The following is a 56907-nucleotide window of genomic DNA, read 5'->3' on the forward strand; positions in this document are numbered from 1 at the left end:
CTGTGAATCTTTTGTACCGCGCGTCAGACGAATGTGATTCTCTGGGCAGACTGATCTGCTGGAGAGGATGATGGCTGACGACGGACTTTTTGGTGAATTGCCGGAGCAGTCGGCACGAACCGAAGCGGTGCCGCAAGGCGCACCTCGGCTGCGCGAGCCTGTGCGCAATCAGGTCGAATTGCGAGCGGTCGATATCGACAGCCTGATCGGGCAGGATCATCCAGCGCGGGTGATCTGGGCTTATGTCGAAGGGCTGGACCTGAGCGAGCTGGAAGATCGCGTCAAGGCACGGGAAAACAGGCCGGGCCATCCGGCGCCATCGCCACGGTTGTTGCTGGCGCTTTGGCTGTACGCCGCGAGCGATGCCGTTGGCAGCGCGCGGGCGCTGGACCGGCTCTGCGACAGCCACGACGTCTACCGCTGGCTCTGCGGTGGCGTGTCGTTGAACCATCACGGGCTGTCGGACTTCCGGGTCGGCTGTGCCGACTTGCTCGACCGTTTGCTGGTTGAACATCTGGTGGCCCTGAACGAGGCAGGGCTGGTCGATCTGGAGAAGCTGACCCAGGACGGGGTGCGGATACGAGCGAATGCCGGGACCGGATCTTTCCGGCGGGAGGCGACGCTGGATCGGCAGATGGCGCAGGCCGAGGCCATTGTGGAAGAGCTCAAGCGCGAGGTCGATGCGGACCCGGAAGCCAGCAATCGGCGGATCCGGGCCGCCAAAGAGCGGGCGGCGCGCGAACGCAGCGAGCGGGTGCAAGCCGCGCAGGCCGCGCTGGCCGAGATCAAGCGCAAGCGAAAACAGCTCGACGACAAGGGCGGCAATGGCAAGAAGCCGAAGGAGCCTCGGGCCTCCACCACCGACCCGCAGGCCAGGGTGATGAAGATGGCCGATGCCGGCTTCCGTCCGGCCTATAATGTGCAGGTGGCTAGCGCGGCTGGCGAACTGATCGTGGTCGCGATCGATGTCGACAACAGCGGCTCAGATCGTGGCTTGATGCGCCCGATGCTGGAGCGAACGCGCGCTCGGCTGAAGCGCTTGCCACGCCGCTACCTCGCCGATGGCGGGTTCTGCACTGGCGACGACATCGAATGGGCGCATGGCGAGGGCATCGAGGTTTACTGTCCACCGCCCCAATCCAGGAGCGGTGTCGATCCCTTCTTACCCCGGAGCAGCGACGGTCCTGGCATAGCGGCCTGGCGTGCTCGCATGGCCAGCGAAGCCGGCAAGGCACAGTACCAGGCCCGTACCATCTGCGAATGCATCCATGCCCGCTGGCGCAACTGGGACCTCAGGCAACTGACCGTGCGCGGCATCGAGAAGGTCCGTGCCGTCGTGCTCTGGTACGCCCTCACCAACAACATCCTGCAAGGGCATCGTCTCGCAAAAGCATAGATAACCAACAGCCTGACGCCGCCGGCTTCCCCCATCAAGGGGCGATACCACCCCTTGATGCCGAAGCCGAAACAAAACGAATTGGCTCACAGGCTCTACGATTTCCGATGACCCGCGACGAATTCCTCGCGCTCGCCTTACGCAATCCGGTCAACGCCGCGATCCTCGACGAGCTGCACCGGCTTGCGCTAGCTGATGTCGTGGCTGGTGTCGGGATGCCTGGTGCAGACGGTGTGGAACGTGCTCACGGGCCGCCCGATCGATCACGGCATCGCCGATTATGACGTGTTCTATTTCGACCCCGACACATCGTGGGAGGCCGAGGATGCGGTGATCCGCACCCTCCATGCGCGCCTCGCGCATCTCGGCGCCAAGATCGAGGTGCGCAACCAGGCCCGCGTGCACGTGTGGTACCCCGCCAAGCACGGCCTGCCCTATCCGCCGCTGAGCAGCTCGAGGGAAGGCATCGACCGCTTCCTCACGCAGAACACGCAAATCGGGATGAGACGCACGGGCGATGGCTACGATGTCTACGCGCCGCACGGCTTCGATGATGTCGCGGGGTTGATCACGCGCCCCAATCCGGGTGCGAATTTCTCTGCGGCGAACTATGCGGCGAAGGCCGCGCGCTGGAAGGCGCTGTGGCCGGAGATCACGGTGGTTGCAGCGGAGTGAGATCTCGTAGGGTGGGCAAAGCGAAGCGTGCCCACCACCTCGTGCAATGGCTGAACGATCGTGGGCACGGCGCTGCGCGCCTTTGCCCACCCTACCGACAGCAATGACGGCGGTGAGAGCTGCGCCTATCTCACCACGCCCGACGTGAACCCCGCCTTCCTTCGCGGCGGCTTGATTTCCTTCTTCAGGAAACAGCGCGCCTCACGGCCGGTGTAGCCGGGGCGGGCATAGGTGAAGGCGCGGCATTTGTTGTCGGCGGTGCAGGCGGCCTTGCAGGCCTCGACGCCGTCGCCGTCCTTGATCTCGAAATTGCGCAAGTCGCCGCCGGGCCGGTCGATCGACGTCTCGACGCCCTCGACGCGCGGCTCGATCACGCCGGCGCCGCGCACCCCGGAGATACAGCAACTTCCCGGCACGCGCGTCGGCACCGTGTTCTTCAGCCAGCACACCGCCGAGCCGCCTTCGACGTCGGGATAGTTGAAGCTCCAGGAGCGGCAGCGGCGATCGCGCTCGCACAGCAGCGCGCAATCCTCGGGATCGCCCGAGGTGACGGGCGTACTGAAATAATCGCCGCCGGGCCGATCGAAGGCGGTCTGGGCAGGCGCCGGCACGCTCGCAAATGCAAGCGAAAGCAGCGTGACACATGCCGCGGCGCTGGCCATGACGGCCCCGGACAGGCGGCCCTTCCCCATCGGAACAGCTTTCGAGTTATTGACGACGCTCAGGTTTTTTCAGCCGGTCATTTGATCGCCGCAAACCTGTATGGGCGATGAACGGCTGAAATCCAGGATCTCTGGGTCTCAGAGGTCTAGAACGCGTATTCCGCGTAGGCTGGTTCCACCGAGCCCTTCCAGGGTCCGTTGAATTTATCCAGCATTTCCTCGGCCGGCGTCCGGCCGGCATCGATAATGCGGTCGAGCGGCTCGAGATGCCGCGTTTCGTCGCGGCCGAGCTGGTCGATCCGGCCGCGCCGGCGCAGGCCGGCATGGGCCAGAATCAGGCACTCCTTGGCGATCTCGAACAGGTAGCGGTCCTTGATCCGCGCCTTGAAGCCCATGCGCGGCACGTCGTCGCGCAGGGCCTGGCGTTCATGCGAGGTCCAGTGCTTCACCAGGTCCCAGGCGGCATCGAGCGAAGCATCGTCGTAGAGCAGCCCGACCCAGAACGCCGGCAGTGCCGGCAAGCGGCCCCACGGGCCGCCATCGGAGCCGCGCATCTCGAGATAACGCTTGAGCCGCACTTCGGGGAAGATGGTCGAGAGGTGGTTGGCCCAGTCCGACAAGGTCGGACGCTCGCCGGGAAGATTGTTGTTGCGGCCGTTGAAGAAGGCGCGGAACGAGGAGCCCGAGACGTCGATATATTCCTCGCCGCGCTTGACGAAATACATGGGCACGTCCAGCGCGTAATCGACATAGCGCTCGAACCCCATGCCGTCTTCGAACGCCCACGGCATCATGCCCGAACGGGCATTGTCGGTGTCGCGCCAGATTTCGGAGCGGAAGGAGAGGAAGCCGTTCGGCTTGCCCTCGGTGAACGGCGAATTGGCGAACAAGGCGGTTGCGACCGGTTGAAGCGCGAGCGAGACGCGCAGCTTCTTGACCATGTCGGCTTCGGAGGAGAAATCGAGATTGGTCTGTACCGTGCAGGTCCGATACATCATGTCGAGGCCGTATTGACCGACCTTCGGCATGTAATTGGTCATGATCTTGTAGCGGCCCTTGGGCATCACCGGAATGTCGGCGCGCGACCAGGACGGCGTCATGCCGAGCCCGAGGAAGCCAATGCCGAGCGGCGTTGCGATCTCGCGCACCTGCGCCAAGTGCGCCATCAGCTCGCTCTGGGTCTGGTGCACGTTCTCGACCGGCGCGCCGGAGAGCTCGAACTGTCCGCCGGGCTCGAGCGAGATCGCGCCGCCGCCGGTGACGTCGTAGAGGCCGATGATGTTGCCCTGCTCCATGATCGGCTCCCAGCCGAGCAGGAGCTTCATGCCTTCGAGCAGCGCGCCGATGCCGCGCGCGCCCTCGTAAGGCACCGGACGATGGCCCTCGAGCGTGAACGGCGTCTTCTCGTGCTCGGTGCCCATGCGGAATTCGGACGGGTCCTTGCAGCCGGCCTCGAACCACGCGACGAGCTCGTCGCGCGATTGCAGGGGCGTCATGTCGATCTGGTCTCGCGCCATATCAAACTCTAATCAAAAGCGCTTCGACCGAACGCGCGCGGGTGACAGGGACGGCCCGCGAACCCACCGGGGTGCACGGGCGAGCGGATTTGCCGCGCGATCATCGCGACGGCATGCTTTCGTTGGCGGCGGCGGGCGGCAGTTTCATCTCGCCGCAGGAGCAGCCCAGGCGGTCGAGCAGATTGCTGAGCTTGACGGCGTCGGCGTCCGACAGCTTCGAACCGACATATTTCTCGATCGCGGCCGAATAGGCGCCCCACATCCGCTTCTGCAGCTCGCGGCCGGCTTCGGTGATCTCGACGAACTGGCCGCGCTTGTCGATCTTGCATTCGCGCCGCGAGGCGAGGCCCTCGTCGACCAGGCGGTCGATCAGCCGCGAGGTCGAATATTGCGGGATGAGCATCTGCCGCTCGAGCTCGACCGGCCGCAGCTCGCCCGAGGGCGCCCGCGACAGTTCGAGCAGCGCGTCATACCAGGCCAGCGGGGGGAAGCCGGCCTTCTTCAAGTCCTGCTCGACGCAATCGAGCACGCGGCTCTGCACCCGCATCAGGCGGATCCAGGCGGCGGTTGCCTCGGTCGATGGTTTGCGTTTCATGGTCCCGCTCAAGCTCGTCGCCCGTCTCTTACTCCATTCGATGCACCTGCATCAATCTTGACTATTTCAAGCAGGTGCATGTAGTCGTTCTTTCGGCCGAACCAAGCGTCAGGGGAAGGAAATTCCTCGAAACCGGACGGTTTGCCCGGTGTGTGCCCGCCGTCTCCCCACATCGTGCTCCTGGAGGCCGGCCCGCCCTATGGCCTAGTTCGAGGTCGGTATCGGCGCCAAGAGCCCGAAATGGTGAGGATTATCTGAAGCTGAGCCCCTTGGGGCCAGGTCCCTCCGCTGGGCCTCGACAGCAATGAGATCGTGACGGAAGGCCAAGTGATTGTCCAGATGATCGCCCATCAGGTCTGGTCCGCCGTTCGCGAAGCACGACCGGTGGGACGACGAAGCGCCGGATCGATGATTCGGCTCTTTGCTTGCGTCATTTGCTAAATCCGAAGATGCGCGATGCGCTGATCGATTTTACGAGCATTGTCCGGGTTAACAATAACTCCGCGTTGTGCGCTCCGAGGACGTCACCATCCTTGTGAGAGCAATGCTCTTGGCTCAGCTTCAGCGCGGGACAGGACGCTGACCGTCGGACCGGAAAAACTATCGTGGCGACTGTACTCCTCCTCCTGCTCGCGAGCGCAATCACCGGCTTGGCGACAGGGCTATTCTTTCGGGTCTGGACTCTATTGCTGGTCTCGCCGGCGACTGCGATCCTTGCCGCGACGGTTCTTCAGACCTCGGGCTTTGGATTCTGGACAGGCGTTCCAATCGTCGTCGGTTGCCTGATTGCCGGCCAGGTCGCCTATTTGGCGGCGACATTCTACGTGCACAGAGGTGAGCTTTCAGTGCAGGACGAGATCGACGGCGAACCAGGCAAGCACGGCCAACGCCACATCAAAGACGAGGACGAGTAGGACCAGGCCGACCCACGAAGGAATTTTTCTGCGCCACCGGAGGAGCCGGCGGCGCGGCCACGGCCGACCAGGCAGCAACAAGGGGGCGTATCTTACCGCAACGCCGGCTGCGCTGTCTTGAGACACCGTGGAAATCATTGCGGGACACCTTCAATGTCGATGGGCCATCCGGTGGATCATCAGCAAGAGCGGTGCCAGGCGGAGCGAGCGTGGCCGGGCCGGGGATTGGGTGCTGTGTGAGACGGAAGCACATCAACCGATATGCCGAGGCGCAAGCGCAGATCGGCGAAATCGATGATCCAGCCCCTTCATCGTGAACCACTTGATCAACGGCGACGTCGAAGGAACATCCCCAGGAGACAATTGCCTCCATGAACATGATCGTCCTCATGACCGCCGCCGGCGCGCCGCTCGCGATGCTCGGGCTCTCGACGCCGGTGGCGCCGGAGCGCAATTGCATCTTCATGATCCATCCGCAGATCACCTCGGCCGTGTTCGAGAGCAAGGAAGGCAAGATCGTCTTCCCGGACCGGCCGACCGAATATCCCTGTCGCTACGCCAGGACGAAGAGCGGTGCGGACATCGCCTTCACCAACCAGAATGGCTGGCGCTTCGAGGTGCGCATCGGCCGCGGCGACGAAGGCAGCTGGAAGGCCAGTCTCGCCGACGATGCGGTATCGGGCCGCGCCTTCTCGCCGTTCGGTGAGCGCAAATAAAAAGGCCGGATCGATGATCCGGCCTTTGTTTCTGCGTAGCCCCGACGCTTCCGTCAGGCCGCCGCCTTCTTCGGCGCGAAGCGGCCGTAGAAGGTCTCACCCTTCGCCGCCATCTCCTCGAGCAGCTTCGGCGGGGTGAAGCGCGAGCCGTATTTCGCCTCCAGCTTGTGGCAGAGCTCGACGAACTTCTTCGTGCCCATGAAGTCGATGTAGGACAGCGTGCCGCCGGTGAACGGCGCGAAGCCGAAGCCGAGGATCGAGCCGACATCGGCTTCGCGCGGATCGGTGATGACGTGATCCTCGACGGTGCGCGCGGCCTCCACCGCCTGCACCACCAGGAAGCGCTGCTTCAGCTCCTCGATGTCAAGCGTATCGGGGTCGAGCTGCTTCGGCTGCAGCGCGGAGAGACCCGGCCACAGGCTCTTCTGGCCCTTGCCCTTCTCGGGGTAATCGTAGAAGCCCTTGCTGTTCTTGCGGCCGAGACGGCCCTGCTTCTCGACCATCTCCACCATCAGCTTCTTCTGCTCGGGATTGATGGCGTTGGGGCCAAGGTCGGCTTCGGTCGCCTTCATGATCTTGAGGCCGAGGTCGAGTGCGACCTCGTCGGAGAGCGAGAGCGGGCCGACCGGCATGCCGGCCATCTTGGCGCAGTTCTCGATCATCGCGGGCGGCACGCCCTCCAGGAACATCTCGTTGCCTTCGGCGACGTAACGGCCGACGCAGCGATTGGCGAAGAAGCCGCGGGAGTCGTTGACCACGATCGGCGTCTTGCCGATCTGGCGGACGTAGTCGAGCGCGGTCGCGAGCGCGACGTCGCCGGTGTTCTTGCCGAGGATGATTTCGACCAGCATCATCTTCTCGACCGGCGAGAAGAAGTGGATGCCGATGAACTTGCCCTGATCCCTGAAGCTCTCGGCCAGCGAGGTGATCGGCAACGTCGAGGTGTTGGAGGCGAAGACCACGTCGGGCTTGAGATATTGCTGCGCCTTGGCGAAGGTCTCCGCCTTGACCTTGCGGTCCTCGAACACGGCCTCGATGACGAGGTCGACGTCCTTCAGCGCGGCATAGTCCGCGGTCGGCGTGATGCGCGCGAGCAGCGCTTCGGCGTCCGCAGGCTTGGCGCGGCCCTTCTTGATCTGCTCCTCGATCACCTTCTGCGCATGCGCCTTGCCCTTGTCGGCGCTCTCCTGGTCGCGGTCGATCAGGACGACGTCGAGGCCGGCGCGCGCCGAGACGTAGCCGACGCTGGCGCCCATGAAGCCGGCGCCGATCACGGCGATCTTCTTCACCTTGGTTGCGGGAACATCCTTCGGACGGCGCGCGCCCTTGTTGAGCTCCTGCATCGACAGGAACAGGCTGCGAATCATCGCGGCCGCTTCCTTCGAGCGCAGCACCGAGGTGAAGTAGCGCGACTCCACGCGCAGCGCCGCGTCGATCGGCAGCTGCAGGCCTTCATAGACGCAGCTCATGATCGCGCGCGCGGCCGGGTAATTGTCGTAGGTTTCGCGGCGATAGATCGCGTTGCCGGCCGGGAACATCATCATGCCGGCCTTGGAGAACACCGGGCCGCCGGGCAGCTTGAAGCCTTTCTCGTCCCAGGGCGCGATCGCCTTGCCACCGCCCTTGATCCAGTCCTTCGCCGCCTTGATGAGGTCGGCGGCCGGAACGATGGCGTGAATCAGGTTCAGCGCCTTGGCCTTCTCGACCGTGACCGGATCGCCTTTGAGCAGGATCGTCATCGCGTCCTGCGGCGGCACCAGGCGCGGCACGCGCTGCGTGCCGCCGGCACCGGGGAAGAGGCCGACCTTGACCTCGGGCAGGCCGAGCCGGGTCTTGGGATTCTCGGCCGCGACGCGGTAGTGGCAGCACAGCGTGATCTCGAAGCCGCCGCCGAGCGCGAGGCCGTTGATCGCCGCCGCCCACGGCTTGCCTGAGGTTTCGATTCCGCGCAGCACCTGCGAGAAGCGCCGGCTCTGGTCGAACAGCATCTGGTTCGCCGCGGTCTCGCCCTGCTCCTTGAAGACCTTCGCATAGGCCTGATTCATGCCTTCGAGCATGGACAGGTCCGCGCCGGCGCAGAATGCTTCCTTGGCCGAGGTGATGACGACGCCCTTCACCGCGGCGTCGGCCGTGGTCGCCTTGACGATCGCCTCGAGCTCGTTCGTGGAGGTCTCGTCGAGTACGTTCATGGAACGGCCCGGGATGTCCCAGGTGACGAGCGCGATACCGTCGGTGTCGGTCTCAACCTTGAAGTTCTTGTACGACATGTTGGTTGCTCCCTAGCCTTACACGCGCTCGATGATGGTCGCGGTGCCCATGCCGCCGCCGATGCACAGCGTGACGAGGGCGGTGGACTTGTTGGTGCGCTCGAGCTCGTCGAGCACGGTGCCGAGGATCATCGCGCCGGTCGCCCCCAAGGGATGGCCGAGCGCGATCGCGCCGCCATTGACGTTGATCTTGGCATTGTCGATGTCGAAGGCCTGGATGTAGCGCAGCACGACCGAGGCGAAGGCCTCGTTGAGCTCGAACAGGTCGATGTCCGACTTCTTCATGCCGGAACGCGCAAACAGCTTCTCGGTGACGTCGACCGGACCGGTCAGCATCATCGCCGGCTCCGAGCCGATGTTGGCGAAGGCACGGATTTTTGCGCGCGGCTTCAGGCCGTACTTCGCACCCGCCTCCTTGCTGCCCAGCAGCACGGCGCCGGCGCCGTCGACGATGCCCGAGGAATTGCCGGCATGGTGCACGTAGTTGACGCGCTCGATCTCCGGGTGCGACTGAATCGCAACGCCGTCGAAGCCGCCCATCTGCGCCATCATCGTGAACGAGGGCTGCAGCTGAGCCAGCGACTGCATCGTCGTCGAGGGACGCATATGCTCGTCCTTGGCGAGGATGGTGAGTCCGTTGATGTCCTTCACCGGCACGACGGACTTGTTGAAGCGGCCCTCGTCCCAGGCTTTGCCGGCGCGCTGCTGGCTCTGCACGGCGTAGGCGTCGACGTCGTCGCGCGAGAAGCCGTATTTGGTGGCGATCAGGTCGGCCGACACGCCCTGCGGCATGAAGTAAGCCGGCACCGCCATCGACGGATCCATCGGCCAGGCGCCGCCGGAGGCGCCGATGCCGACGCGGCTCATCGATTCGGCGCCGCCGCCGATCACGAGCTCATGCTGGCCGCTCATGATCTGCGCCGCGGCGAAGTTCACGGCATCGAGGCCGGAGGCGCAGAAGCGACTGATCTGCACGCCCGGCACGGCCTCGCCGAGACCCGCCTTCAGCGCCGCGAAGCGCGCGATGTCGGAGCCGGCCTCGCCGACCGGATCGACCACGCCGAGCACGACGTCATCGACCGAATCCTCGGGAAGGTTGTTGCGGTCCTTCAGCGCCTTCAGCGGCACGGTCGCGAGCGCGAGCGCGGTGACTTCGTGCAGCGCGCCGTCCGCCTTGCCGCGGCCGCGCGGGGTGCGAACGTGGTCGTAGATGAATGCCTCAGGCATGACGCCCTCCTGATGTGATGTTCGATACGATTGGGAGCAGGCAGCGGAAGCAGGCTCAGAACGCTTCCGCCGGCAATTCCATGATGGTGGCGCAGCCGGCTTGGATGCGCGCCAGATTGGCCGCGGTCTCCGGCAGCATCCGCTCCATGAAGAAACGGCCGGTGACGAGCTTGGTCGAGAGATAGGGCGTCGCCCCGCTCTCGGCAATCTTCCCTAGCGTCACCTTGGCCATCCGCGCCCACATGTAGCCGAGCGCGACGAAGCCGAAGAGATGCAGGTAGTCGGTCGCGGCGGCACCGGCATTGTCAGGCTTGGCCATCGCGTTCTGCATCAGCCAGGTCGTCGCCTGCTGCAGATGGCCGAGCGAGGTCGAGAGCGGGGTGATGAAGGGCTTGAGCGCCTCGTCGCCGCCGTTCTCCTTGGCGAAGGCCATGACCTCGCCGAAGAAGGCCATGATGGCACGGCCGCCGTCGCGCGGCAGCTTGCGGCCGACCAGGTCGAGCGCCTGGATGCCGTTGGCGCCTTCATAGATCATGGCGATGCGCGCATCGCGCACGAACTGCTCCATGCCCTGCTCGGCGATGTAGCCGTGGCCGCCGTACATCTGCTGCGCCTGCACCGCGTTGGCGAAGCCGTAATCGGTGAGGAAGCCCTTCAGCACCGGCGTCATCAGGCCCATGTGGTCGTCGGCGGCCTGGCGGTCCTTGGGGTCCTCGGAGCGGTGGGCGACGTCGCTCTTCAGCGCAGTCCACATCACGAAGGCGCGCGCGGCCTCGTTGAAGGCGCGGATCGAGAGCAGCGTGCGGCGCACGTCCGGATGGACGATGATCGGGTCGGCCTGCTTGTCCGGCGCCTTGGCGCCGGTGAGCGCGCGGCCCTGGATGCGCTCGCGGGCATAGGCGACCGCGTTCTGGTAGGCGACCTCGGACTGCGCGAGGCCCTGCACGGCGACGCCGAGCCGGGCCTCGTTCATCATCACGAACATGCCCTGCATGCCCTTGTTCTCTTCACCGATCAGCCAGCCGGTGGCGTTGTCGTAGTTCATCACGCAGGTCGAATTGCCGTGGATGCCCATCTTGTGCTCGATCGAGCCGCAGACCACGCCGTTGCGGGCGCCGACCGAACCGTCGGCGTTGACCAGGAACTTCGGCACCACGAATAGCGACACGCCCTTGATGCCGGCCGGCGCGCCCTCGATGCGGGCGAGCACGAGATGGATGATGTTGTCGGCGAGATCGTGCTCACCGGCCGAGATGAAGATCTTGGTGCCCGTGATCTTGAAGCTGCCGTCGGCCTGCCGCACCGCCTTGGTGCGGAGCATGCCGAGATCGGTGCCGCAATGCGGCTCGGTGAGGTTCATGGTGCCGGTCCATTCGCCGGCCACCATCTTCGGCACGTAGGTCTTCTTCTGCTCCGGCGAGCCGTGCACCAGAAGCGCCGCGGTCGCGCCCATGGTGAGGCCGCCATACATCGAGAACGCCATGTTGGCGGAGATCTGGAATTCGTTGACGGCTTGCGAGAGTGTCACCGGCAGGCCCTGGCCGCCATATTCGGTCGGCGCCGACAGGCCGAGCCAGCCGCCCTCGACGACCTGCTTGAAGGCCTCCTTGAAACCCTTCGGCGTGGTGACGCTGCCGTCGTCACTGCGCTTGCAGCCTTCGAGATCGCCGACGCGGTTGAGCGGCTGCAGCACCTCTTCGGCGAGCTTGGCGGCTTCGCCGAGAATGGCCGCGCGCACGTCGCTCGATGCATCGGAGAAGCCGGCGAGGTTGTCGTAGCGATCGATCTGGAAGACGTCGTTGAGCAGGAAGTTCACGTCTTCGACGGGGGCTTTATAGATCGGCATGGGGGTCTCCCGGCATGGGGCTCGAAGGGGATGTTGGGCTTAGGATTGGGCGGCGGCAAGCTGCTCCGCCATCAGGCGGTGCAGCATGTTGATCGCCTTGAGCGGACGCACCATCACCTTGAAGTGAGTGATGCGTCCCTCGGTATCGAAGCTGATGATGTCGACGCCGTTGATCTCGATGCCGTCGATGACATTCTTGAATTCGAGCACGGCGCCGCGCTCGCTCTTCCATTCACCGACATAGGTGAAGCCGGGACCGCCGAGCACCTTCTCGGCGCTGGAGAGGTATTTGAAGGTGATGTCGCGGCCGGCTTGCGGCGTGTGCACGACGGGGCTTTCGAACACGGCGTCGGGATGCAGGAGGTCCCAGAGCGCGGCGCGGTCATGAGACTTCATGTAGGCGTACCAGGAATCGAGGCCGGTCATTCTCAGGTGCCTCCCTAGGCTAAGGGCAAAAGTCTCGAAAACAACCCCATGCACAGTAGAGATGTGATTGAATTCGCTTGATTATTCAGTCGGGCCTTTGGCCCGCCTGCACGCTGCCTCATATGCACATTGACGCATATGCGCCGATGCGCATAAAGTCAAGCAGCTTGGTCAAACCTCAGAAGGAAGGCCAGTCATGGCACTGGGCGACGCAATCCTCGCATGCCTGACGGAACGCCCGATGACGGGCTACGAGCTCGCCAAGACGTTCGATTCCTCGATCGGCTTCTTCTGGAAGGCCGACCATCAGCAGATCTACCGCGAGCTCTCCAAGCTGCGCGACCGCGGCTACATCCAGGGCCGCGAGGTGGTGCAGTCAGGCAAGCCCAACAAGCTGATTTATACGCTGACTCCCGAGGGCCGAACAGCACTGCGGCACTGGGCCGCGCGGCCAAGCACGCCGCCCTCGATCAAGGACGACCTCCTGGTGCGGCTGCACGCGCTCGACAGCATCGACATCGAGCCCATGCGCACCGACCTGATGGCCCGCCTGGAACACCACCGCGACCGCCACGCCAATTATGAGCGCATCCTGAAGAAGCGCTTTCCCGACGGCACGGCGGAAGGCCGGCTCGACCTCGGCAATCTGCTGCTGCTTCAGCTCGGCGCCCGTCACGAGCAGATGGTGGCCGATTTCTGCGAGGAGGCACTGGAGGCGCTGTCGGCGATGAGCGGCAAGGCCACCGTGGTGCCGATCGAGGATGGCAAGCGCGAAAAGGGCTGAGACGCCGGCCAACGACGCTACGGCGTGCTGCCGCCACATCCACCGGTGTCATGCCCCGCGAAGGCGGGGCATCCCGTACTCCGTGACGGCGCGGCTGGAATCGAGCCGCCGCGGCGTACTGGATCGCCCGCCCTCGCGGGCGATGACAGCGGAGTGTGTGGCGAGAGCACGCCGCCTAAAGGTGCAGCGACGTCACTCCCGGCAGCCCCAGTTCCCGCCGCCCAACTTTAAGACAGCCGCGCCGCGTTCCTTAACCCGTTATTTACCGTAACAGGAAAAAGTCGGTTTTCGAGGCAGACGACCCGCGCCAAATTCGATTGTCTTTACAACCGGCACGCGTGGGGAAGCTGGAGGCGCCGGGTGGGGTGCCGAAGTCGGAACCGGACAGAGTCATGAATTCGCGCGTATCGTGGAGTGTTGACGGCATCGATCCATCCGTCCGGGAGCGGGCCGAGGCTGCTGCGCGTCGTGCCGGCATGTCGCTCAACGATTGGCTGAACTCCACGCTCGGCGAAACTGCCCCGCCCAATTTTCGCGGACCTTACGATCAGCGTCCGCAGCACGTGCCGAGCCAGGAGAGCCGCGAAGTCGCCGACATCCACCAGCGGCTCGACGCGATCACCCAGCAGATCGAGCGGATCTCAAAACCCGCCCCGCGCCAAGATTCCTCAAGACAAGACTCCTCGCGCCAAGACTCCTCAAGACCAGACGTCTCGCGCGAGCAGGGCGTCGCGCGCCAACTCAACGACGCGATCTCGCGGCTCGATGCGCGCCTGTCGCAGATCTCCCGCCCGCAGCGGCAACCGCAGCAGCCGCAGGCCCCGCGCCCCACCCCGGCCGAGGCGCGCCAGCGCCAGGCCGATGCCGTCGAGCGCGCGGCCGCGCAGGTCTATCGCAGCTCACCACCTTTGAGCCCGGCTTCGTTCGACGTCGCGGTCGCCGAGATCACGGCGCGCCAGAGCGAGCTCGACGGCTTTACGCCGAGGCAAATGCCGCCGCGTGCCGCGCCGTCGCTCGCGCCAACGGCTGCTTACGCGCCGCCGATGGCGCCACCCGCCCCTGCCTACGCGCCGCCGCCACCGCAGCCGGCGCCGGATTTTTCCTCGCTCGAGCGCCATCTGCTCAAGATCACGAGCCAGATCGAATCGCTGCAGCGGCCCGACAATACCGAGCAGGCCATCAATGCCTTCCGCAGCGAGCTGGCCGAAATCCGCGCCGCCATCACCGAGGCGATGCCGCGGCGCGCGATCGAATCGATCGAGAACGAGATCCGCTCGCTGCATCGCCGGATCGACGAGACCCGCTCCAACGGCACCGACGGGCAGGTTCTCGCCGGCATCGAGCGCGCACTGTCCGACATCAAGCAGGTGCTGCGCACGCTGACGCCGGCCGAGCAGCTCACCGGCTACGACGAGGCGATCCGCAATCTCGGCGCCAAGCTCGACCTGATCCTGCGCGCCAATGACGATCCCTCGACCGTGCAGCAGCTCGAGGGCGCGATCTCGGCGCTGCGCGCCATCGTCTCCAACGTCGCCTCCAACGAGGCGCTCGCGCGTTTGTCCGAAGACGTGCAGCTGCTGTCGTCCAAGGTCGACCAGATCACCCGCGCCTCCGGTCACGGCGACAGCTTTGCGGTGCTGGAGCAGCGCATCGCGGCGCTCACCGCCGCGCTGGAAACGCGCGAGCGGCCGCAGCCGTCCGAGAGCACCGAGCATCTCGAAGCTGCGATCCGCGCGCTGTCGGACCGGTTCGACCGCATGCAGGTCGGCAACGATTCCGCCTCGACCTTCGCCCATCTCGAGCAGCGGGTCTCGTATCTGCTGGAGCGGATCGAGGCCGCGGCCGATCCGCGCAACGGCAATTTGAGCCGCGTCGAGGACGGGCTGCACGACATCCTCAGGCACCTGGAACGGCAGCAGGCGACCTATGCCGCGCTGGCCGAGAGCCGCAGCTCCGCAGCTCCGCCCGATTCCGGCATGGTCGATCTCGTCAAGCGCGAGCTCTCCGACATCCGCTTCAGCCAGGCCGAGACCAACCGGCACACCCAGGACTCGCTCGAGGCCGTCCACAGCGCGCTCGGCCACGTCGTCGATCGCCTCTCGATGATCGAGGGCGATCTGCGCGCGGTGCGCACCGCGCCGCCTCCCCCGCCCCGCAGCCGATGCCGATGCCCACGGCGGCGGCGATGGAGCCGGCGCCAATGGCGCGCGAGCCGCGGCCGCAGCCGCAAGCACAGCCGCCGAAATACGATCCGAAGCCCGAACTGCCCAATCCCGCTGCCGCGCAGCCGGCGCCGGCCGCCTTCGTCGCCGCGCCGCGCGAATTCCACGCCGCCGCCCCCGCCGCGCCACCGCCCGTGCCGGCGGCACCACCGGTTCCGCCGCGCGCGATCAGCGAGATCCTGGAGCCGCACACCGCGCGCGCTGCACTCGCGCCGGAACTGCCGCCGGATCACCCGCTCGAGCCGGGCACCCGGCCGGGCGGACGCCTCGCCTCGCCGTCGGAACGCATCGCCGCCTCCGAGAGCGCGATCAGCGAAATTGCCGCCGCACCGAAGGAGCCGGTGTCGTCGTCGAGCTTCATCGCCGCCGCCCGCCGCGCCGCGCAGGCCGCCGCCGCGCAGCCGCCCGAGAAGCCCGCCCGTGGCGCCAAGGCCGCGATCGCCCGCGCCAAGGAGAAGGGCCAGGAAGGTGGCTCGACCATCACCTCGAAGATCCGCTCGCTGCTGGTCGGCGCGAGCGTGGTCGTGATCGTGCTCGGCACCTTCAAGATGGCGATGAACCTGCTCGAAGGCGGCAGCCTGTCACCGACGCCGCAGGCGATGCAAAACGTCCCGAGCGAGCCGGCACCGCAGCCCGCGCCACCGCCGGTCGAGACCAAGCCGGCCGCGCCGGAACAGATCACCCCGTCAATGACCTCGCCGACACCGCTCGGACGGCAGTCGCAGAACAACGCCGCGCCGGCGCCCATTCCCCATTCCGGCAGCGCGGCCTCGGTTGAAATCCCGCAAGCGCCTGCCGCGGCGGTGCCGCCGCCGACCTCCAGCGACGTCACCGGCGCGCTGTCGGGCAGCAGCCGCGCCAGGCTTGGCGTGATTCAGGTGCCGCCGAGCGAGAAGCTGCCTGACGGCATCGGCGGCCCGGCCCTGCGCAATGCCGCGATGAAGGGCGATGCGACCGCGGCCTACGAGATCGGCGTGCGCTTTGCCGAAGGCAAGGGCGTCGCCACCAATTACGACGAAGCGGCGAAGTGGTACGATCGCGCGGCGCAGGCCGGGGTCGTCCCCGCAACCTTCCGTCTCGGCACGCTCTACGAAAAGGGCTTGGGGGTGAAGAAGGACGCCGACATCGCGCGCCGCTACTACACCCAGGCCGCCGAGCGCGGCAACGCCAAGGCGATGCACAATCTCGCCGTGCTCGATGCCGACGGCGGCGGTCGCGGCGCCAATTACAAGAGCGCGGCGCAGTGGTTCCGGAAAGCGGCCGATCGCGGTGTCGCCGACAGCCAGTTCAACCTCGGCATCCTCTATGCCCGCGGCATCGGCGTCGAGCAGAACCTCGCCGAATCCTACAAATGGTTCAGCTTAGCTGCCGCCCAGGGCGATGCGGATGCCGCCGGCAAGCGTGACGACGTCGCCAAGCGCCTCGACCCGCAATCGCTCGCCGCCGCCAAGCTCGCGATCCAGACCTTCAGCGCCGAGCCGCAGCCCGACGATGCCGTCAACGTTGCGGCCCCGAACGGCGGCTGGGACAGCGCACCGCAGGCCAGCGCCAAGCCGGCCCCGAAGCAAGTCGCGACCAAGCGCTCGGCATCAGCGGCACATTGAGCCGCATCGCATTCGATCCGACGCGGCGACACCTCCAACCCTCCCCCGCAAGCGCTGGGCTACCACATATGACTTGTGGCGGCGGCCTGCGCGCACGCCTCGTCCTTCGAGACGGCGCTGACGCAGCCTCCTCAGGATGAGGCTAATCAGCGTCTGTGCCCGTTGAAACTGCTGCCGCGCACTCCGCCCTCATCCTGAGGAGCCCGCGAAAGCGGGCGTCTCGAAGGATGGCCGCGGAGAAGAACTCCCATATGCGCTAGCCCCGTGTAAGCGGGAGAGGGCTGGGGGTATCAGCTCGCAACTTTTGCATTCTGCCGGGAAATCGCTATTTTCCGCGGCCCGGAGGCCCCTGATGTCCGTTATTGATCTAGCCGCAAACCCGAGCGAGTTGCGTGCGCTCGCCGAACAATCCAACGCCTGGCCGTTCGAGCAGGCGAAGGCCATCGTCGCGCGGCTGAAGAAAAGCCCGAAGGACGAGGTGCTGTTCGAGACCGGCTACGGTCCGTCCGGACTGCCGCACATCGGCACGTTCGGCGAGGTGGCGCGCACCTCGATGGTGCGCCACGCCTTCCGCGTGCTCACCGAGGACAAGATCAAGACGCGCCTCTTGGCGTTCTCCGACGACATGGACGGCTTCCGCAAGGTGCCCGACAACGTTCCGAACAAGGAGATGCTGGCGGAGCATCTCGGCAAGCCGCTGACGCGGGTGCCCGATCCGTTCTCCAACGAGTACCCGTCGTTCGGCCACCACAACAATGCGCGGCTGCGCGCCTTCCTCGATCATTTCGGCTTCGACTACGAGTTCGCGAGCTCGACCGACTATTACACGTCCGGCCGCTTCGACGCGACGCTGCTGAAGATGCTGGCCGCCTACGACAAGATCATGGCGATCATCCTGCCGACGCTGGGACCGGACCGCCGCGCGACCTATTCGCCGTTCTTGCCCATCAGCAAGACCACCGGCGTCGTGCTGCAGGTGCCGATGATCCGCCGCGACGTCGCGGCCGGCACGGTGACCTATGTCGATCCCGATACCAACCAGGAAGTCGAGACGCCCGTCACCGGCGGCAACGTCAAGTGTCAGTGGAAGGCCGACTGGGCGATGCGCTGGGTCGCGCTCGGCGTCGACTACGAGATGGCCGGCAAGGACCTGATCGATTCCGTGAAGCTGTCCGGCGCGATCGCAAGAGCGCTCGGCAGCACGCCGCCCGAAGGCTTCAACTACGAGCTCTTCCTCGACGAGAAGGGCCAGAAGATCTCGAAGTCGAAGGGCAACGGCCTCACCATCGACGAATGGCTGCGCTACGCCTCGCCGGAATCCCTGTCGCTGTTCATGTATCGCGAGCCGAAGGCGGCCAAGCGGCTGTATTTCGACGTCATCCCGCGCAACGTCGACGACTACCAGCAATTCCTCGACGGCTTTCCGAAGCAGGACGGCAAGCAGCAGCTCGGCAACCCGGTCTGGCACATCCACAACGGCAGGCCGCCGCAGGGCGACATGCCCGTCACCTTCCAGCTGCTCCTGACGCTGGTGTCGTCGTCGAACGCGGAGAACGCCGAGACGCTGTGGGGCTTCATCGGGCGCTATCGTCCGGGCGTGAGCCCGCAGACGCATCCGAAGCTGGATGCGATGGTCGGCTACGCCATCAACTACTACCGTGACTTCGTCGCGCCGACGAAGCAGTTCCGCGTGCCTGATGACAGCGAGCGCAGGGCGCTGCAGGACCTGCGCGATGCGCTCTCGCAGCTGGCGCAGGACGCCTCGGCCGAGGAGATCCAGAACGTCGTCTACGAGATCGGCCGCCGCGAGCCGTTCCTCGACCAGGTCAAGAAGGGCAAGGACGGCCGCCCCGGCGTGACGCTGGACTGGTTCAACATGCTCTACCAGGTGCTGCTCGGCCAGGAGAAGGGCCCGCGCTTCGGCTCCTTCGTCGCGGTCTACGGCGTGCAGAACGCGGTGAACATGATCGACGGCGCGCTGGCGAGGAGCGCGTGATCCCACTCCACTGTCATCGCCCGGCTTGACCGGGCGATCCAGTACGCCGCGGCAGATGTGATGAATCGAGAAGCCGCGGCTTACTGGATTCCCCGCCTACGCGGGGAATGACCTTGAACTACGTAGCGAAGCCGCGGTGTGACGCACTCAAATCGATCGCAGCACGTAGCGGCGGTTGTCCTTCTGCACCGGGCGCGCATTCATCGGGTAGAGCTTTGCGAACGCGGCGACATCGCTCGCCGCCACCTGGATCGGGGTGGTCAGCAGCAGCCACTCGACCACTTCAGAGCAGGGCGGCGTCGTCAGCGAGCCGGGATAGCGGTAATAGCTGAGCTTCGGCGGCAGCATGGCGAGCGGATCGATGCTCGCATCGGCCTTCACCGCGGGCCCTTCTGCCGCCGGCATGGTCTTGATGATCTTGGCGAAGGATGCGTTCGGCCTGCCCTCGGTCATGAGCACGCCGACGACGGCAAGCCCCCCGGCGTCGTTGCGATGGACGAAATGCGCCTCCATCGGAAAATTCTTGCCGCCGATCATGTGCTCGCTGGGCCGGTGGAAGTGCACCTGGAGCAGCTTGTACTTGACGTCGCCGAGCATCAGCGTGCTGCCTTCGACGAAGTTGAGCTGGATGGTGTGCCCGTTGTTGACGATGGTGTCGGCGCTCTTGCCCCAGCTCAGCTTCAGAACCGGCAATTGCGACTTGATCGTCGCCTCGATGTCGATCGGCGATTGTTGCAGGCCGGCCGCGCAGGCTTTGTTGGCCGCTTCGAGATCGCCCCATTTGGCCGGGCCGCCGGCGCCCTCATAGCTCCAATGTGCGCCTTCGGCGGCGAAGCCCGGCTTGCACAACGGACAAAGTGCGAGACCCGCCAGGGCCTTCAATGCGTGGCGGCGATTCATCGTATTCCCCCTCGAGATGAACTTGGTCGGCAACAGGTGCGCAACCTATGCGAGAGGCGTGGTGAGTCGCAATGGCGGTCGCAACGCGAACTGCGTCATGGTCCGGTCACGCGATCACTGGCTGGCCCACAGGATCCGCGCGATCCACGCCACGTCGCCCGCCGCCATCGTCCATTCGGCCTGCGTCGCATCGAGCGGCTCAAGCTCCAGCGCCTTGGCCGTGCGGCGCTTCAACGTCGCGACCGTCATCTCGCCCGCCTTGCTCCGCACCACCACGCGATCGCCTTTGCGGATCGGCGCGCCGGGCGAGACCAGGACGATGTCGCCGTCGCGATAAACAGGCGCAAGCGCATCGCCGGAAATCTCCAGCGCAAAGGCGTGGCTGTCCTCGGTGGCGGGCAGCGCGATGTCGGTCCAGCCCTTGCCCGATGGAAGACCGGCCTCGTCGAAAGCGCCGCTCGTGCCCGCCTGTGCGAAACCGAGCAGCGGCACCGAGCGGCCATCGCTCGCGCCGTCGTCGTCGATCAATTTGGCAAAGCTGTCGATCGAGGCGTCAGCCGCGGCCAGCGCTTTTGCGATCGATTCGGTCGAAGGCCAGCGCTCGCGTCCGTCGGCGGTGACGCGCTTGGACCTGTTGAAGGTGGTGGGGTCGAGTCCGGCACGCTTGGCGAGGCCGGACGGCGACAGCCCGGCACGCGCCGCCAACCGGTCCAGTGCGGCCCAGATCTGGTCGTGAGTCAGCATCCTCTGCGCTTTGGCCTGTCTGACCATGGAAGGTCCAGCCCGTCGCAACTCAGGAAAACTGTCCTCAAATCAACAGGTTTTCCGTTTTTCGCGCAAGAGGCGAGGGAGAACGGCGTTCGTAACGGAGCGGGTACCCGTTCGCGTCAGGAAAACGCGCAAAACGGGAATCTGGAGCCCCCGTTCCGATTTCATCGGCGCGGAAAAGGCTCTAAGCCTTGAGTTCGGAAGGGGTGGCCTTTACGGTCGCGCCCGGGTTTCGAGGACCCGCAAAAGGCGAAAAAACCCAAAAGACTCAAAGAACAAACAAGGCTGCGGTAGCGGTGGTCAAGATCTACAAAATCTGTCCGGCCTCGGCCTGGCGCGAGGCGGAACGGCAGGGTGTCTACCGGGGCAGCGCAGACGACGCGCGCGACGGGTTCATCCATTTCTCGACCGCGGCCCAGGTTCCCGAGACCCTGCGCAAGCACTATTTCGGGCAGCGCGCGCTGTTCCTGGTCGAGGTCGACGGCGATGCGCTGGGGAGCGAATTGCGCTGGGAACGCTCGCGCAATGACGAGCTCTTCCCCCATCTCTATGGCGAGCTCGATTTCGGCGCGGTGATCGCGGTGATGAACCTCAACACGCGCTCCGACGGCGGTCACGATGTTCCGGAGCTGTTGCCGTGATCCGCGCGTTCGACGCCTTTTCGCTGCCGGTGCTGCGCTGGCTCGATCCCGAAGACGCCCATCGCCTCGCGATCCAGGGCCTGCGCTTCCTGCCACCGGTCAAGCCGCGTGCCGATGATCCCAAGCTCGCGGTGCGCGCCTTCGGGCTGAACTTTCCCAATCCGATCGGCATGGCCGCGGGCTTCGACAAGAGCGCCGAAGTGCCGGATGCGCTGCTGCGGCTCGGTTTCGGCTTCGTCGAGATCGGCTCGGTAACGCCGAAGCCGCAAGCCGGCAATCCACGGCCGCGGCTGTTCCGGCTCGAGCGCGACGAGGCGATCGTCAACCGCATGGGCTTCAACAATGACGGCGCGGAGGCGGCCCTGCGCCGGCTTGCCGCGCGCGCGCAGCACGGCGGCATCGTCGGCGTCAATGTGGGCGCCAACAAGGATTCGCCGGACCGCGTCGGCGACTACGTCAAGCTGATCGAGACCTTCGCGCCGGTTGCGAGCTATTTCACCGTCAACGTCTCCTCGCCGAACACGCCGGGCCTGCGCAACCTTCAGGAAGGCGCGCTGCTCGACGATCTCCTCGCGCGCGTGATCGACGCCCGCGAGCGTGTCAGGCAGAAGGCCGGCGACACGCCGGTGCTGCTCAAGATCGCGCCGGACTTGAGCCTTGCCCAGCTCGACGACGTCGTGCAGGTCGCGCGCTCGCGCCGGGTCGACGGCATGATCGTGTCGAACACCACGATCGCGCGGCCGAGCACATTGCGCGAGGAGATGCGGGCGAAGGAGCAAGGCGGCCTGTCCGGCCGGCCGCTATTCCGCCTCTCAACGCGCATGGTCGCGGAGACCTATGTGCGCGTCGAGGGCGCATTCCCGCTGATCGGCGTCGGCGGGGTGGATTCGGGCGGCGCCGCGCTGACCAAGATCCGCGCCGGGGCCAGCCTGATCCAGCTCTATTCGTCGCTGGTCTACAAGGGCCTCGGCCTCGTCGACGAGATCAAGCGCGACCTGACTTCGACGCTGCTGCGAACGGGGCGGGATTCGCTGGCCGAGATCGTCGGCGCCGATGCGGCGACGCTGACGGCGGAAGACTGGCCGGGGTTGTGATCCTCCGCCTCTCCCCGCTTGCGGGGAGAGGCCGGAATTTGCGAGAGCAAATTCCGGGTGAGGGGGACTCTCCGCGAGTCCAACTCTCACCGCCCTTGCGGAGACTCCCCCTCACCATAGCCGATGCTCTGCATCGGCGTTCTTTGTCAGAGAACGGCGGCCATAGGCCGCCTATGCCTCTCCCCGCAAGCGGGGCGAGGGAGAAGAAAACGTCGCCCGATACAGCACGGGATACCTCGCGCCCTGCAAGCCGCCGCGCGCGACGTAGAACGCGATCAGCGCGCTCCACAGGCCGGCATTGCCGAACGATTGCAGCGCCAGCCAGACGGCGAAGAAGATCGCGAGCGAGGCCAGCATCAGATTGCGCATCTCCCGCGCCCAGGTGGCGCCGACATAGATGCCGTCGAAGCCGAAGGCGAACACGCCGGGGATCGGCGCGAGCACGATGAAGGGCAGGAACTCGCGCGCAGCGCGGCGGACGTCCTCGCTCGCCGTCATGACATTGATGATATCGGGGCCGAAGCCTGCGAACACCACGGCGACGACGATGGCGAAGCCGAGCCCCCAGCGCAGCACCAGCCTGGTCGAATCCGCAAATCCCTTGGCGTCGCGCGCGCCAAAGCTGCGGCCGCAGAGCTGCTGCGCCGCATTCGCAAGGCCGTCGAGGAAGAAAGCGCTGACCAGGAGGAAGTTGTTGAGCACGGAGTTCGCGGCCAGCGTGACGTCGCCGGCACGCGCGCCCTTGGCGGTGAAGAACAGGAACACGGCGATCAGCGCCGCGGTGCGGATCAGGATGTCGGTGTTCACCGCCAGGAGCCGCATCAGCTTTTCGCGATCGAACAGCGTTGCGCGAGGCACGGCAAAACCGCCCACCGCATAGCGCCTGCACACGATCACGCCGAGCACGAAGCCTATCGTCTCGGACAGAAGCGCGGCGATCGCGGCGCCGGCGATGCCGGTGTCGTAGACCAGCACCAATAGGATCGTCGCCACCATGTTGACGAGGTTGATGACGACCTGGAGCGCAAGGGCCGGATTGGCGCGGGCCTGCCCCACCAGCCAGCCGAGGATGACGTAATTGGCGAAGGCGAAAGGCGAGGACCAGATCCGGATCATGAAATAGGTCTTCGCGGCGTGCGTCACGCCCTCGCTGCCGCCCATCAGGTCGAACAGTGCGCCAGCCAACGGCAGCTGCAGCGCGATCAGCGCCGCGCCGATCAGGCCGGCGACGATGAAGCCGCGCACCAGGATCACGGTCTGCTCGCGCGTCTCGCCCGCGCCGAGCGCCTGCGCGGTGAAGGCCAGCGTGCTCATGCGCAGGAAGCCGAACAGCCAGAACAGGCAGTCGAAGATGACGGAGGCCATCGCGACGCCGCCGAGCAGCGCCGCATCGTCGAGCCGGCCGATCGCGGTGGTCGAGACCACGCCGATCAGCGGCGTCGTGAGGTTCGCGACCATCGCGGGACCTGCGATGGCGAAGACCTGGCGCGAGTCGACCTTGGGGTGAAGCGGTGCGTTCATGTCAGCTGCGTGTATCCGACCCGATTGTCGAATGCACTATCACGGCCGGCATGGCGTGCTTGCGTCGGCCGCGCATGTCGAGAAGCGTTAGCGACGCGGCCCGCCGAACACGCGCGACAGCAGCCAGATCGGGATCACGATGACCGCGCCGAGCAGGAAGTAGCGCCACAGCCAGTTCACCGCATCGAAGCCGAGATCCCACAGACGCTGGAACAAGAGGCGGATGCTGTGGATGATGTTCCAGGGGTCGAAGCCGATCGCGGCGAGCACGACGCCGACCAGGATCGAGAGCAGCACCAGGCGGAACGCGACGGTCAGCGGCGAGCCGCCGAGAAAGCGGTGCAGGCCGTCGCTGCGGCCGGCCGGCAAATCTCTGACGTCTTGGACCATCGCAAACTCCTGAAGCGGATTCGACCCATTATAGGGCACGGCGGGGGACATGGGGAACCCGCAAGGGTGCGTCAATCGGGTTACGGGAGTTTAATTCGGGCAGTCGATCACCTCTCCCGCGAGACTATTGAGAGGTTTCCCTGCGGCCATCCTTCGAGACGCCCGCTTTAGGCGGGCTCCTCAGGATGAGGACGGAGTGAGCGGCAGCAGGCGCTGACGCCGATTAGCCTCATCCTGAGGAGACCGCGAAGCGGTCGTCTCGAAGGACGAGGCGCGCGCTCAGGCGCCGCCAAAGTTCGGCTCAGCGCGCGCATCACACCTCGATCTCCGCCGCCTCGGCCTTCAGCATCTTCTCCAGCGTCTCCAGCCGGTCGGCCTCCCGGGGCGGCTTGTCCCAGCGCAGGCGGCTGATGCGGGGGAAACGCATGGCGACGCCGGATTTGTGCCGGGGCGAGCGCTGCAATCCCTCGAAAGCGACCTCCAGCACCAGGCCCTTGTCGCCCTCGTGCACGACATGGCGGACGGGGCCGAATTTTTCCGTGGTGTTGCGACGGACGAAGCGGTCGATCTGCAACAGCTCCTCGTCGGTGAAGCCGAAATAGGCTTTGCCGACCGGCACCAGCTCCTCGCCATTCTCGGTCTCGGTCCAGACGCCGAAGGTGTAGTCGGAATAATAGGACGAGCGCTTGCCGTGGCCGCGCTGCGCATACATCAGGACGGCGTCGATGATGTGCGGGTCGCGCTTCCACTTCCACCATTGGCCCTTCGGCCGCCCCGGCAGATAAGGCGCATCGCGCCGCTTCAGCATCACGCCCTCGACGGCGTCCGCGTCCTCGCCGGCGCCGGCGCTCGCGGGATCGGCGCGTGCGGCCGTCAGCGCCTCCCAGCTGTCGAAGGGCACGGTGGGCGAGAGATCGATGCGGGGATCGTCGAGTTTCGCGATGAATCTCTCCAGCCGCTCGCGCCGCTCGGCAAAAGGCAGCTCGCGCAGGTCGTTCTCGTCGTCGCCGAGCAGATCATAGGCGCGCAGGTGAATCGGAAACTCCTTGATCAGCTTCGGCGAGACCACCTTGCGGTTGAGCCGCTGCTGCAGAACGTTGAAGCTCTGCACGCGGCCTTCGCGCAGGATCAAGAGCTCGCCGTCGATCGCGCCCGGCAGGCGCAGCGACGGCACGAGATCCGGGAAGCTGCCCGTGATGTCCTCGCCGGTGCGCGAATAGAGCCGCGCGGTGATATGGCCGCGCTCATCGCGCCCGGCGACCGCCTGCACGCGGATGCCGTCCCATTTCCATTCGGCGATGTAGTCGGCGGGATCGAGCGCGGCGAAATCGCCGTCTTCGATCGCATGCGCCAGCATCACCGGGCGGAACGGCGCGGGATCGCGGTTGACGGGCTTGTCGCCGCGGCCCTCCAGCCAGGCGAACAGGTCGAGATAGGGCGGGACGAGGCCCGGCCAGATCAGCTCGACCTCGTGCGGGTCCTTGTCGCCGAGCGCAGCGGCGGCGGTCTTGGCGAGCCGCGCCGAGATGCCGATGCGAAGCGCGCCGGTGACGAGCTTCAGCAGCGCCCAGCGACCGGTCTCGTCGAGCTCGTCGAGCCAACGTTCGAGCTGCTTCGGCAGCTCGGTCTTGCCGAGCGTGCGCAGCGTGGTGACGACTTCGGTGAGGCTCGGCGGGGGTGGGTTGTTGTGGGCGGCGAGCGCGGCCTTCGGCCACATCAGCGCCACCGTCTCCGAGAGATCGCCGACATAGTCGTAGCTCAGCCCGAACAGCACCTCATCCGTGCGTGCCGCGATGAGATCGCGGATCAGCGCCGGCTTGGCGTGCTTGAAGCTGAGTGCGCCGGTCAGCGCCGCCAGCGCATAGCCGCGGTCGGGGTCGCCGACTTCGCGAAAATAGCCGGTGAGCAGCCGCAGCTTGTTGTTGCGGCCGGGCTCATAGGCGAGGCGGTCGAGCAGCTCGGCGAAGCGGTTCATGCTTCGGCCTCGCCTTGAATGGGAGTCTCGCTCTCCTCCTCGTCGCCATAGCCGACGAGATCGAGCGGCTGCGCCTTCAGGCCCTTGCTCCGGCACCAATGCACCAGCGCATCTTCCTGACCGTGGGTGACCCAGATCTCGCCGGCGCCGGTCGCTGCGATGGTCGCGGTGAGGCCGTCCCAGTCGGCGTGGTCGGAGATCACCAGCGGCAGCTCGACGCCGCGCTGCCGCGCCCGGGCGCGCACGCGCATCCAGCCCGAGGCGAAGGCGGTGACGGGATCGGGAAAGCGCCGCGTCCAGAGATCGGATGTGGCCGATGGCGGCGCCAAGGTGATGGTGCCGGCGAGCGCCGCCTTCTTCATCCCCTTCACCGGCCTGAGCTCGCCAAGGTCGATCCCGCGGCTTTGGTAGTAATGCGTGATCGTCTCCATCGCGCCATGCAGGTAGACCGGCGCGTCGTAGCCGGCCTGCCGCAGCAGCTTGATCACGCGCTGCGCCTTGCCGAGCGAGTAGGCCCCGACGAGATGCGCGCGCTCGGGAAACAGCGCGACCGAAGCCAGCAGCTTCTTGACCTCGTCGCTGGCATCGCCATGCCGGAAGACCGGGAGCCCGAACGTCGCCTCGGTGATGAAGACGTCGCACGACACCAGCTCGAACGGCGTGCAGGTCGGATCGGGCGCGTCCTTGTAGTCGCCGGAGGCGACGATGCAGGTATCCTTGCACGAAACGGCGATCTGTGCGGAGCCCAACACGTGGCCGGCCGGGTGAAACTTGACCTTGACGTCGCCGAGCCGGATCTCCTCGCCATAGCTGATCGCTTGGGTCGAGCCGGCAAAGTTCTCGCCATAGCGCAGCCGCATCATGTCCAGCGTTTCCTGCGTCGCCAGCACGGCGCCATGGCCGGCACGGGCATGGTCGGAATGGCCGTGGGTGATCACGGCCCGCTCGACGGGCCGGACAGGGTCGATATGGAAGCCGCCGGGCTTGCAGCACAGGCCGGCAGCATTTGGCAGCAGGATGTCTTGCGGGCGCATGCCTGTTATATAAGTCGAGCCATCACATCTTCGAGTCAATTACCCGTTTCGTTTCCTGGTTCCTCAATGCCGCTCCGCCTGTTCCTGACCTCCGGCGATCTCATGGCCGACCGCCGTTTCGAGTTCGCGCGCGACCTCCAGCTCAAGGGCGACCTGCCGGCCGCCGCCGACCTTCTGGAGCAGGCGATCGAGCTCGCACCTGATTTCACCTCGGCCTGGTTCACGCTCGGCGAGATCCGTCAGCAGCTCGGCGAGCGCGACAAGGCCATCGCGGCCTTTCGTGAAGCGCGGCGATGCGACCCCGAGGATCAGCACGGCGCAGGCCTGCACCTGATGCGGCTCGGCGATACCGAGATGGCGGAGATGCCCAAGGCCTATGTGCAGGCTTTGTTCGATCAATACGCGCCGCGGTTCGAGCACGCGCTGATCAACGATCTCGGCTATCGCGCCCCCACGCTGATCTTCAAGGCGGTGCTGGCCGCGCGCGTCGCCGCCAAGAAGCCGGCCTACTTCAAGCACGCCATCGACCTCGGCTGCGGCACCGGCCTTGCGGCAGCCGCGTTCGCCAAGCAGGTCGACCATTTCACCGGCATTGATCTGTCGCCCGGCATGATCAAGGAGGCGCGGGCGACGAACCTCTATGCCGCGCTCGAAGTCGCCGACATGCTCGAGGGCCTGCGCGGCAAGCTGGATGCCAGCGCGAACCTCATCGTGGCCGCGGATGCGTTCGTCTATCTTTCCGATCTCGCCCCTGTTCTCACCGAGGCCAAGCGCGTGCTCGTCTCAGGCGGCGTGCTCGCCTTCACGCTGGAAACGCACGACGGCAGCGGCATCGTGCTCGGCGACGGCCTGCGTTATGCCCATTCCGCGGAATATGTGCGCGGCGCCATCGCCAAGGCGGGGTTGAAGCTGCTGACGCTGGAGCCGGCCTCGCCGCGCAACGAGAACAACGAGCCCGTGCGCGGCCTCGTCGTCGTCGCCGAGAAAACTTGAGTCTAGGCGCTAACGCCTGACGATTTGAGCGTCATTGCGTCGCAAAGCTGCGACTTCCCACTTGCGAGCCGAGCTGCGATGTCAGCACAATGCGCGCATCAGGGAGAAAACAACAATGACCAAGAATCCATCGCGGCGCGATTTCAGCGCCGGCGCACTCGCCACCATCGCCGCATCCACCTTGCCTGCGCCCTACGTCTGGGCTGCGGAGAAGAAGTACGATGCGGGCGCCAGCGACACCGAGATCAAGATCGGTCAGACCGTGCCGCATTCCGGCCCCGGCTCGCTCTACGGCGTGCTCGGCCGCATCGGCGAAGCCTATTTCCAGATGCTGAACGAGAAGGGCGGCATCAACGGACGCAAGGTCAAATTCCTCACCATGGACGACGCCTACAGCGCGCCGAAATGCGTCGAGGCGACGCGGCGCCTGGTCGAGCAGGAGGAAGTGCTCGCGCTGTACGGCTCGCTCGGCACCGCGCCGCAGACCGCCGTGCACAAATACCTGAACTCCAAGGGCGTGCCGCAGCTGCTGCTCAATACCGGCGCCTCGAAATGGAATAATCCGAAAGAGTTCAAATGGACGATGGCGGGCCTGCCGCTCTATCCGACCGAAGCGCGCATCCTGGCGCGGCACGTCGTCAGCGTGAAGCCGAACGCCAAGATCGGCATCCTCTACCAGAACGACGATTTCGGCCGCGACTTCCTTGCACCCTTCAAGAAAGTGCTGGCGGATGCCGGCGGCACTGCGCAGGTGATCATGGAGCAGACCTATGATTTGACCGAGCCGACCGTCGATTCCCAGCTCGTCAATCTCTCGAAGTCGGGGGCCGACGTCTTCTACAACATCTCGACCGGCAAGGCCTCGTCGCAGTCGATCCGGAAAGTGGCCGAGCTCGGCTGGAAGCCGCTGCAGCTGCTTTCCGCCGGCTCCACCGGCCGCTCGATCCTCAATGCCGCGGGCCTCGAGAACGCCACCGGAATCGTCGCGATCCGCTACAACAAGGAGGTCGGCCTGCCCAAATGGGAGAAGGACCCGGACGTCATGGCGTTCGAGGAGCTGCGCAAGAAGTACACGCCGGCGATCGATCCCGACAACACCATCGCCTTCGCCGGTTACGGCCAGGCCGCGACCATGGGCGAGATCCTGCGCCGCTGCGGCGACGAGCTCACCCGCGCCAACGTGCTGAAGCAGGCATCGAACCTCAATGGCTTCCACTCGCCGTATTTCCTCGACGGCGTCACCTACAGCTACACGCCCGAGGACTACACGCCGATGAAGACGCTGTTCATCTCCACCTTCACCGGGAAGGACTGGGACATTTCCGACAAGCCGATGTCGGAGTAGGGTTGCTGCGAGGCGGGCGCCACGGCCTCTTCCCTTCTCCCCTTGTGGGAGAAGGTGGCGCGAAGCGCCGGATGAGGGGTTGCTTCAGCAAGCTCACATGTGAAGGGTGACTCGCGGAGAAAGACCCCTCACCCGTCTCGCCGCTCCGCGGCGAGCCACCCTCTCCCGCAAGGGGAGAGGGTAAGAGCGCGCATCCACTACAATTAACCCAAGCGATACACAGCCTTGGCATTCGCCCCGAACGCCTTGTCCCGCACACGCGGGCCGAGCCTCGCCAGGCAGGCCTCCAGCGCGGTCTTGATCTCGCCATAGCTTCCCGCAAGCAGGCACACGGGCCAGTCCGATCCGAAGATCAGCCGGTCCTCGCCAAAACATCTTGCGGCGTGCGCAACGAACGGAAACAGCCGTTCCGCATCCCAGTCATTCCAGACCGCTTCCGTCGCCAATCCCGAGATCTTGCACCAGACGTTGCCGCAGGCAGCCAGCGCTGCGATGCGGTCGGCCCATTCCGCGCTCCCGCCGGCCGCAATCGGCGGCTTGGCGGCGTGATCGAGCACGAAACGCGCGTGCGGAAAGGCCTGCGCGGTTGCGATCGCGGCAGGCAGCTCGCGGCTGCGGACGAGGAAATCGTAAGCGAGATCGTGGGCGAACACCGCGGTAAGTCCGCGCTGGACGTCGTCGCGCAGCAGCCAATCCGCATCAAGCTCGTCGTGGACCTGGTGACGGATGCCGACCAGCTTTGCTCCACCAGGCAGAGCGCGCAGCCGGTCGAGCGTTTCGTCAAGCGCAGCGTCGGTCAGATCGGCCCAGCCGACCACGCCGACGACAGAGGGCGTCGCGTCCGCGATACGCAGGAACTCCTCGGTCTCCTCCAGCGCGGAGCGGCATTGCACCACGATGCTGGCGTCGATGCCGTTCGCCTTCAGCAGCGGCGCGAGATCGGCCGGGCCGAAGGCACGGCGGATCGGCGCCAGCTCGGGCGCTTCCATCCAGGGATAGTCGGCGCGCGCCGGATCCCAGAAATGCTGATGGGAATCGACGATCATGCCCTACGCTCCGCCGGGAAGTGGCGCGCGCACATCCACGAGCTTTCGCGCCCGCAAGTCCTGCCAGAACGCCAACGGGACCGCCGCTTCCGACATGGCGATGTTGTCCGCGACCTCGGCGGCATTGCGCGCACCCATCACGGCGACCGTCACCGCCGGATGGGCCATGCAGAATTGCAGCGCGGCGGCCTTCAGCTCGGTGCCGTGCCTGCGGCAGAGCTCGTCGAGCTCCAGCGCACGTGCCACGAGCGCCGCATCAGCATCCTGATAGTTGAATTTCGCACTCGTCCGCGGATTGGCCAGGATGCCGCTGTTGTAGATGCCGCCAAGCAGGATGCCGATGCCCCTCGCCTGGCAGAGCGGAAACAGCGCATCCAGCGCGCCCTGGTCGAGCAGCGTGTAGCGGCCAGCGAGCAGGAAACAGTCGACCGGCACGGCCTCGGCGAAGCGAGCCAGCATCTCCGACTGGTTCATGCCGGCGCCGATCGCCTTGACCGTGCCGTCCTCGCGCAGGCGCCGGAGCGCGCGGAAGGCGCCGGTGACGGCATCGTCATAATGATCGTCGGGATCATGCACGAGCAGGACGTCGACGCGGTCGAGGCCGAGGCGCTGCAGGCTCTCCTCGACCGACCGCATCACGCCGTCATAGCTGAAATCGAACACCGGCCGCTCACGCGGCGTGCCCTTGTAGTGCTCGTCCTCGGGGGCAGCACCGTCCGGTGCGCGCAGCAGGCGGCCGACCTTGGTCGAGATGACGTAGGAATCGCGCTGCTGTTGCCGCAGGAAGGCCCCCAACCGCCGCTCCGCGAGGCCGAAACCGTAGAGCGGGGCGGTATCGAAGAATCGAACGCCGAGCGACCAGGCGCGTTCAAGCGTCGCTTGCGCATCGGCATCGCTGACGGGCGAGAACAATCCGCCGAGCGGGGCGGAACCGAGGCCGATCGAGGTGACATCGAGAGCGCCGAGCCGCGACCTTTTCATTCCATCGCCTTCCAGCAGTCGTCTTCCATTCCAAATCATCTCTCCCGCTTGCGGAAACCGCAAGCGGGAGAGGCATGCAGGAGCGCGGGGCTGGCAGCGCTCCTACTTCAACATCTGCGCGACGTTGTCCTTGGTGACGAGATCGAGGCCGGTGTAGACGATCTCCGGCACCTTCTCCCCCTTCTTGATGGCGAGCAGCGTGTCCATCGCCTTCTCACCCATCTCGAACGGACGCTGACCGACCAGCGCATTGGCGTAGCCGTCACGCAGCAGCTCGAGCTGCATCTTCAGCGTATCGGCAACGACCAGCGTGAACTTGCCGGAATCGATGTCCTTCTTGTTCCGGCTGGCGAAGGCCTTGAAGCCTTCGGGCGCGAACATCGGCCAGCCGCCGATCGGAACGATGGCGGCGAGGTCCGGCGTTGCGGTGCGCATGTCCGTCATCTGCTGGACCGCGAGCGCGGGATCGTCGTTGCAGAAGGTCGGCGAGCCCGCGACCTCGGTCCACTTCGAGCCCTTCAGCGCCTCGCGCACGCCGTCGACGCGCTCGGCGAGGTTCTTGGCGCCGGGGCCGCCGGAAACCATCGCGTATTTGCCGCCGTCCGGCCGCATTTTCAGGAGCTCCTTGCCGAGCGCGACACCGAACTCCTTGTTGTTGGTGCCGATATAGGCGATGCGCTTGGAGCCCGGCGCGTCCGCATCGAAGGTGATGACGGGAATGCCGGCAGCGGTCGCCGCCTCGATCGACTTGGTCATGGCCGCGACGTCCGCGACGGAGATGGCAAGACCATCGACCTTCTGCGTGATGAAGTCCTGGATGATCTGGGCCTGGGTCGCAGGCTCATGCTCGACCGGTCCCTTGTAGATGCACTCGATGTTGCCGAGCTCCTTGGCGCGCTTCAGGCAGCCATCGCGCGAAAAGTCGAAGAACGGATTGTTCATCGCCTTCGGCACGATGACGAAACGGTAATTCGCAGCAAATGCCGGCGTCGCCATCATCGCGACCGCGATACCGGCAAGAAGCAGTTTCCTCATGGTCTCCTCCACTCTTGTTGGTGCCTATCCCCTCGAAAGCCCCCGGGAAGCGGATAGGCGGCGTTTTCCTTGCCTTCCCGAGATGTCGTCATTTCAGGTCATCCGCGAGCGAATGCGGTCGACCAGCACAGCCAGAATGATGATCACGCCGACCAGCGTCTGCTGCCAGTACGAGCTGACCTGGGCCAGCACGAGCCCGTTGCGGATCACCTCCAGCAGCACGCAGCCGACGATGGCCCCGAGCGGGCCGCCGATGCCGCCGGCGAGATTGGCGCCGCCGATCACGGCCGCCGCGATCACGTTGAGCTCGTAGGAGGTCGCCATGTTGGCCGGCGCCGATCCGAGCCAGCCGGAGATGATGATGCCCTGCAGGCCCGCGGCGAGCGCGCAGATCACGTAGACCTCGATCTTCACCCGCACCACCGGAATGCCGGTGAGCTCGGCCGCCTTCTCATTGCCGCCGAGCGCGAAGACGTGGCGGCCGAACGAGGTGTGGTGCAGCACCACGGCCATGGTGAGCGCCAGGATCACGAGATAGATGAACGGCGCGGGCACGCCGAGCACGTCACCGGACGTGAGCGCATAGAAATAATCGGCGTCCGGCCCGCCCGGGAAACTGCCGCGTCCGTTGGAGACGACATAGCCGAGCCCGCGCACGATCGAGAGCATGCCGAGCGTGGTGACGAAGGGCGACAGGCCGAGCACGGCGATGCAGAAGCCGTTGAATAGGCCGGCAATCAGTGCGACGCCGAGACCGGCGAGGATCGAGATAATCAGGATCAGGCCGGGCACATTGGCGAGCACGGTCTTGCCGTCAGCCGCCATGTGTACCAGCGGCGAGCCGGGCGCCGACAGCTCGGTCATCACCATCGAGGTGATCATGGCGGAGAAGCACATCATCGATCCCACCGACAGGTCGATGCCGCCGGTGATGATCACGAAGGTGACGCCGAGCGTCGCAATGGCGATGAAGGAAAAGTTCTTCGCCACGTTCTGCATGTTGCCCTGGGTGAAGAAGTAGGGGCTGGCGAAATGCATGATCACCAGCAGCACCGCCAGCGCGAGCAGAACGTAGCCGGTCTGCGAGGCGAAGATGCCGCGCTGCCACCATCTGATCTTGCCGACATTGGTGAAGCTGATCGGGGATTCCATGGGCATGGCCATCACGCCGCCTCCTTCGCACCGGTGATGAGGGCGGTGACCTCCTCGGGGGAGGTCTGGTGGATCGACTTGTCGGCGCGCTTCTCGCCGCGCCGCATGACGACGACGCGGTCGCATACGGCGAACACGTCGGGCATGCGGTGCGAGATCAGCATCACGGCGACGCCCTGCTCCTTCAGCCGGTGGATCAGGCCGAGCACCTGCTCGACCTGGCGCACCGAGATCGCGGCGGTCGGCTCGTCCATCATCACCAGCCGCGCATTGGAAAGCCGGGTCCGCGCGATCGCGACCGCCTGGCGCTGGCCGCCCGACATCTGCCTGACGAGATCGTCGGGGCGTGTCTCCGAGCGCAGCTCGCCGAACAGCTCCAGCGCCCGCGATGCCATCGCCTTGTGGTCGAGCAAGGCAATCGGTCCGAACCTGCGCTTCAGCTCGCGGCCGAGAAAGACGTTGGCGGCGGCGCTCAGATTGTCGGCGAGCGCGAGGTCCTGGTAGACGACCTCGATGCCGACCGCGCGGGCATCGACCGGACGGTTGAAATGCACCGCGCTGCCGGCAAAGCGCATCTCGCCATGGGTGGGGCGGAAATTGCCGGCAATGATCTTCACCAGCGTCGACTTGCCGGCGCCGTTGTCACCCATCAGGCCGACCACCTCGCCAGGCCAGACCTGCATGTCGACGTCATGCAGCGCGCGGATCGCGCCGAACTCCTTGCCGATGCCGGTGAGCTCGAGCACCGGTGTCGCGTCAGCCTTCGTCATCAGCGGCGTTTCCTCAGACATAGCGGTTCACCAGGGATTCCAGATATTCCTGCCGGCCGGAGCGCGGCTGCGGATCGAAGCCGGGAGACATCGCACGGTCGGCGAGATCGGCGAGCGAGCGCTGGCCGGCGAGAATGGCGCGGCCCTCGGGCCCGGCCCAGCCCTCGTAGCGCTTTGCGAGCGGCGCGCTGAGCGCGCCGGCGTCGAGCATGTCGGCGGCGGCGAGGAAGGCGCGCGCACAGGCATCCATCGAGCCGACATGGGCATGGATGAGATCATCGGGGTCGATCGACTGGCGGCGGATCTTGGCATCGAAATTGAGCCCGCCCGTGGTGAAGCCGCCGCGGTTCAGGATCTCGTGGAACACCAGCGCCAGCTCCGGCACGTTCATCGCGAACTGGTCGGTGTCCCAGCCGAGCAGATCATCGCCGCGGTTGATGTCGAGCGAGCCGAACACGCCGAGCGCCTCGGCCAGCGCGACCTCGTGATGGAAGGAGTGACCGGCGAGGATGGCGTGGTTCTGCTCGATGTTGAGCTTGACGTCCTTGAGCAGGTCGTAGCGCTCCAGGAAGCCGTAGCAGGTGGCGACGTCGAAATCATATTGGTGCTTGGTCGGCTCCTTGGGCTTCGGCTCGATCAGGAGCGGGCCCTTGAAGCCTATTTTGTGCTTGTGCTCGACGACGAGCGAGACGAAGCGGCCGAGCTGGTCGAGCTCGCGCTTGAGATCGGTGTTGAGCAGCGTCTCGTAGCCCTCGCGTCCGCCCCACAGCACGTAGTTCTGGCCGCCGAGCCGGTGCGTCACCTCCAGCGCGGCGCGGACCTGGCCGGCGGCATAGGTGAATATCTCGGGGTCCGGATTGGTCGCCGCGCCCGCCATGTAGCGGCGGTGCGTGAACAGGTTCGCAGTGCCCCAGAGCAGGCGAACCTTGCTCGTTGCCATCTTCTGCTCGAACAGATCGGCGATGGCGTTGAGGTTGGCGACGGACTCGGCGAGCGAAGCCCCTTCCGGCGCCGCATCGACGTCGTGGAAGGTGAAGAAGGGAACATCCAGCAGGCGGAACAGCTCGAAGGCGACATCGGCCTTGGCGCGCGCCATCGCCATCGCGTCGGTGCCGTGGTGCCACGGCCGCAGGAAGGTCTCGCCGCCGAAGGGATCGCCGCCGGGCCAGCAGAACGAATGCCAATAGCAGACCGCAAAGCGCAAGTGATCCTCGAGCCGGCGGCCATGCACGAGGCGGTCCTTGTCGTACCAGCGGAAGGCGGGCGCGCCTTCGGCCTCCTTGCCGGCGAAGGCGACGGGTGCACTTGCATCGAAGAATTTGGCTGGCGCGTTCACTTAAGAAGACTCCTTCAATGCGGGATAAAGCGCGCGCCATCGCCGATAGGCCTCGTCATAGGCCGCAGCGACGGACGGGCGGGGTGTGAAGCTCGCGAGCCGCCGCGGACGCGTGCAGACGTCCGCGGGATTCTCGCCTGTCGCGGCAAGCCGGCCGAGCCGCGCAGCGCCGAGTGCGGCGCCGACCTCGCCTTCCTCGACGCGATGGACGGGCAGACCGAGCACGTCGGCGCAGATCTGCGCCCACAGCGGCGAGCGCGAGCCGCCGCCGATGAGATCGACCTCGGCGATCGGCCCGCTGGCTGCGCTCAGCGCCGCCAGATTGTCGCGCGCGGCAAAGGCGACGCCTTCGAGCACGGCCTGCACGATCTCTGAGCGCCCGGTCGCGCCGCGCAGGCCGACGAAGGCGCCGCTGGCGGCGGCATCGTTGTGCGGCGTGCGCTCGCCGTCGAGATAAGGCAGGAACTGGACCGGGCCTGGTGCATCGACGCGCTCGCCGAGCGGCGCCAGGAGCGCTTGGGCCGGCGTCTCCATCACGCCGGCAAGCCAGGCAAGCGAGGCCGCGGCCGACAGCATCACGCCCATCTGGTGCCAGAGGCCGGGCAGCGCGTGGCAGAAGGCATGCACGGCCGAAGCCGGCGCGGGGGCGAAGCGATCGGTGACGCGGAACAGCACGCCCGACGTTCCCAGCGACAGGAAGGCATCGCCAGGTGCGATGGCGCCGAGCCCGATCGCGCTGGCCGCATTGTCGCCGGCGCCGCCCGCGACCACGACATTTTTCGCCATGCCCCAGCGCTGCGCGTATTCCGGCGCGAGCACCGCACTCACGGCACTGCCCTCGACGAGACGCGGCATGTGGTGCAGATCGAGCCCGGTGGCGTGCAGCAGCAGCGCGGACCAGCGGCGCAGGCCGACGTCGAGCCACAGCGTGCCAGCCGCGTCCGACATGTCCTCGACCATCTCGCCGGTGAGGCGATAGCGGACATAGGCCTTCGGCAGCAGCACCTTTGCCACGCGGTCGAAGATCTTCGGCTCGTGCCGCGCCACCCAGAGCAGCTTCGGCGCGGTGAAGCCGGGCATCGCGAGATTGCCGGCGATCGCGTGCAACGAGGGACAGCGCCGCTCCAGCGCTGCGCATTCGGCCTGCGAGCGGCCGTCGTTCCAGAGGATGGCCGGACGCAGCGGGCGGCCGTCCTCGCCAAGCAGCGTCGCGCCATGCATCTGACCCGACAGCCCGATGCCGCGGACCTGCGCGACCTCGCGCGGATGGCGCGCGGCGAGATCGTCGACGGCACCGACGGCCGCATCGACCCAGGCATCGGGATCCTGCTCGGACCACAGCGGCGCGGGGTGCGACAGCGCAAGCTCGCGCGCCGCCGTCGCGGTCACCGCGCCGGCTTCGCTCACGAGCACCGCTTTCACACCGGACGTGCCGATGTCGATCCCGAGATACAAATCGTCCTCCCTTTCGCCTGCCGCGGGAGAGCGATCTTGCGTCGCTTTTCCCCCTGGCCGCCTATTGCCAAATCCAGCTGCCGCTAGGGCAGATTGTCCCGCATCACGATGTCGATCCGGATCTTCTCCTGTTCGCTCAAGATCGGCTCGCCGCGGGCGAGCGCGAGCAGCACGCGGACGGCCGCGCGCGCCTCATGTCCGGGGTTCTGCGAGATCGCGGCATCCATCACGCCCTGCAGCAGCAACCGGCGCGTCAGCGCCGTGACGTCGTGCCCGACGAACACCACCTGCTTGTCGCGCCCGGCCGCGCCAGAGGCCTTCTCGTTCTGCGCCTTGTCGTTCAGCGCTTTGGCGACGCCCTGCGTGCCGGCGCCGACGTTGTAGAGGCCGACGATGTCGGCGTGCTTGCCGAGCAGCCGCGCCAGCAGCTGCTCCGAACGGTCGTCCTCGTCGCGCCCTTCCAGCACCGGCAGTACGCTGAGATCGGGGAATTCGCTCGCCATCACCTGGTTGAAGCCGAAGATGCGCTCGGCATGGTCGCGCAGGCCCTGCGAGCCCGCGACGATCGCGACCTTGCCGGACCTCTGGCCGACCAGCCGCCCGACCAGCGCGCCGGCGGTGCGGCCCGCAGCGATGTTGTCGATGCCGACATAATGGTGGCGGCGCGAGGACGGCACGTCCGAGACCAGCGTCACGACCTTGGTCCCGGCATCGACGAGGTCGTTGATGGCGGCGCGGACGCTCGGATGGTCCAGCGCCACCACGGCAATGCCGTCGTAATCGCCCGACAGGGCTTCGAGCGAAGCTGCGAGCGCAGCGGGCTCGAACACGTCGGCTGCGATCATCTCGACATTGAGCCGGCGGGCCGACAGCCAGGCCGCCATCTCGCCGAGATAGGCCTCGATCTGCTGCATGAACGGGTTCGGCCCCGACGGCATCACGAAGGCGAAGCGGCGGGCGCGGCCGCGCGCGAGCTCGGCGGCAGCCACATGCGGCTGGAACGAATTGCGCGCGATGGCGTCCTTGACCCGCCGGACCGTGTCCGGGCGGACCCCCGGCCTGTTGTGCAGGACGCGGTCGACCGTGGCGAGGCTGACACCGGCCTCGCGGGCGATGTCCTTCAGCGTCAGCGCAGTCGGGGTGAGGGTCTCGGCCATGGCTGAAGGCTAGCAGAGGTGTTTTGAGGTACGCAACTCATTTAATGAGGGGATCGGTCTTTTTGCGTCCCGGTCCAGGAACGACGTCCCGCCCCCGAGCGCGTGCTCGACAAGATTCCTCGTGAGCTACCGGTGCGCCGGCGCCGACAGCTCGAGCGTCAGGAACAGGCTGTTGGGATCCTCGACATAACCCTCGAACGGGCGGCAGGCGACGAAACCGTGCGCCAGGTAGAGCGCGTGCGCCGGCTTGAAATAGTCCCACGAGCCGGTCTCGAGGCTGAGCCGCGTCATGCCGCGTGCACGGGCCTCGGCAATGATGTGGCGCAGCATCTGGCCGCCATAGCCGCGCCGCCGCGTGGTCTGCAGCGTGTGCATCGACTTGACCTCGCCATGGCCGGCCGAGAGCGTCTTCAGCGCGCCGGTGGCGACCAGCGTCTCGCCGTCCCAGCCGGTCCAGAACGCAACCTCGGGCGCACGCAGGCCCGCAAGATCAAGCGCATGGTCGCTGCCCCGCGCCGTCTGCGCCCGCGCTGTCGTGACGTGGTGATCGAGCAGCGCGACGACGCGCGGATCATAGGTGTCGCCGGTGCGTATCTGCATCGTGCTCGTCTCCACGCTTTGTCCTCACATCTTGCCGTAGGAAGCGCCGCGCCTGACGATGATGACGTAGCGCGCGTCCTGCCTGGTTTCGTTCTCGAAGATCACGGCGCGCATCACGTCGAAATCGAGACAATCGCCCTCGCGCAGCCGCACCGCCTTGGCATCGATATGCACGGCGATCGCGCCCTCCAGCATCAGGAGTTGCTGCGTGAAGGCGTTGCGGCCCCACGGGCTGTAGGAGACGCGCGCGCCGGCCGGCAGGTCGACGACGATGATCTCGATGCCGCTGGCCGCATCCGGCGGCGAGGCGTGACGCCGGCGATAGCCGCTGTCGGGATCGCGCCAGAGCGGCTGATCGGCAAGCCGCACCAGGCGCTCCGGCGGCTTCTCGGTGAGCGCGACGACATCGCTGAGCGTGACATCGAGCGCGGCGCAGAGCTTGTTCAGCAGCGCCGCCGTCGCACTGCTCTGCGCCCGCTCCACCCGCCCGATCATGGCCCGGCTGACGCCGGAGCGGGCCGCAAGCTCGTTCAACGTCATGCCCGCCTGCGTCCGCAGTGTCTTCAGCCGCCGACCGATGGCGCGATCGAGTTTTTGCTGGTCCATGAGTTCTATCCGAGCGTCGTCCGACACGGGGACCGCAGTTGCCGGGCGACAGGACCTTAGGCCCGAGGAAAGGCGCATGCCGCGATCGAGTGGCTAATATATTAGAACTTCCTGCAATGAGAGGCGTTAGAACCGGGTACACCCAATAAGTATCAATTGAAAACAGAGACCGGAACGTCTACTATTTTAGGTAGGCTTTATTTTATCTCTCAACCAGCCAGAACTGCTGATCGCGTAGATACAAAGATTACCGGAATTTTCGTACGAAGCACGCCCTTGGCACGATTGGGGCATCATTGCTGTTGAGCCATGACCCGTTTAATTTTTCGTCGCGTTCTTCCGCATATGGTCGCCCTAGTGATTGGCGCAGCCTGCTACTGTGTCGTGTTCATTATTAACGTCTTCGGAGAGGATGCGCTCCGATACTTTATCTATTCAAGTGCGCTTCAGTCTCGCTCCAATTATCCACTTGTCGCCGGCTGGAGGGACGTTTTTCCATTCTTCGCGTACGGATATCCGGCCGCCGTTGCCATTCTCGCGGTCTATCTATTCTGGGATGGCTTCCCCTCACAGCGTCGACGTCTCGTGATCTATTCGGCACTAATGGGAGTTATCGGGCCTATCACGTTCGTCAATTATACGCATGCCGATCAATTCGTATCCGTTTGGGTCCAGATGGTCTTCAATATCTTCACTATTTTTGTTGGCTATACGATTGTCCTAAACCTTAGAGCTGTAACACCAGCATCTTACGATGGACTGGCGTTACAGAGTTTGTCGATCTTGTTAGTGACTGCATTCGCAGTGGCGCTACCAATGTTCTATACGGGCGTCTTTGGACTTTATGCCTTCGGGGTAATCGGACACCAGACGGCACAGTCTCTCGGGGACAAGACGTCGCTAGCAATAGCAGGTGCGATTGGCGCGCTGGCTGCTGTCATTGGAGCGTTGGATAACCTGCGGCAGCGAAAGGTGGCCTAACCTCTGCTCCGCCGAGCGCTAGTGCATAGCTCATCTGAAACGGCAGCTTGGAGCGGGCGAAGGGAATCGAACCCTCGTATGCAGCTTGGGAAGCTGCCGTTCTACCATTGAACTACGCCCGCGAGAGTGCGCTCCGCGCCCCTCCTGATTAGCCGAGACGGCGCCTGCCGCCAAGCGGTTTGGCGCGACCGGCCGGACGCTTGTTAACGTCTTGATAAGATTCCAGGTGCGCCGGATTGTGGCGGTGTTATGATCGCTGCTCTGGGGAGAAACGTGCACTGAGTGGGGCGTGTGCATGGTGGGGCAGGCTTACGCGATATTCGACACGGCCATCGGCCGTTGCGGCATCATCTGGAGCGGCACCGGCGTGATCGCCGTGCAATTGCCGGAGGCGCGGGAGATCGACACCCGCCGCCGGATTTTTCAGGTCCATCCCGAGGCGCGGGAGCAGCGCCCGTCCGAGAACGCCGAGCTTGCGATCGAGGGCATCAAGGGCCTGCTGCAAGGTCACGATCCCGATTTTTCCGAGGTCAGCCTGGACGCCGGCGACGTGCCCGGCTTCAACCGGCGCGTCTACGAGTACGCCTGCAGCATCCCGCGGGGGGAGACGCGCACCTATCACGAGGTGGCCCGGGCGCTCGGTGCCTCCGGCGCAGCCTATTCGGTGGCGCAGGCGATTGCGAAGAATCCCTTCATGCTGATCGTGCCCTGCCACCGGGTGCTGGAGGCCGGCAATTACACCGACCGGCTCTCGCCCTATGGCGGCGTGATCTCCAAGCGGCGGCTGCTGGCGCTGGAGGGCGCTCATCCCATCGCCAGCAAGACCTTGTTCGAAGTGCTGCTGCCCGTTGCCCCGCCGAGACCCTCCACCTAGATAAGGCGGCATGCACGCCACTACGCTGCTGACGACGCCCTCGATCACGGTTTCCGAGTTTCGCTGCGATGCGGGACCGGACGATACGCCGTTTGCGGAATGCCGCACCGGCCATTCCATCGCCTATGTGCGCTCCGGCAGCTTCGGCTGTCATTGCCGCGCCGGCTTCTTCGAGCTGGTGGCGGGCTCGATGCTGATCGGCGCCCCCGGCGAGGAACACACCTGCACGCATGAGCACGTCTCCGGCGACGTCTGCCTCGGCTTCTTCTTCAGCGCGGATCTGATCGACACCCTCGGGGGGCGGCGCGAGATCTGGCAGATCGGCGCAACGCCGCCGCTGCCCGAGCTGATGGTGCTGGGCGAGCTCGCTCAGACGGCAGCAGATGGCAACAGCGATCTCGGCCTCGACGAGATCGGCCAGATCCTGGCCGGCCGTTTTGTCGACGCCGTCTCGGGCAAGGCGCGCAAGCCGGCCACCCCCACCGCACGCGATCGCCGCCGCGCGGTGGAGGCCGCGCTGTGGATCGACGACAACTCGCATTCCGAGCTCGACCTCGAGCTGGCAGCCAAGCAGGCGGGATTGAGCCCGTTTCATTTCCTGCGGCTGTTCTCGGCCGTGCTCGGCGTCACCCCGCACCAATATCTGGTGCGCTCGCGGCTGCGCCACGCCGCGCGCAGGCTTACTGAGGACGACATCGCCGTCACCGACATCGCCTATGACGTCGGCTTTGGCGATCTCTCCAATTTCGTCCGCACTTTCCACCGCGCCGCCGGCGTGTCTCCGACCAAGTTCCGCCAGGCCTCGAAGGGCGAGCGCAAGATTCTCCAAGAGCAGCTTGCCCTCAACTGACTAGTTTCGTCTCCGGCGCGTGCCACTCGCGGCACGCTTTGCAATGGAGACGAACATGTACGACCACATCGGATTGCGCGTTGCCGACCTCGACGCAGCCACGCGTTTCTACACCGCGGTGCTGGCGCCGCTCGGTTTTGTCCTGTGCTCGAGCGGCGACGGCTATGCCGGATTCGGGCCGAAGGGCGAGCCGGCGTTGTGGCTGCACCTGAACAAGGGCCGCAAGGCCGACGGCGTCCACATCGCCTTCCGCGCCAAAGACCATGATGCGGTCAAGGCGTTTCACAGCGAGGGCCTGCGAAGCGGCGGCCGCGACAATGGCGGCGCCGGGCCGCGCAGGGATTACAGCCCGACCTATTACGCGGCGTTCCTGATCGACCCTGATGGCAACAATGTCGAGGCGGTTTGCGTGTGAGCGTTAGCTACAAACGAGATCTCGTAGGGTGGGCAAAGCGTAGCGTGCCCACCAACTCCTCGCGACAACGCCGATGAATGGTGGGCACGGCGCGCGAAGAGCGCGCCTTTGCCCCACGAATTCCACCTGATAGGAGAGACCATGGCCTCCATCCACAACGACATCTCCCTCCCTGCCTCCGCGCGCGACGTCTGGGACGCGGTGCGCGATTTCGGTGCGCTGCATCGGCGGCTGGTGCCGGGCTTCGTCACCGCGTGCACGCTCGACGGCGATGCGCGCATCGTCACCTTCGCCAACGGCTCCGTCGCGCGCGAGGTGCTGGTCGATTGCGACGATGCGCGGCGGCGCCTCGTCTATGCCATCAACAACGAGCGGCTGCGGCATTACAGCGCCTCGGTTCAGGTCGTTGCCGAGGGTGAGACGAGCTGCCGCCTCATCTGGATCATCGACATGCTGCCGAACGAGCTCGCGCCTTACGTTCAGGGGCAAACCAAGGAGGCGGTGACCGCCATGCACAAAGCGTTTCCGTCCGCGGCGGCCTGATCATTCACTGTGAGTTTTCTCACAGAAGCGCATCCTCGCCGGCCGTAACCATGCCCGCGTGCGTCCGGTCGGCTCTGCTTTCCCGGCGGCGCCACGCACGCGAGGAGCATGCCATGAGAGGTGCGGACAAGGTGATCTGTCAGGCAGCCGCGGTGCTGCTGCTGTTTTCGATCTCGAGCGTGCCGGCAAGGGCGCAATTCCTCGGCGGCGGAGGTACCGGCGGCGAAGACATGATGACGCAGATGGCGCCGATGCTGGAGATGATGAAGGCGAAGATGGGCAAGCGCCGCTTCGCCATGCTGATGCAGACCATGGGCCCGATGATGAGCCGCATGATGGAGAACGGCGGCGGGCTCGGCGGCCTGATGGGTGGCGGCAATTTCGGCGGCGGATTCGGTGCACCGAACTATGGCTACACGCCGATGGGCGGCGGCACGATGCCGGTCGGGATCGGCGGCATGGGCGGCGGCGACATGATGGCGATGATCCCGCAATTGATGCGGCTCGCCAATACCGGCGGCGGCGGCCATCGCCGCCACAAACGCCGCTAGTCACCAATCGAAAGCGCCGGCGTGATCGCGGGCTTCGCCTCGCGCGGTCCCCAGCGGGTCAGCACCACGCTGGAGCATGACAGCAGGCCGAGCACGACCATCGAGCTCGCGGCGAGCCAGAAGAAGCTCTGCGCGTTGGCGCCGTGCGTCGACAGCCACCAGCCGATTCCTGCGATGTAGATCAGCCGCGCCGTCTGCGCCAGCACCGGCCCGATCACCTTGGCCGCGCCTTGCGAGGAGAAATACATCGTCGTTGCAAGGCCGAAGAAGGCGTAGAACGGCCCGACCGTCGAGAGATATTGGTGGCTCGCCGCGCGCACGGCCGCGCTGTCGGTGAACATGTTGACCCAGAGATCGGGAAAGATCGCAACGAGGCACGCCGGCGCGCCGACCGCCACGAAAGCGGCAACACTGGCGGTCCAGGCGATGCGCCGGGCCCGCGCGATGCGGCCTGCGCCGATCGCCATCCCGACCATCGGCACGCAGGCAATGCCGAACGAGAACGCGATCGAGGTCAGCAGGAATTCGAGTCGCGCGCCGACGCCGTAGCCGGCGAGGATCGCGGTGCCGAACTGCGCCAGCATGTGGGTGAAGATCGAGATCGTCAGCACTGATTGCAGCGGCGAGAAGCAGGCGATGGCGCCGACCTTCAGGATGTCGAAGAACATCGCCCATTGGATGCGCAGGCCGCGCAGCTTCAACGTGATCCGCGCGCGGCCGGAGAACAGGTACCAACTCATGATGCCGATATTCATGGTGTAGGCGATCAGCGCGCCGGCGGCGACGCCGCGCATGCCGAGCTGCGGCACCGGCCCGAGCCCGAGGCCGAGCGTGCCGCCGAGCACGATCTGCCAGGCCGCGGAGTTGAGGATCAGGAACGACGGCAGCTTCATGTTGCCGGTGCCGCGCAGGATCCCCGCCATGGTGTTGAGCAGCCAGGGCAGCACGGCGCCGCCGAAGAACACCTGCGTGTAGGCGATCGCATGCGTCAGCACATCGCCGCGGCCGCCGAGCATCTCGAGCAGTTTTGGCCCGAAGACCAGCATGCCCAGCATGAAGACGAGGCCGAAGCCGATGCCGATCAGCATCGCGTGCACGGCGAGGATACCGGCGCGCTCGCGGTTGCCGGCACCGAGCGCACGCGCGATGGCCGACGCCACCGCGCCGCCCATGGCGCCGCCGGACATCGTCATGGTCAGAATGATCGTCGGAAACACCAGCGCCATCGCCGCCAGCGCCTCGACGCCGAGCCGGCCGACATAGGAGGTCTCGGCGATCACGACACAGATGCCGGCCGACAGGCCGATCACGTTCGGCCAGGCGAGCGAGAGCAGCGTGCGCAGGATCGGCCCGTCGGTCAGCGCGCTTCTGATCGGCGGTGGAGGCGGCGGCAGCGGGCGCTCTTGCTCATCGACCGGGATTTCGGCGATGTCGGACATGTCCTCTCCCGGGCGCAGCCGCCGTTTGCGGCGCGGCAAATTACTTGGTGTGCCAAATGACTTCGTTCGCGCGAAAGGCGCGGCTGAGGCTTGTTAGCACGGCGAGCCCCGATTCCGCCTGCGCCGGATGCAGGCGTGCCCTGCGGCAGCGCATTTCAAGCGGTGGAATTACGGCACTTCTCCTCTTCTCCCTCTCCCCGTTCCTACGGGGCCGCGACGAGCTTCGCTCGCGCTGAGAGGGTTGGGGTGAGGGGCCGCTTCCGCAACAACGGTGACAGCCGGACTCGCGGAGACTCCCCCTCACCCGGAATTTGCTGTCGCAAATTCCGGCCTCTCCCCGCACGCGGGGAGAGGCGAAGCGCGGCGACACTGTCGCTCACTCAATCGTCCAGACCAATGGCGGACGGCCGCCTGCAGCGGCGCGCATCTGCACGCCGATATGCCGGCCGCAGCCTGCAGCGAGACCCTCGAACAATCCTTCCAGCACCTTGGCGCAGGCGCGGTGAGTGTCGGCGACGTCGTCCATCAGCTTCCAGCTTTGCTGCCGGATCTCGAAGGTGCCTTCCGATCGTGTCATCCCGGCTGCATCATCCTGCGTGGCGAGCAGCGCGCTCAGGAAGGATGCGAACTCTCGCGCGCCGCCGCGGGTCATCGCCAGCGCCGCGGCAACCTCGTCGAAATATTGCATGCCGATCAGCTTGCCGGTGAGGTGCAGCAGATAGCCGGCATCCTCGGGGCCGAACAGTTGCACCATCACGGGCGCGGCGGTGCGGACATATTCCATCGCGTAATTGCGATAGGCCTTTTCCAACCGCGGTCTTGGCCAGCTCGCGATTGGCAATGCCGGCGCCGTCTTCGCATCGAACAGCGGCGCTTCCAGGTGCCGCGCGAACACCAGGCGCTGGTCGAGCTCGAGCGGATGGTCGTAGAGATGATAATAGCCTTCGAGCCCGTCCTGGCCGTCGACGCTCTGCTTGGTGCAGACGAAGCCGAGCCTGAGATCGCCGAGCGCAACGCCGTTGTTGGCGTGCCAGCCGCGCAGCATTGCGCGGGAGACTTCGCCCGGCACGCCGCAGATCGCGGTGCCCTTCCAGATCCAGCGCGGCGGCGGATAGCGGATCCAGGCCTTGCTGTCGCTCTCATACATGTATTCGACATGCACGCCGCCGATCCAGTTGGAGAGATAGTGATATTGCGCAGCCGCGACCGCCGGCGGCAGATGGTCGATCCCGAGCTTTTTGAGCCCCGGCAGGAAGCGCTCCTGCTGCTGGCGGCGGAACACACGGAAGACGAATTCTGCGGCATCCGCCGTGCCGCGCCGCGTGACGACGGTGAGGATGAGGCCGGTGAAATAGGCATGGTAGAGATCTGCGACTGCGCGCCAGCGCTTCCATTGCGCTTCCTGCGCGAGGTCTGGTGCGGCGGTCATGTTCGCTCCCCGATCATGGTTTTGATCGAGTGTGTCACCGCGGCCGGTGACAGGCAACATGACGCGCGTGCAGGCCTCCCTGCACGGCGTTCCGTCAATTCCGCATCACGAATTTAGCGCCGCCTTGGCCGCCCGTTCGCGCTCGACGCGCTCCGTGACGTCGCGCGCCATCGCCACCGATCCCTGCACGGCACCATCTCTGTCCCGCACCAGCGCGAAGGTCATCTCGATGTAGAGCTTGCGCCCGCTCTTGTGCAGCGCGCGGGTCAGCGTCGGCCTGCCCGCAAGCTTCATGGTGCCGCTGGCGAGCGCGGCGTCGAAGGCTTTCCAGTGCGCGGCGCGCAGATGTTCGGGAATGATCAGATCGAGATTCTGGCCGAGCGCTTCGTCGGCGGAGAAGCCGAACAGCGCGGTCGATGCGCGATTCCAGCGCGTGATCGTGCCGGAGCGATCGGAATAGATCAGCGCGTCCGCGGCGTCGTTGATGATCTGTGCGTCGAGATCGGAGGAGTTTGTCATGTCGCCACCATCGCAAGCAGCCGGATTTCAGTTCGCTGACACACATTCGGTGTCATCGCCCGACTCGATCGGGCGATCCAGTACTCCGAGGCAGAAGTGATCAAATCGGGAGGCCGCGGCGCACTGGATGCCCCGGTCCCGGCTCCGCTAGGCTACGCCGGGCCAGAGGGTGCTCGGCCGGCGAAGCTTCAGCGAAGTCGGCAAGCCGGGGCATGACAGTAGAGTGTGCAGCTACACCCGAAAATGCTTCGATAGTTTGAGGCCTTGCGCCTGGTAGTTGGAACCGATGCGCTGGCCGTACATGGCGTCGGGGCGCGCCAGCATCTTCTCGTAGACGAGGCGGCCGACGATCTGGCCGTGCTCGAGGATGAACGGCACCTCGCGCGAGCGCACTTCGAGCACCGCGCGGGCGCCCTGCCCGCCCGCGCCGGCATAGCCGAAGCCGGGATCGAAGAAGCCGGCATAGTGCACGCGGAATTCGCCGACCAAGGGATCGAACGGCACCATCTCCGCGGCGTAGTCGGGCGGCACCTGCACCGCTTCCTTGGAGGCGAGGATGTAGAACTCGCCGGGGTCGAGGATCAGGCTGCCGTCGGGGCGCGCCGAGATCGGCTCCCAGAAATCCTCCACCGCGTAGCCGGCGCGGCGGTCGACGTCGACGACGCCGGTGTGGCGCTTGGCGCGGTAGCCGACGAAGCCGCTCGCCTTCTCGCCCGACAGATCGACCGAGACGGCAACGCCGCCGGACAGGTCCGCATCGTCGATGTCGACGAGGCGCTCGCTAGCATGCAGCGCATCGAGCTCGTCGGGATTGAGGATGGCATCGCCGGTGCGAAAGCGCACCTGGCTGAGGCGCGAGCCCTCGCGCACCAGCACCGGAAACGTCTTCGGACTGATCTCGGCATAGAGCGGGCCGTGATAACCGGTGCCGATCATGTCGAAGCGGCGGGTGCCGTCGGCGATCACGCGGGTGAAGACGTCGAGCCGGCCGGTCGAGCTCTTCGGATTGGCGGCAGCGACGATCTCCGGCGGCAGCGCGAGGCTTTCGAGCAGCGGCACGATGTAGACGCAATTGGTCTCGAGCACCGCGCCGTCGGCGAGGCTGAACTCGTGCAGCTTCAACTCGTCGATGCGCTCGGCCACCGTGGCGCCGGGCCCGGGGAGGAAGCTGGCACGGACGCGATAGGCGATGTCGCCAAGGCGCAGATCGAGGCTCGCCGGCTGGATCTGGCTCTCGACGAAGTCGTAGGCGGGCAGGATGAGACCTTCTTCCGCCATCGCCGCGATCATGCGGTCGGGCAGGATACCATTGGCGTCGGCGGCGACCGTGAACGTCAACCGGGGGTCCTCATCAGGGGTCAAACGCATCCGGACATGCCGGAAATACAAGTCTTTTACGGCTATCCGATGGACGCCTTGACGGAAAGGGCATTGCGGAATATGAGCATCACTTATCCCGTGGTGATTTGAGCCGGCCGGCTTGCAGCCACGTTAAATAAGTCGCTAAACAGGCCGGGGACCTCTGTGATCCCGGCCCGTGGAGACATCCAGGCCGGTTTTTTTGTGACCGTTTTCGCCTCGACGGTCATGTCGGAGAGGGTCCTATGTCGAAGTCGTCTGCCACTTACCGTCCCGAAACCCGCCTGGTCCATTCCGGCACCCTTCGCTCGCAATATGGCGAGACGTCGGAGGCGCTGTTCCTGACGCAAGGCTATGTCTACGCCAGCGCGGAGGAGTGCGAGGCGCGGTTCAAGGGCGAGGATCCCGGCTTCATCTATTCGCGCTATTCCAACCCGACCATTGCGATGTTCGAGCGCCGCATGATCGAGCTCGAAGGCGCTGAGGCCGCGCGCTCGGCGGCAACCGGCATGGCGGCGGTGACGACCGCGATCCTGGCGCCGCTCAAGGCCGGCGATCACGTCGTCGCCTCCCGCGCGCTGTTCGGCTCGTGCCTCTACGTCGTCCAGGACCTGTTGCCGCGCTACGGCATCGAGACCACGCTGGTCGACGGTGCCAATCTCGATGAATGGCAGCGCGCGGTGAAGCGCAACACCAAGACGTTCTTCCTGGAGAGCCCGACCAACCCGACGCTGGACGTACTCGACATTCCCTCGATTGCCGAGATCGCGCACAAGGGTGGCGCGCGGCTCGTCGTCGACAACGTGTTTGCGACGCCGATCTGGCAGAGCCCGCTCGCGCTCGGCGCCGACGTCGTCGTCTACTCCGCGACCAAGCACATCGACGGCCAGGGCCGCTGTCTCGGCGGCATCATCCTGTCCTCGGAAGCCTTCATCGCCGAGCACATCCACAATTTCATGCGCCAGACCGGCCCGTCGATCTCGCCGTTCAATGCCTGGGTCCTGCTCAAGGGCCTGGAGACGCTCGGCGTGCGCGTGCGCGCGCAGACCGACACGGCCGCGCGCATCGCCGAGGTGCTGGCGAGCCATCCCAAGATCTCGCGGCTGGTCTATCCCGGCCGCGCCGATCATCCGCAGGCGGCGCTGGTGAAGAAGCAGATGCGCGGCGGCTCGACGCTGGTCGGCTTCGAGGTGAAGGGCGGCAAGGCGGCGGCGTTCCGCGTGCTCAACGAATTGAAGCTTGCCAAGATCTCGAACAATCTCGGCGACGCCAAGAGCCTCGTCACGCATCCGGCGACCACGACGCATCAGCGCCTGAAGCCGGAAGACCGCGCCGCGCTCGGCATCAGCGAGGGTTTCATTCGCTTTTCGGCGGGGCTCGAGCACGCCGATGACCTGATCGAGGATCTCACCGCGGCGCTGGAGAAGGCGTGAGGGAAGCTTCGTAGGGTGGGCAAAGCGAAGCGTGCCCACCATTCTCGACTACAATGACGAGATGGTGGGCACGGCGCTGCGCGCCTTTGCCCACCCTACGGCGATAACCTCTCACATCGGCCGATACGTTCTCACATCGGCGGGCACGTTCACCCCGAGCTTGATCTGGCCGACGGAGCGGATGATGTCGTCGCCGAGCAGCTGGGCGAAGCAGGCATAGCCCCAATCGTTCATGTGCAGGCCATCGGCGATGACGAAGCTCTCGACCGGGATCGACTGGTTCTCGTGCCAGTCGCGCATCACCTCGAAGCGCGGGAAGATGCCGACCTTGCGCAGCTCGGCGACGTTGCCGAGCAGCTTGATCATCTTGCCGGCGCTCTCCTTGCGCTGGTTGACGGCCGGCGAATATTGCGGGTCGACCAGCACGATGTCGGTGCCGCCGGCGGCCTGAATGCGGCTGATGCCGTCCTCGACCAGCTTGGCCGTATCGGCGGGATCGAGGTTGCGCAGCACGGCGTTGGTACCGACCTGCCAGATCACGAGATCCGGATGCACGTCGATCACCTGCGTCTGCAGGCGCTTCATCATCTCGGGCGCATCCTCGCCGCCGACGCCGGCATTGACGACCGTGATGTCGGCGCTCGGATAGTGACGCCGCAGCTGCGCGGCGAGGCGATTGGGGTAGTTGAACTCCGGCGAGCTCGCGCCGAAGCCCGCGGTCGACGACGAACCGAACGCGACGATGACGACGGGCTGTCCGGCGACGAGCTTGCTCGCGACATGCGGCAGCGAGCCCATCGCCTTGGAGCCGCCCTTCGGCGGCAGGCAAGGCACGCGGCTGAAGATGTCGGCGGCGGACTTCGCGACCTCCTTCACCTTGTCGATGGCGCGCGAGGTGACGCCGCGCGGCTCGGACGACCTCGCCGCGACGGTGGTCTGGGACGGCGCAGCGGGCGCGGGATCAGGTGACTGGGCGGGTGCGGGGGCAGGTTGCGCGGGCGTCTGCGCATGCGAGGCGGGCGTCAGCCATAACAGCGCCGCCGCCGCGGGCACGGCCAGCCATGACGTCAGGCAAAAAGGGCGGAGAGAACTCATTAACGCTAGACCTCAATTTTGCTGCTGGGCCGGCTCCAGGTGAGCAGCGTCAATCACGAACTGTGCCAACGCCCGGCCCAGGCAATCATGGACCTGCTTCGCCAGCTCAGGCCCGCGGGACGGGCTGAACAGGTCGAACTGGCCCTGCTCATTCCACTGCCGCATGATCGCGAAACGATCGAACAGCGGAATGTCGTGCTCCTGCGCAACGACGCGCATATTGTCGAGAAAAGGCTGCGCCGAGATCATGGTCTCGGTGCGCGGGCTGTATTGCAAATTCATCAAGACGACGTCAGCCCCTGCCTTTTGCAGCGCAACAACCCCGTCGGTCACCGCGCCACGAAATTCGTCGGGATCGATGGATCGGATAGCATCCACGGTCCCGGTCTGCCAGATGACCAAAGTAGGCGTTTTTGCTTCCATCAGCTTAACGAAGCTGGACGCGGTCTCCTCTGCCGTTTTCTTGCTCTGTATTTCTACGGAGACGTGCACCACCTCGGACGGCGGCAGCTTCTCCTTGAGGATCGCCTCCATGCGCGCCGGATAGGAGCTGCCCTCCGAGGAAGGAATCGTGGTCGAGCGGCTGCCGATGACCAGGATATCGAGCGGCTTGCCGGCCTTGACCGCCTCGGCGACCTTGGGCAGCTGGCTTTCGCTGGTCAGCAGATAGGACGGCAATTCGCAGGCCGCAGGCACAGGGGACGCGGCAGACGCGGCATCGCCCGCGCGCGCCGTGGGCGCGGCGAGGCTACCGCATAGCAGGATCAGGCTCAGGAGAACCTTCGCCTTCATCAGCCCCCTCCCGCCAGATCGGCGTTGCCGACGGCGTTTTTGGTTTTCGCACCGCTCTTGTCAGCCACACGCTTGTACCACGAAATGACCCAGGCAACCCCCCACATGATCAGGATTCCGGAGAGGCTAATCAACGCATGCATGGCCGGCCCGCCGGAGACTTCGGCGAGGACGAAATGGCCGGCAAAGGCCAGGAAGACGCCAAGGCAGAAGATCTCGAGCGAATGCTGGCCACATAGAATCAATGGTCGCAGCCAGCGCGATTTCAAGCCCGGCCAATCCCGGGGCAGGAAACGCACGGTGAGCGCGGCCAGCGCCAGGAAATGCGTGAAGCGCAGCACGTCGAGGTCGGTCTTGTCGATCGGATACATCCACTGCTCGATCCGCTTCGGCATGAACTGGGACAGCTGCGGCACGTACCAGGTCAGCGTCACGTAGAACGCCGCGACGAGATAGGCGATCGAGATCCACATCGTCACGGGCGAGGCCAGGATGCGCGACATGCGACGCGCACCTCCGAGCGCGCACCATGCACCGAACACGAACAGCAATTGCCAGGCGAAGGGATTGAAGGCCCAGAACCCGTTCGGATAAGCCGAGAGATAGAGATCGTACTCCCAGGTCACCGCGTAGAGCAGGACCGAAAGCCCGAGCGTGACGTCCGGCCGCCATTTCATCGACCACAGGATCAGAGGCAGCGCCAGCATCAGCACGATGTAGAGCGGCAGCACGTCCATGTTGACGGGACGGAAGCGTAGCAGCAGCGCCTGCACGATGGTGACGTCGGGCTGCTTGAGGAAGTCCATGATGCCCATCTCTTCGGTGTAGAGCGGGTTCTCGAACCTGGTCGCCACATAGGAGATCTCGGCGAGAAAGATCGTGAACAGGAAGACGTGGGCGACGTAGATCTGCCAGACCCGGCGCAGGATGCGCGCGGTGGCGATGAGAACGCCGCTCTCCAGCATGGCCCGGCCATAGACGAAGGCAGCGGTGTAGCCGGAGATGAAGATGAAGATCTCGGTGGCGTCGCTGAGGCCGTAATTGCGGATCGTGAACCAGGTCAGCAGACTCGGCGGCAGATGGTCGATGAAGATCAGCCATAGCGCGAGTCCGCGGAACAGATCGAGCCGGAGCTCGCGCTCGCCGATGGCGGGCAGCGTGATGGCTGGCGCAGCGGCGCGCGGCTTGGCGCCCGCGGTTCCTGCGATGGTCGATCCCGTCACTCGGTCGGCAATGGTCATCGGGGCCTGGAAACCGTTCCGCAAATCGCGACGTTGAAGCAGTGTAATGGTCCGGCTGTCGTCTCGCAAAGCGCCCGGATCACATAAGGGTGTCTCCCTAGGTGGTGTGCTTTTCCTCCAATTCTGGCGGGACGATGTCGCCAAGGCCGCCCGTAGGGGTTTGGTTCCCGGGGCGGATTTCGCTATGATGGCAGCCATGTACCGCGCCGTGACCCGCCAGATCGAAGTGACCGTCGAGCCGAACTTTGTTCCGGAGCAATCGTCGGCCGACCGCTCGCGCTACTTCTGGTCCTACACCATCGTCATCACCAATTCGGGCGAGGAGACCGTGCAGCTCAAGACGCGGCACTGGATCATCACCGATGCCTCCGGCCGCCAGCAGGAGGTGAAGGGCGAGGGCGTGGTCGGCGAGCAGCCGATCCTCGCCCCCGGCGAGCGCTTCGAATACACCTCCGGCGTGCCGCTCTCGACCGCCTCCGGCTTCATGACCGGCCGCTACCAGATGGTCAGCGAAACCGGCGAGCGCTTCGAGATCGACGTGCCCACGTTTTCGCTCGACAGCCCGGACAACAAGCGGGTGTTGAACTAGGGGGCGGACTTCGGTGCCGTAGGGTGGGTTAGCCGAAGGCGTAACCCACCATTGTTTGTATCCGCAGAACCAGAAGAGGTGGGTTACGCTACGCTAACCCACCCTACGATGCCCGAGCGCTTGGCGAATAGCCTCTCCAGCCTCGTCATTGCGAGCGCAGCGAAGCAATCCAGACTGCCACCGCGGAAAGGCTCTGGATTGCTTCGCTGCGCTCGCAATGACGAAGGCGACGCTACGCGTCCTCCGCGCCTGCCTCGTGCGGCGTGAACTGGTACACCGACGAGCAGAACTCGCAGGTGACGACGACCTTGTCGTCCTTGACCATGGCGGCGCGGTCGTCGGGCGAGAAGCTCTTGAGCATCGCGGCGACCGCATCGCGCGAGCAGGAGCACCGCGCCTCGAGCACCTGCGGATTGAACACGCGCACGCCGCGCTCGTGGAAGAGGCGGTAGAGCAGCCGCTCGCCGGAGAGCTCGGGATCGATCAGCTCGACGTCTTCGACGGTTTCGATCAGCGAGCGCGCCTCGACCCAGGCATCGTCCTCGGTGACGCTGTGCACCTCGGTGCCGTCGGGAGCATCGCCGGGATGCAAGTCCGCCTGCCGCGCGCGCTCCGGCGCCTTCGGCAGAAACTGCATCAGCATGCCGCCGGCGCGCCAGCGATGCTTGCCGCCGTCGCTCGAGCGCCACTCCTCGCCGACCGCGAGTCGCACACGCGTCGGGATCTGCTCGGAGCGCAGGAAATATTCATGAGCAGCATCTTCCAGGCTGCCGCCATCGAGCGCAACCAGGCCCTGGTAGCGGCTCATGTCGGCGCCCTGGTCGATGGTCATGGCGAGATGGCCGCGACCGAGCAGCGTGCCGGAATCTTTTGCCGTGCCCAGGCGCGAGGCATCAAACCGCGCATAGGCGCGCAGACGGTCCGGGGCCTTGTAGTCGACCACCAGGAACGACACCGGGCCATCGGTCTGGGCCTGAAGAATGAAGCGGCCTTCGAATTTGAGCGCCGAGCCGAGCAGCGTGGTCAGCACGATGGCCTCGCCGAGCAGCTTGCCGACCGGCGCGGGATAATCGTGCTTGGTGAGGATGTCGTCGAGCGCAGGGCCAAGCCGCACCAGGCGCCCGCGCACGTCGAGCGCGTCGACCTCGTAAGGCAGCACGGCGTCATCGACCGGAACCGATGATGGCGCGCGAACCGGGCCTTCAGGCCCGGTATTCATGTCAGGAGATTGGAAAACCATGGCGCATTATCTGGGGTCGGTGGGCGGAAATGGAAGGGGAACGGCCGCATTCCGTCGTCCTCAGAACGACGGGCCGCGCAGCCCGGATGGAGCGCAGCGTAATCCGGGGAGATCGTTCCGCACGCTGAGAACCCCGGATTTCGCTGCGCTCCATCCGGGCTTCAGAAAGGCTACTTCACCGCGTCGAAGCACCAGGCCAGAATTCCCTTCTGCGCGTGCAGGCGGTTTTCGGCCTCATCGAACACGACCGATTGCGGGCCGTCGATCACTTCATCCGTGACCTCCTCGCCGCGATGGGCCGGCAGGCAGTGCATGAACAATGCATCCGCCTTGGCCAGCGACATCAGCTTCGCATTGACCTGGTAGGGCTTGAGCACGTTGTGACGGTGCTCGCCCTCCTTGTCGCCCATCGACACCCAGGTGTCGGTGACGACGCAATCGGCGCCGCGCACCGCGGCCTCGGGATCGGTACCGAGCACGATCGGCGCCCCCGTCGCCTTGATCCAGTCCCGCATGACCTTTTTCGGTGCAAGCTCCGGCGGCGTTGCGACATTGAGCTGGAACTTGAAGCGCTCGGCGGCATGGGCCCAGGACGCCAGCACGTTGTTGTCGTCGCCGGTCCAGGCCACCGTCTTGCCCTCGATCGGGCCGCGATGCTCCTCATAGGTCATGAGGTCGGCCATCACCTGGCAGGGGTGCGAACGCCGCGTCAGGCCGTTGATGACGGGCACGGTGGCGTTGGCCGCAAGCTCCAGCAGCGCATCGTGATTGAGGATGCGGATCATGATGGCGTCGACATAGCGCGACAGCACCCGCGCGGTGTCGGCGATGGTCTCGCCGCGGCCGAGCTGCATCTCGGCGCCGGTGAGCATGATCGCCTCGCCGCCGAGCTGACGCATGCCGACGTCGAACGAGACGCGGGTGCGGGTGGAGGGACGCTCGAAAATCATCGCCAGCGTCTTGCCTTCGAGCGGCCTGACCGGCTGCTGCGCCTTCTGCTTCGCCTTCATGGCGGAAGAGGCGGCGAGCATGCTCTTGAGCTCCGACAGCGGCAGCTCGTTGATGTCCAGGAAGTGCTTTGGAGCTTTGTTGGGCGTCGTGCTCATCAGCTTGCCGCCCGCTTGGTCTGACTGGAGGAGATCGCCGTGCAGGCGCGTTCGAGCCGGCCGACGCTGTCCTCGATCTCCGCTTCGGTGACGATCAAGGGCGGCAGGAAGCGCACGACATTGTCGCCGGCCCCGACGGTGAGCAGCTTTTCGGAGCGCAGCGCCGCGACGAGATCGCCCGACGGCACCACGGCCTTGATGCCGATCAGGAGGCCCTCGCCGCGCACCTCGCAGACGACATCGGGATGACGGTCGATCACGGAGGCGAGCTTCTGCTTGAGCAGCAGCGACATCTTCTGCACGTGGTCGAAGAAGCCGGGCTTGAGCATGACGTCGAGCACGGCGTTCGCAGCCGAGATCGCGAGCGGATTGCCGCCGAAGGTCGAGCCGTGCGAGCCGGGCCCCATGCCGGCGGCAGCATCCGCGGTCGCCAGCACCGCGCCGATCGGGAAGCCGCCGCCGAGCGCCTTGGCGAGCGACATCACGTCCGGTGTGACGCCGGTGCGCTTGTAGGCAAAGAGTTCGCCGGTGCGGCCCATGCCGGTCTGCACCTCGTCGAAGGCGAGCAACAGGCCGCGCTCGTTGCAGAGCTCGCGCAACACCTTCAGGAAGGCGTGAGGCGCAGCACGAACGCCACCCTCGCCCTGGATCGGCTCGATGAGAATGCCGGCGGTGTGCGGGCCGATCGCCTTCTTCACGGCGTCGAGGTCACCGTGCGGCACCTGATCGAAGCCGTCCATCGGCGGACCGAAGCCCTCGAGATATTTCGCAGACCCGGTGGCGGCGAGCGTCGCCAGCGTGCGGC

The 56907-nt window shown here is 65.8% G+C and carries 50 protein-coding genes, 1 tRNA gene, 2 pseudogenes and 1 riboswitch (1 of these 54 cut by a window edge); of the genes and pseudogenes, 19 read left to right on the top strand and 34 right to left on the bottom strand.

The window, feature by feature from the left end:
* Window positions 1–67: 67 nt before the first annotated feature.
* Window positions 68–1396, top strand: coding sequence for an IS1182 family transposase (locus tag N2602_RS37235; RefSeq protein ID WP_212257604.1), 1329 nt, complete (start codon window positions 68–70; stop codon window positions 1394–1396).
* 107 nt (window positions 1397–1503) lie between these two features.
* Window positions 1504–2071: pseudogene (locus tag N2602_RS37240) on the top strand (nucleotidyltransferase family protein).
* A gap of 125 nt (window positions 2072–2196) precedes the next feature.
* Here the strand turns inward: N2602_RS37240 and N2602_RS37245 are convergent.
* The 3 genes from N2602_RS37245 to N2602_RS37255 form a co-directional block, all read right to left on the bottom strand.
* Window positions 2197–2763, bottom strand: coding sequence for a PAN domain-containing protein (locus N2602_RS37245; RefSeq protein WP_172786074.1), 567 nt, complete (start codon window positions 2761–2763; stop codon window positions 2197–2199).
* 116 nt (window positions 2764–2879) lie between these two features.
* Window positions 2880–4250, bottom strand: a complete 1371-nt coding sequence (locus N2602_RS37250) for a glutamate--cysteine ligase (RefSeq protein WP_172786075.1) — start codon at window positions 4248–4250, stop codon at window positions 2880–2882.
* A 100-nt stretch (window positions 4251–4350) separates the two neighbouring features.
* Window positions 4351–4845, bottom strand: a complete 495-nt coding sequence (locus N2602_RS37255; protein WP_172786076.1) for a MarR family winged helix-turn-helix transcriptional regulator — start codon at window positions 4843–4845, stop codon at window positions 4351–4353.
* Between the two features lie 605 nt (window positions 4846–5450).
* Between N2602_RS37255 and N2602_RS37260 the strand changes: the two genes are divergently transcribed.
* On the top strand, window positions 5451–5759 hold the full coding sequence (locus tag N2602_RS37260; protein ID WP_257187553.1) for a hypothetical protein: 309 nt from the start codon (window positions 5451–5453) through the stop codon (window positions 5757–5759).
* A 371-nt stretch (window positions 5760–6130) separates the two neighbouring features.
* Window positions 6131–6475, top strand: coding sequence for a hypothetical protein (locus N2602_RS37265; RefSeq protein WP_172786077.1), 345 nt, complete (start codon window positions 6131–6133; stop codon window positions 6473–6475).
* Between the two features lie 53 nt (window positions 6476–6528).
* Here the strand turns inward: N2602_RS37265 and N2602_RS37270 are convergent, their stop codons facing one another.
* From N2602_RS37270 to N2602_RS37285, 4 genes are read right to left on the bottom strand one after another with little or no spacing between them, the layout of a single operon-like run.
* Window positions 6529–8742, bottom strand: a complete 2214-nt coding sequence (locus tag N2602_RS37270; protein ID WP_260381195.1) for an FAD-dependent oxidoreductase — start codon at window positions 8740–8742, stop codon at window positions 6529–6531.
* An 18-nt stretch (window positions 8743–8760) separates the two neighbouring features.
* The gene (locus tag N2602_RS37275) at window positions 8761–9969 is read right to left on the bottom strand and encodes an acetyl-CoA C-acetyltransferase (RefSeq protein ID WP_172786079.1); all 1209 of its coding nucleotides are present in this window, start codon (window positions 9967–9969) and stop codon (window positions 8761–8763) included.
* A 55-nt stretch (window positions 9970–10024) separates the two neighbouring features.
* Window positions 10025–11815 carry an acyl-CoA dehydrogenase C-terminal domain-containing protein gene (locus N2602_RS37280; RefSeq protein ID WP_260381196.1) on the bottom strand — a complete coding sequence of 597 codons (1791 nt, stop codon included), beginning with the start codon at window positions 11813–11815 and terminating at the stop codon, window positions 10025–10027.
* 39 nt (window positions 11816–11854) lie between these two features.
* The gene (locus tag N2602_RS37285; RefSeq protein WP_260381197.1) at window positions 11855–12241 is read right to left on the bottom strand and encodes a nuclear transport factor 2 family protein; all 387 of its coding nucleotides are present in this window, start codon (window positions 12239–12241) and stop codon (window positions 11855–11857) included.
* 196 nt (window positions 12242–12437) lie between these two features.
* Here N2602_RS37285 and N2602_RS37290 point away from each other — a divergent pair, with 196 nt between their 5' ends.
* The 3 genes and pseudogenes from N2602_RS37290 to N2602_RS37300 all read left to right on the top strand — a co-directional run bounded on the left by N2602_RS37290 (window position 12438) and on the right by N2602_RS37300 (window position 18847).
* A complete protein-coding gene (locus tag N2602_RS37290) occupies window positions 12438–13025 on the top strand; it encodes a PadR family transcriptional regulator (RefSeq protein ID WP_036020538.1) in 588 nt (195 codons plus the stop codon).
* 392 nt (window positions 13026–13417) lie between these two features.
* Window positions 13418–16851 (top strand): annotated as a pseudogene (locus N2602_RS37295) (hypothetical protein).
* A 352-nt stretch (window positions 16852–17203) separates the two neighbouring features.
* Entirely contained in the window at window positions 17204–18847 is a 1644-nt protein-coding gene (locus N2602_RS37300; protein ID WP_260381198.1) for a lysine--tRNA ligase, read from the top strand.
* Window positions 18848–18994: 147 nt separating this feature from the next.
* Here N2602_RS37300 and N2602_RS37305 read toward each other — a convergent pair whose 3' ends face one another.
* Both N2602_RS37305 and N2602_RS37310 read right to left on the bottom strand, forming a co-directional pair.
* Entirely contained in the window at window positions 18995–19747 is a 753-nt protein-coding gene (locus tag N2602_RS37305) for a carbonic anhydrase (protein ID WP_212256120.1), read from the bottom strand.
* 114 nt (window positions 19748–19861) lie between these two features.
* The gene (locus N2602_RS37310) at window positions 19862–20518 is read right to left on the bottom strand and encodes a helix-turn-helix transcriptional regulator (protein WP_260381199.1); all 657 of its coding nucleotides are present in this window, start codon (window positions 20516–20518) and stop codon (window positions 19862–19864) included.
* A gap of 293 nt (window positions 20519–20811) precedes the next feature.
* On the opposite strand from N2602_RS37310, the gene N2602_RS37315 reads away from it, so the two are divergent.
* Window positions 20812–21156 (top strand): DUF952 domain-containing protein, encoded by a 345-nt coding sequence (locus N2602_RS37315; RefSeq protein ID WP_172786228.1) that lies wholly within the window; start codon window positions 20812–20814, stop codon window positions 21154–21156.
* The gene (locus N2602_RS37320) at window positions 21153–22250 is read left to right on the top strand and encodes a quinone-dependent dihydroorotate dehydrogenase (protein WP_260381200.1); all 1098 of its coding nucleotides are present in this window, start codon (window positions 21153–21155) and stop codon (window positions 22248–22250) included. The genes N2602_RS37315 and N2602_RS37320 overlap by 4 nt, the downstream gene beginning before the upstream one ends.
* A gap of 171 nt (window positions 22251–22421) precedes the next feature.
* Here the strand turns inward: N2602_RS37320 and N2602_RS37325 are convergent, their stop codons facing one another.
* From N2602_RS37325 to N2602_RS37340, 4 genes are all read right to left on the bottom strand, one after another.
* Window positions 22422–23771 carry an MATE family efflux transporter gene (locus N2602_RS37325; RefSeq protein ID WP_260381201.1) on the bottom strand — a complete coding sequence of 450 codons (1350 nt, stop codon included), beginning with the start codon at window positions 23769–23771 and terminating at the stop codon, window positions 22422–22424.
* Between the two features lie 87 nt (window positions 23772–23858).
* The gene (locus N2602_RS37330; RefSeq protein ID WP_260381202.1) at window positions 23859–24161 is read right to left on the bottom strand and encodes a DUF6460 domain-containing protein; all 303 of its coding nucleotides are present in this window, start codon (window positions 24159–24161) and stop codon (window positions 23859–23861) included.
* 313 nt (window positions 24162–24474) lie between these two features.
* Entirely contained in the window at window positions 24475–26136 is a 1662-nt protein-coding gene (locus N2602_RS37335; RefSeq protein ID WP_260381203.1) for an ATP-dependent DNA ligase, read from the bottom strand.
* Entirely contained in the window at window positions 26133–27170 is a 1038-nt protein-coding gene (locus tag N2602_RS37340; protein WP_260381204.1) for a ligase-associated DNA damage response exonuclease, read from the bottom strand. Before N2602_RS37340 ends, N2602_RS37335 begins: the two co-directional genes overlap by 4 nt.
* Before the next feature lie 66 nt (window positions 27171–27236).
* Here N2602_RS37340 and N2602_RS37345 point away from each other — a divergent pair, with 66 nt between their 5' ends.
* Entirely contained in the window at window positions 27237–28163 is a 927-nt protein-coding gene (locus N2602_RS37345; protein WP_260381205.1) for a class I SAM-dependent methyltransferase, read from the top strand.
* Window positions 28164–28278: 115 nt separating this feature from the next.
* Window positions 28279–29508: an ABC transporter substrate-binding protein gene (locus tag N2602_RS37350; protein ID WP_172786093.1), complete on the top strand. Its 1230-nt coding sequence runs from the start codon at window positions 28279–28281 to the stop codon at window positions 29506–29508.
* Between the two features lie 203 nt (window positions 29509–29711).
* On the opposite strand, the gene N2602_RS37355 is transcribed toward N2602_RS37350, so the two are convergent.
* The 10 genes from N2602_RS37355 to N2602_RS37400 all read right to left on the bottom strand — a co-directional run bounded on the left by N2602_RS37355 (window position 29712) and on the right by N2602_RS37400 (window position 39646).
* On the bottom strand, window positions 29712–30554 hold the full coding sequence (locus N2602_RS37355; protein ID WP_260381206.1) for an amidohydrolase: 843 nt from the start codon (window positions 30552–30554) through the stop codon (window positions 29712–29714).
* A 3-nt stretch (window positions 30555–30557) separates the two neighbouring features.
* Entirely contained in the window at window positions 30558–31535 is a 978-nt protein-coding gene (locus N2602_RS37360) for an aldo/keto reductase (protein WP_260381207.1), read from the bottom strand.
* 102 nt (window positions 31536–31637) lie between these two features.
* Window positions 31638–32570 carry a sugar-binding protein gene (locus N2602_RS37365; protein WP_172786096.1) on the bottom strand — a complete coding sequence of 311 codons (933 nt, stop codon included), beginning with the start codon at window positions 32568–32570 and terminating at the stop codon, window positions 31638–31640.
* A gap of 93 nt (window positions 32571–32663) precedes the next feature.
* Window positions 32664–33734, bottom strand: coding sequence for an ABC transporter permease (locus N2602_RS37370; RefSeq protein ID WP_172786097.1), 1071 nt, complete (start codon window positions 33732–33734; stop codon window positions 32664–32666).
* Window positions 33734–34492 (bottom strand): ATP-binding cassette domain-containing protein, encoded by a 759-nt coding sequence (locus N2602_RS37375; protein WP_172786098.1) that lies wholly within the window; start codon window positions 34490–34492, stop codon window positions 33734–33736. Before N2602_RS37375 ends, N2602_RS37370 begins: the two co-directional genes overlap by 1 nt.
* Before the next feature lie 13 nt (window positions 34493–34505).
* Entirely contained in the window at window positions 34506–35828 is a 1323-nt protein-coding gene (gene xylA, locus N2602_RS37380; RefSeq protein ID WP_260381208.1) for a xylose isomerase, read from the bottom strand.
* Window positions 35829–37283 (bottom strand): xylulokinase, encoded by a 1455-nt coding sequence (xylB, locus tag N2602_RS37385; RefSeq protein ID WP_260381209.1) that lies wholly within the window; start codon window positions 37281–37283, stop codon window positions 35829–35831. It lies immediately after the preceding gene.
* Window positions 37284–37366: 83 nt separating this feature from the next.
* Window positions 37367–38440: a LacI family DNA-binding transcriptional regulator gene (locus N2602_RS37390; protein ID WP_260381210.1), complete on the bottom strand. Its 1074-nt coding sequence runs from the start codon at window positions 38438–38440 to the stop codon at window positions 37367–37369.
* A gap of 126 nt (window positions 38441–38566) precedes the next feature.
* Complete coding sequence (locus N2602_RS37395) at window positions 38567–39040, bottom strand: GNAT family N-acetyltransferase (RefSeq protein WP_260381211.1); 474 nt, start codon at window positions 39038–39040, stop codon at window positions 38567–38569.
* Window positions 39041–39064: 24 nt separating this feature from the next.
* The gene (locus N2602_RS37400) at window positions 39065–39646 is read right to left on the bottom strand and encodes a helix-turn-helix domain-containing protein (protein ID WP_172786103.1); all 582 of its coding nucleotides are present in this window, start codon (window positions 39644–39646) and stop codon (window positions 39065–39067) included.
* 309 nt (window positions 39647–39955) lie between these two features.
* Between N2602_RS37400 and N2602_RS37405 the strand changes: the two genes are divergently transcribed.
* A complete protein-coding gene (locus N2602_RS37405) occupies window positions 39956–40627 on the top strand; it encodes a hypothetical protein (protein ID WP_212256092.1) in 672 nt (223 codons plus the stop codon).
* 48 nt (window positions 40628–40675) lie between these two features.
* Here N2602_RS37405 and N2602_RS37410 read toward each other — a convergent pair.
* Window positions 40676–40749, bottom strand: a tRNA-Gly gene (locus tag N2602_RS37410).
* Between the two features lie 173 nt (window positions 40750–40922).
* Between N2602_RS37410 and N2602_RS37415 the strand changes: the two genes are divergently transcribed.
* From N2602_RS37415 to N2602_RS37435, 5 genes are all read left to right on the top strand, one after another.
* Window positions 40923–41501, top strand: a complete 579-nt coding sequence (locus tag N2602_RS37415; RefSeq protein WP_212256091.1) for a methylated-DNA--[protein]-cysteine S-methyltransferase — start codon at window positions 40923–40925, stop codon at window positions 41499–41501.
* Between the two features lie 10 nt (window positions 41502–41511).
* Window positions 41512–42351 (top strand): helix-turn-helix transcriptional regulator, encoded by an 840-nt coding sequence (locus N2602_RS37420; protein ID WP_260381212.1) that lies wholly within the window; start codon window positions 41512–41514, stop codon window positions 42349–42351.
* A 55-nt stretch (window positions 42352–42406) separates the two neighbouring features.
* Window positions 42407–42766 carry a VOC family protein gene (locus N2602_RS37425; protein ID WP_172786106.1) on the top strand — a complete coding sequence of 120 codons (360 nt, stop codon included), beginning with the start codon at window positions 42407–42409 and terminating at the stop codon, window positions 42764–42766.
* 141 nt (window positions 42767–42907) lie between these two features.
* Window positions 42908–43309 (top strand): SRPBCC family protein, encoded by a 402-nt coding sequence (locus N2602_RS37430; protein ID WP_172786107.1) that lies wholly within the window; start codon window positions 42908–42910, stop codon window positions 43307–43309.
* 113 nt (window positions 43310–43422) lie between these two features.
* Window positions 43423–43860, top strand: coding sequence for a hypothetical protein (locus tag N2602_RS37435; protein WP_260381213.1), 438 nt, complete (start codon window positions 43423–43425; stop codon window positions 43858–43860).
* On the opposite strand, the gene N2602_RS37440 is transcribed toward N2602_RS37435, so the two are convergent.
* The 4 genes from N2602_RS37440 to N2602_RS37455 all read right to left on the bottom strand — a co-directional run bounded on the left by N2602_RS37440 (window position 43857) and on the right by N2602_RS37455 (window position 48615).
* Complete coding sequence (locus tag N2602_RS37440) at window positions 43857–45299, bottom strand: MATE family efflux transporter (RefSeq protein ID WP_260381214.1); 1443 nt, start codon at window positions 45297–45299, stop codon at window positions 43857–43859. The genes N2602_RS37435 and N2602_RS37440 overlap by 4 nt on opposite strands.
* Window positions 45300–45675: 376 nt before the next feature.
* Entirely contained in the window at window positions 45676–46728 is a 1053-nt protein-coding gene (locus tag N2602_RS37445; RefSeq protein ID WP_260381215.1) for a hypothetical protein, read from the bottom strand.
* A gap of 105 nt (window positions 46729–46833) precedes the next feature.
* Window positions 46834–47247 carry a PAS domain S-box protein gene (locus tag N2602_RS37450; protein ID WP_260381216.1) on the bottom strand — a complete coding sequence of 138 codons (414 nt, stop codon included), beginning with the start codon at window positions 47245–47247 and terminating at the stop codon, window positions 46834–46836.
* A gap of 231 nt (window positions 47248–47478) precedes the next feature.
* Window positions 47479–48615, bottom strand: a complete 1137-nt coding sequence (locus N2602_RS37455; protein WP_409241878.1) for a 2'-deoxycytidine 5'-triphosphate deaminase — start codon at window positions 48613–48615, stop codon at window positions 47479–47481.
* An 80-nt stretch (window positions 48616–48695) separates the two neighbouring features.
* Window positions 48696–48775: riboswitch (SAM riboswitch) on the top strand.
* 76 nt (window positions 48776–48851) lie between these two features.
* Between N2602_RS37455 and N2602_RS37460 the strand changes: the two genes are divergently transcribed.
* Window positions 48852–50039, top strand: coding sequence for an O-succinylhomoserine sulfhydrylase (locus tag N2602_RS37460; RefSeq protein WP_212256070.1), 1188 nt, complete (start codon window positions 48852–48854; stop codon window positions 50037–50039).
* Between the two features lie 111 nt (window positions 50040–50150).
* Here the strand turns inward: N2602_RS37460 and N2602_RS37465 are convergent, their stop codons facing one another.
* From N2602_RS37465 to N2602_RS37475, 3 genes are read right to left on the bottom strand one after another with little or no spacing between them, the layout of a single operon-like run.
* The gene (locus tag N2602_RS37465) at window positions 50151–51134 is read right to left on the bottom strand and encodes an SGNH/GDSL hydrolase family protein (RefSeq protein ID WP_172786114.1); all 984 of its coding nucleotides are present in this window, start codon (window positions 51132–51134) and stop codon (window positions 50151–50153) included.
* A gap of 12 nt (window positions 51135–51146) precedes the next feature.
* Complete coding sequence (locus tag N2602_RS37470; RefSeq protein WP_172786115.1) at window positions 51147–51926, bottom strand: SGNH/GDSL hydrolase family protein; 780 nt, start codon at window positions 51924–51926, stop codon at window positions 51147–51149.
* Window positions 51926–53167: an OpgC domain-containing protein gene (locus N2602_RS37475; protein ID WP_212256068.1), complete on the bottom strand. Its 1242-nt coding sequence runs from the start codon at window positions 53165–53167 to the stop codon at window positions 51926–51928. The genes N2602_RS37470 and N2602_RS37475 overlap by 1 nt, the downstream gene beginning before the upstream one ends.
* A 196-nt stretch (window positions 53168–53363) precedes the next feature.
* Here N2602_RS37475 and apaG point away from each other — a divergent pair, with 196 nt between their 5' ends.
* Window positions 53364–53756 (top strand): Co2+/Mg2+ efflux protein ApaG, encoded by a 393-nt coding sequence (apaG, locus tag N2602_RS37480; protein ID WP_024337101.1) that lies wholly within the window; start codon window positions 53364–53366, stop codon window positions 53754–53756.
* Between the two features lie 232 nt (window positions 53757–53988).
* Here apaG and N2602_RS37485 read toward each other — a convergent pair whose 3' ends face one another.
* From N2602_RS37485 to N2602_RS37495, 3 genes are all read right to left on the bottom strand, one after another.
* Window positions 53989–54996, bottom strand: a complete 1008-nt coding sequence (locus N2602_RS37485; RefSeq protein WP_260381218.1) for an Hsp33 family molecular chaperone — start codon at window positions 54994–54996, stop codon at window positions 53989–53991.
* A gap of 170 nt (window positions 54997–55166) precedes the next feature.
* The gene (gene argF, locus N2602_RS37490; protein WP_172786118.1) at window positions 55167–56102 is read right to left on the bottom strand and encodes an ornithine carbamoyltransferase; all 936 of its coding nucleotides are present in this window, start codon (window positions 56100–56102) and stop codon (window positions 55167–55169) included.
* Window positions 56102–56907, bottom strand: the 3' portion of a protein-coding gene (locus tag N2602_RS37495) for an aspartate aminotransferase family protein (RefSeq protein WP_260381219.1). Its footprint extends 403 nt past the window's final position; the window shows 806 of its 1209 coding nt (coding positions 404–1209); the start codon falls outside the window, past its right edge; the stop codon is at window positions 56102–56104. The genes argF and N2602_RS37495 overlap by 1 nt, the downstream gene beginning before the upstream one ends.

The organism is Bradyrhizobium sp. NC92 (assembly GCF_025200865.1).
Lineage (GTDB): Bacteria > Pseudomonadota > Alphaproteobacteria > Rhizobiales > Xanthobacteraceae > Bradyrhizobium.

Excerpts from the sequence above, each read along its gene's own strand:
- N2602_RS37235 (WP_212257604.1), top strand. The coding sequence starts at position 68 with ATGATGGCTGACGACGGACTTTTTGGTGAATTGCCGGAGCAGTCGGCA.
- N2602_RS37245 (WP_172786074.1), bottom strand. The coding sequence starts at position 2,763 with ATGGGGAAGGGCCGCCTGTCCGGGGCCGTCATGGCCAGCGCCGCGGCA.
- N2602_RS37250 (WP_172786075.1), bottom strand. The coding sequence starts at position 4,250 with ATGGCGCGAGACCAGATCGACATGACGCCCCTGCAATCGCGCGACGAG.
- N2602_RS37255 (WP_172786076.1), bottom strand. The coding sequence starts at position 4,845 with ATGAAACGCAAACCATCGACCGAGGCAACCGCCGCCTGGATCCGCCTG.
- N2602_RS37265 (WP_172786077.1), top strand. The coding sequence starts at position 6,131 with ATGAACATGATCGTCCTCATGACCGCCGCCGGCGCGCCGCTCGCGATG.
- N2602_RS37270 (WP_260381195.1), bottom strand. The coding sequence starts at position 8,742 with ATGTCGTACAAGAACTTCAAGGTTGAGACCGACACCGACGGTATCGCG.
- N2602_RS37275 (WP_172786079.1), bottom strand. The coding sequence starts at position 9,969 with ATGCCTGAGGCATTCATCTACGACCACGTTCGCACCCCGCGCGGCCGC.
- N2602_RS37280 (WP_260381196.1), bottom strand. The coding sequence starts at position 11,815 with ATGCCGATCTATAAAGCCCCCGTCGAAGACGTGAACTTCCTGCTCAAC.
- N2602_RS37285 (WP_260381197.1), bottom strand. The coding sequence starts at position 12,241 with ATGACCGGCCTCGATTCCTGGTACGCCTACATGAAGTCTCATGACCGC.
- N2602_RS37290 (WP_036020538.1), top strand. The coding sequence starts at position 12,438 with ATGGCACTGGGCGACGCAATCCTCGCATGCCTGACGGAACGCCCGATG.
- N2602_RS37300 (WP_260381198.1), top strand. The coding sequence starts at position 17,204 with ATGTCCGTTATTGATCTAGCCGCAAACCCGAGCGAGTTGCGTGCGCTC.
- N2602_RS37305 (WP_212256120.1), bottom strand. The coding sequence starts at position 19,747 with ATGAATCGCCGCCACGCATTGAAGGCCCTGGCGGGTCTCGCACTTTGT.
- N2602_RS37310 (WP_260381199.1), bottom strand. The coding sequence starts at position 20,518 with ATGGTCAGACAGGCCAAAGCGCAGAGGATGCTGACTCACGACCAGATC.
- N2602_RS37325 (WP_260381201.1), bottom strand. The coding sequence starts at position 23,771 with ATGAACGCACCGCTTCACCCCAAGGTCGACTCGCGCCAGGTCTTCGCC.
- N2602_RS37330 (WP_260381202.1), bottom strand. The coding sequence starts at position 24,161 with ATGGTCCAAGACGTCAGAGATTTGCCGGCCGGCCGCAGCGACGGCCTG.
- N2602_RS37335 (WP_260381203.1), bottom strand. The coding sequence starts at position 26,136 with ATGAACCGCTTCGCCGAGCTGCTCGACCGCCTCGCCTATGAGCCCGGC.
- N2602_RS37340 (WP_260381204.1), bottom strand. The coding sequence starts at position 27,170 with ATGCGCCCGCAAGACATCCTGCTGCCAAATGCTGCCGGCCTGTGCTGC.
- N2602_RS37345 (WP_260381205.1), top strand. The coding sequence starts at position 27,237 with ATGCCGCTCCGCCTGTTCCTGACCTCCGGCGATCTCATGGCCGACCGC.
- N2602_RS37350 (WP_172786093.1), top strand. The coding sequence starts at position 28,279 with ATGACCAAGAATCCATCGCGGCGCGATTTCAGCGCCGGCGCACTCGCC.
- N2602_RS37355 (WP_260381206.1), bottom strand. The coding sequence starts at position 30,554 with ATGATCGTCGATTCCCATCAGCATTTCTGGGATCCGGCGCGCGCCGAC.
- N2602_RS37360 (WP_260381207.1), bottom strand. The coding sequence starts at position 31,535 with ATGAAAAGGTCGCGGCTCGGCGCTCTCGATGTCACCTCGATCGGCCTC.
- N2602_RS37365 (WP_172786096.1), bottom strand. The coding sequence starts at position 32,570 with ATGAGGAAACTGCTTCTTGCCGGTATCGCGGTCGCGATGATGGCGACG.
- N2602_RS37370 (WP_172786097.1), bottom strand. The coding sequence starts at position 33,734 with ATGGCCATGCCCATGGAATCCCCGATCAGCTTCACCAATGTCGGCAAG.
- N2602_RS37375 (WP_172786098.1), bottom strand. The coding sequence starts at position 34,492 with ATGACGAAGGCTGACGCGACACCGGTGCTCGAGCTCACCGGCATCGGC.
- N2602_RS37390 (WP_260381210.1), bottom strand. The coding sequence starts at position 38,440 with ATGGCCGAGACCCTCACCCCGACTGCGCTGACGCTGAAGGACATCGCC.
- N2602_RS37395 (WP_260381211.1), bottom strand. The coding sequence starts at position 39,040 with ATGCAGATACGCACCGGCGACACCTATGATCCGCGCGTCGTCGCGCTG.
- N2602_RS37400 (WP_172786103.1), bottom strand. The coding sequence starts at position 39,646 with ATGGACCAGCAAAAACTCGATCGCGCCATCGGTCGGCGGCTGAAGACA.
- N2602_RS37405 (WP_212256092.1), top strand. The coding sequence starts at position 39,956 with ATGACCCGTTTAATTTTTCGTCGCGTTCTTCCGCATATGGTCGCCCTA.
- N2602_RS37415 (WP_212256091.1), top strand. The coding sequence starts at position 40,923 with ATGGTGGGGCAGGCTTACGCGATATTCGACACGGCCATCGGCCGTTGC.
- N2602_RS37420 (WP_260381212.1), top strand. The coding sequence starts at position 41,512 with ATGCACGCCACTACGCTGCTGACGACGCCCTCGATCACGGTTTCCGAG.
- N2602_RS37425 (WP_172786106.1), top strand. The coding sequence starts at position 42,407 with ATGTACGACCACATCGGATTGCGCGTTGCCGACCTCGACGCAGCCACG.
- N2602_RS37430 (WP_172786107.1), top strand. The coding sequence starts at position 42,908 with ATGGCCTCCATCCACAACGACATCTCCCTCCCTGCCTCCGCGCGCGAC.
- N2602_RS37435 (WP_260381213.1), top strand. The coding sequence starts at position 43,423 with ATGAGAGGTGCGGACAAGGTGATCTGTCAGGCAGCCGCGGTGCTGCTG.
- N2602_RS37440 (WP_260381214.1), bottom strand. The coding sequence starts at position 45,299 with ATGTCCGACATCGCCGAAATCCCGGTCGATGAGCAAGAGCGCCCGCTG.
- N2602_RS37445 (WP_260381215.1), bottom strand. The coding sequence starts at position 46,728 with ATGACCGCCGCACCAGACCTCGCGCAGGAAGCGCAATGGAAGCGCTGG.
- N2602_RS37450 (WP_260381216.1), bottom strand. The coding sequence starts at position 47,247 with ATGACAAACTCCTCCGATCTCGACGCACAGATCATCAACGACGCCGCG.
- N2602_RS37455 (WP_409241878.1), bottom strand. The coding sequence starts at position 48,615 with ATGCGTTTGACCCCTGATGAGGACCCCCGGTTGACGTTCACGGTCGCC.
- N2602_RS37460 (WP_212256070.1), top strand. The coding sequence starts at position 48,852 with ATGTCGAAGTCGTCTGCCACTTACCGTCCCGAAACCCGCCTGGTCCAT.
- N2602_RS37465 (WP_172786114.1), bottom strand. The coding sequence starts at position 51,134 with ATGAGTTCTCTCCGCCCTTTTTGCCTGACGTCATGGCTGGCCGTGCCC.
- N2602_RS37470 (WP_172786115.1), bottom strand. The coding sequence starts at position 51,926 with ATGAAGGCGAAGGTTCTCCTGAGCCTGATCCTGCTATGCGGTAGCCTC.
- N2602_RS37475 (WP_212256068.1), bottom strand. The coding sequence starts at position 53,167 with ATGACCATTGCCGACCGAGTGACGGGATCGACCATCGCAGGAACCGCG.
- apaG (WP_024337101.1), top strand. The coding sequence starts at position 53,364 with ATGTACCGCGCCGTGACCCGCCAGATCGAAGTGACCGTCGAGCCGAAC.
- N2602_RS37485 (WP_260381218.1), bottom strand. The coding sequence starts at position 54,996 with ATGGTTTTCCAATCTCCTGACATGAATACCGGGCCTGAAGGCCCGGTT.
- argF (WP_172786118.1), bottom strand. The coding sequence starts at position 56,102 with ATGAGCACGACGCCCAACAAAGCTCCAAAGCACTTCCTGGACATCAAC.